Here is a 51,662-nt window from a genome sequence, read left to right as displayed (position 1 = left end):
TCACCGAGCTTACGGATGATCTGCTCCGGGGAATGCCGTTTCCTCTTCGCGGTCATAGTCACACCAGTCTTCCTCCCGCTAAGGGCGGGCGCTAGTGCAACTCACATAACTACTGGACCGAATCTAGGGGGTCACTCCACCCCGGCGCCCGTGCCTACCCGCATCCGCCCGACACGCACGCGGCGGACCGAGGCGACGTCGTAATCCGCTCCGCCCAGCTGAAGGACGCCGAAGCGCTGGGGCAGGCCCACGCCATCGCGGCCGAGGAAGCCTACGGGCATTACTTCCCTGAACAGTTCATGCGGCGCAACACCCCGCAGCGCCGAACTGAGATGTGGGCCGAGCTGCTCGCTGCCCCCGCCCCAGAGTCAGAGCGGCGCATCGTGGTCGCCGAGCGGGACAGCCGCATCATCGGATTCGGTGCATTCGGAAAGGCACGCGATGACGACGCCCCCACCCGGCACGAGCTGTGGCGGCTCTACGTCCTGGCCGAGAGCTACGGCACCGGACTGGCACACCGCCTTCTGGACGCCCTGGACCCCGGCCGCACACCCTCCTATCTGTGGGTGATGGAAGCCAACCAGCGCGCCATCGCCTTCTACCGCAAGCACGGATACCGGCCCGACGGCGCCGTGGAGCACCTGCCGCATATCGGGAACCTGCCCAAGATCCGCATGGTGCGGCGCTGAGCCTCCGCCGCCCCTCCGTGTGGCTCACCAGCGGGCCGCCGGCCCCCGCATAGGCTCACTCCATGGGCAGTACCTACGTGATCAGGCATCCGAAGCTGCATGAGGCCAAAGAGCTGGCCGAGGTGCACGTCACCGCCTGGAAGCAGGCATATGACGGGATCCTTCCGGATCAGTTCTGGAACGACGACGCCCTGCAGCGGCGCACCGAGTTCTGGCGCCAGATGCTGGCAGATCAGGCCCACCGCAGCCGCACCCGAGTCGCCGAAGCCGACGGCGACGTCGTCGGCATCGCTCAGATCGGGCCCCCGCGGGAAGACGATCTCGACGTCGAGCACGAGCTCTATATGCTCTACCTGCTCCAGGGCCACTACGGCAGCGGGGCGGCCACCGACCTGCTCACCGAGCTGCTGGGCACCAAATCGGCCTCCCTCTGGGTGCTCAAGGACAACCCGCGCGCTATTGCGTTCTACCGCAAACACGGATTCCAGCCCGACGGCACCGAGAAGGACCTGGGGGAGGACCGCGGCGCCGAAGCCCTGGCAGGGGTCGTAGAGATCCGCATGGTGCGCCCGGCCGGCGACTGAGCGCCCGCCGCCGATCTGGCAGACTCAGCACCATGCCCGAACTGCCCGAAGTGGAAGTGGTCCGCCGCGGAATACAGACCTGGGCGGCAGGCCGCCGTGTGGAGCAGGTGCTCGTCCACGATCCGCGCAGCCTGCGGCGCTTCGCCGAAGGACCCGAGGCCTTCACCGCGCAGCTGACCGGGCGGCAGCTCGGCGTCCCGCAGCGCCGCGGCAAATACCTCTGGGTGCCGCTGAGCGCGCCTGCCGATGAGTCGCAGACGGATGAGGATTCACCCCTTGGGGAGGACTTTTTCCGCGCCGGTGATCCGGCGCTGATGATCCACCTGGGCATGAGCGGCCAGGTGCTCATAGAGCACGACGACGCCCCCGCGGAGAAGCACCTGAAAATCACCCTGGAGCTCTCTGCCGCTGCGAGCCCCGCGCTGCCCGAGGAGTCAGGTCCGGACCCGGCAGGTGCCGCACCTGCGCCGGGCCAGCTGCGGTTCATCGACCAGCGGATCTTCGGCGGCATGCAGCTCAGCCCGTTGCAGCCTGACACCGCGGCAGCAGGCTCCGGCCGGCTCATCCCACAGGCGGCGGCGCACATCGCCCCGGACCCGCTGGAACCGGTGGTGGACCCCGAATGGCTCTTCCGTGCGCTGCGCCGGCGCCGCACCGGACTCAAGCGTGCCCTGCTGGACCAGACCCTGATCTCCGGGGTGGGCAATATCTACGCCGACGAAGCACTCTGGCGCGCCCGGCTGCACTACGCCCGCCGGTCCGAGACCATCACCCGGGCCGAGAGCACACGCCTGCTGCACGCCCTGCAGGAGGTGATGGAGGCCGCCCTGGCTGCCGGAGGCACCAGCTTCGATGCGCTCTACGTCAACGTCAACGGCGCCTCTGGCTACTTCGAACGCTCTCTGGAGGTATACGGCCAGGCTGGGCGGCCCTGCTCGCGGTGCGCCCAGCAGCACTCGGCCGGTGAGTTGGATGCTCGCCGCAGTCCCGGGGTCATCCGGCGGGAGAAGTTCATGGGCCGCTCGTCGTTCCTCTGCCCGGTGTGCCAACCGCGTCCGCGCCGCGGCCGCTGGTGAGATCCTCACCATGCCCGGCCGCATCGAATGCCGCAGCGGTGCGCTGCTGCAGCTGCCGCCACTGAACCGCCGGATCCAACTCCGGTGACAGGGTGTGCAGCTCCACCAGCTCCTGAGGCCGCCGCTGGTGGGGATCCTGCGCTGATACCCCAGTCCGGGAGGGACTGACCGCCCCTGCGCCGCGGGTGCTTCCGGCGGGGAACGGCCCGCGCTGAATCATGGAGCCGGGCATCAGGTTCATCATCAGCATCGCCAGCTCGCGGGCCGGCCCCTCGGCCACCACCACTGGGGCGCGCACAGTGACCGGCTCAATATCCGGGGTGCGCCGCAGCGCCCGCACGGCCACATCCACCCCGCCCTGGGCCGACTGCCCGGCGAACCATCCAGCCAGCATCAATCCATTCCACACCCGCCGCGGCCACCGGCGCAGCTGCGGCAGACGCTGAGGCGGCAGCAGCACCAGGCTCAGCCCCGCAGCGGCCGCGGCAGAGACCACACCATAGAGGGCATAGTCGGCATTCCAGCCCGCCAACGCCACCCAGAGCAGCCCCAGCGGCACCCCGCGAAGCACCGCGGAGACTGCCAGCCTCACCACTGAAGAGCTCACCACAGCCACCCCCATGCAAGAACGACGACGGCTCCGGTCAGCAGCACCAGGATCACCGCACCGGAGGCCCTCCACTGCACCAGCCGGCGCTCCACAGCAGCGGTGATGCGGCGCGCGCCCTCCGCGGCGTCGGCAGCAGCCCCGCCGAGACCCTCGCCCCACCGGCCCAGCTGCCGGTGGGTGACGTCCGCGGTCCGGATCCCAGTCCGACCGGCGCGCAGCACAGCCGACTCCTCGGCCACCACCAGATCCCCGGGCTGTACAGACGTGCCATCGGCACGCAGCCAGACAGGCAGCTTCCCCGCCGCGGCCGCAGCCCACACCGCAGCCCCGGCGGCCAACCCGAGCAGCAGCGGCCAGATGGCGTCCCACAGGGCCGAGGCCGTCCAGCTGAACTCGCCGGCCCCGGGGATCCACCAGGCTCCGATCAGCCACGGGAGGATCACACCGGCGGCGCAGACGCCCACCCAAGAGAGCAGCTCACCATCAAGGCTCCGCCGGGGTTCCCGCTCCGCCTGCCGCAGCAGGAACCCGAAGCGCATCAGCAGCACAGTGGAGCCGGTGGCCACCAGCGGCAGCAGCTGGTCCAGCCCCACGCCCATCACCTCCACCCCGGAGATCGCCTCCTTGGAGACATACTTGCCGTAGGCGCCCGAACTCAGCGGGCCCCCGCCACCGCCAGTGCGGCCCCGGCCATCCCCGCCAGCACCAGCAGGCCGGTAGGACCGCGGCCATAGTGCTGCAGCACCGGGACCCCCAGGAAGAGCGCCCCCTTGGCCAGACCGTGGTGGACGGCATAGAGCACAGCGGCCGCAGCGGCTCCGGTGGTCCCGGCCAGCAGGACCACCAGCAGCCAGGAGGCGCTCTGCTTCACCGCAGCGGCGGCCGCGGCCACCAGGTTCAGCATCAGCACTGCGAACACCGCAGTCAGCACCAGCTCGGCCACGCACCCTCCTCTCGCCGCGTCGGCACCCGGAAAAGCATGCTCAGCCCACCATCATTCCTCATCAGCGGCACTGAATGAGCGATCGGACAGCTGGCGGCGGCCGGTTGAACAGGCCACTGTGATAAGACATATCCAGGTCTGAACTTCACCTGAAATTCACCTGCAGGCCAGGTTGACGTCGCTCCATGCGTCCACAATCGACCAGGTCTGCACCGAACCCGAGAGGAGGCTGCGCCATCGCCGTCGGCACTGAGCATGCCCCCGCACGCGGGAACGACGCAGGATCCCCTGCCCCGGACCAGGCGCAGCTCGAGGCCGCCCGGAAACGGGCCCACCGGCGGAAGCTGTCCAAGAACTGGTCGCTGTTCATCCTCTTCGCCGGGCCCAACATCCTGCTGATCCTGGCGTTCATCTACTACCCGCTGTTCAGCAATATGTACTACTCCACGCTGGACTGGCGGCTGGGCGCCCGCACCGCCACTCCGGTGGGCCTGGACAACTACATCACCTTCTTCACCTCCCCCTCCGGGCAGGAGGTGTGGCGGGTCACCGGGATCTTCACCCTCGGGGCAGTGGCCGGATCTATGATCCTGGGTCTGCTGATCGCCCTGGTGCTCAACAAGCGGATCCCCGGCCGCACGGCGGCCCGCACCGCCGTGTTCAGCCCCTATGTGCTCTCCGGGGTGGGTGTGGCCCTGGTGTGGGACTTCATCTTCGACCCCAACCGCGGGGCGCTGATGCACCTGCTGGCTGTCTTCGGCATCGAGTCGCCGTCGTGGAAGCTCGACGCCGACTGGAACCTGGTGATGGTCATCATCGTCTATGTCTGGAAGAACCTGGGCTACTGCGCGGTGGTGTTCCTCGCCGGGCTGCAGTCGGTGCCGCGGGACCTCATCGAGGCGGCCATGATCGACAAGGCCGGGGCCGTCCGCCGGTTCTTCTCCATCGTGCTGCCGCTGCTGACCCCCACCGTGTTCTTCCTGCTGGTGACCAACATCATCTTCTCCATGACCAACGCCTTCGACATTCTGCGCACGATGACGCCCACCGGTCACGGCACCAACACGATCATCTTTGAGATCTACCTGCAGTCCTTCGGCCAGTACCAGCGGGCCGGCTACTCAGCCGCGATCGCCGTCGTCCTGTTCTTCACGCTGTTCCTCATCACAGCCGTCCAGCTGCGCTATGTGGAGAGGAAGGTGCATTACCAGTGACCCAGCGTCCCACCTCCACCCCAGCGCAGAACCCCGGGCTGATCGCCCCGAAGTCCCGGGTGCGCCACCGCGGCGAGCTCGCCCGAGCCTTCAGCCGGCAGAACCTGGTGGACACGCTGCTCACCGGGTACCTGCCGATCCTGATCGCCCTGATGGTCATTGTGCTGCCGCTGGCCTGGATGATCTCCTCCAGCTTCAAACCGCCCCACGAGATCATCACTCTCAACCCCACCCTGCTGCCGCAGGAGCCCACTACGGAGAACTACGCCGCGGTGGCGGACCGGGTCCCGCTGCTGACGGTGCTGGGCAACAGCATCTACGTCACCGTCATCGGGTCCAGCATCAAAGTGCTGCTGGCGATCACCACTGCCTATGCGCTGGTGTTCATCCGGGTGCCCGGCGCCAATCTGATCTTCCTGGGAATCCTGGTAGCGCTGATGGTGCCGCCGGAGGTCTCCATGCTGCCGAACTACCTGACCATCACCTCTCTGGGCGGCTACAACACCCTGTGGGGAATCATCCTGCCCGGACTCGGCACCGCCTTCGGCACCTTCCTGCTGCGCCAGCACTTCAAAGCCCTGCCCAAGGAGCTGTTCGAGGCTGCCGAGCTCGACGGCGCCGGCCACCTGCGCAAGCTGTTCCAGATTGCGGTGCCGGTCTCGATGCCGGCGATCGCCACCGTAGCGCTGGTGACCGTGGTCAACGAGTGGAACAACTTCCTGTGGCCGCTGATCATCGTCGACCGCGCCGAGAAGATGACCCTGCCGGTGGGGCTGAACCTGCTGCAGTCGGTGGAGCAGCTGACCTCCAGCTACGGCATTCTGATGGCCGGGGCGGTGATGGTCATCGTCCCGATGCTGGTCATCTTCGCGATGCTGCAGCGCTACATCGTCGCCGGCCTGACCCAGGGCGCGGTGAAGTAGCAGCCGATGAACCAGCACCATCACGCCCCGCACCCGGTGACCGCCGGAGCCGCACCCCGGGAGGACCATGAGGCCGCCTGACCACCCGACCCAGCACCCAACCCCTGAAAATCACCGATCAAGGAGCACCACGATGAACATCACTGCACGCACTGCGTGGAAGCCGGCGGCGGTCTTCAGCGTCGCCGCCCTGGCGCTGACCGCCTGCGGCCCGGACACCTCGGGAGAGGGCACCGCCGGCGAGACCGAGGAGATCGACTGGTCGGAGGTGGAGCCGGCAGAGTCCATCACCTTCTGGACTAACCACCCCGGCGGCTCCCAGGACGTGGAGCAGGAGCTGATCGACGAGTTCACCGAGGAGACCGGCATCGAAGTGGAGCTGGTCACCTCCGGAGCCAACTATGAGGAGACCTCCCAGAGGTTCCAGACCGCCCAGGGCACCGGCGACGTCGGCGACGTCGTCGTGCTCTCCGATGCCACCTGGTTCACCAACTACCTCAATGATGCGCTCATCCCCGTCGACGACGTGCTCGAAGCCGCCGAGGTGGACGTCTCCGGCTATGTGGAGGCCCTCTACGAGGACTACCTCTACGAGGACAGCCACTACGGTGTGCCCTACGCCCGCTCGACCCCGCTGTTCTACTACAACGCGGACCACTACGAGGAGGCCGGCATCGAGGATGTGCCCACCACCTGGGAGGAGGTCGAGGAGGTCTCCCAGCAGCTGATGGAGGCAGAGGTGGCCAGCTCGGCCTTCGCCTTCCCGCCGCAGGACCAGTATCCGGCCTGGACCATGGCCAACCTGGTGTGGGGCTACGGCGGCGGCTGGTCGGATGAGTGGGACTTCTCCACCGTGTCCTCGCAGGAGACCATCGAGGCGCTGGAGTTCGCCCAGGAGGCCGCCGGCGACTGGGCCTCGGTGGCCTCCGGCGACCAGGCCGACGACTTCGCCGCCGGAGTAGCCAGCCAGGTGGTGCAGTCCACCGGCTCGCTGGGCGGGATCCTGGAGTCGGCCGAGTTCGAGGTCGGCACCGCCTTCCTGCCCACCGGCCCCAACGGTGAGGAGAATGTGGTCCCCACCGGCGGTGCCGGGCTGATGATCGCCGCTGAGTCCGAGCCCGAGCGTCAGCTGGCCGCCGCCATGTTCGTCGGCCATATGACCTCCGCGGAGTCCACGGCGAAGTTCTCCGAGGCCACCGGCTACGTGCCGGTCCACCAGGACGCCGATATGAGCGATGTCTACGAGGAGACCCCGCAGTTCGAGACTGCGGTGAACCAGCTGGAGCGCACCCGTGTGCAGGACTTCGCCCGAGTCTTCCTGCCCGGCGGTGACCTGGAGCTGGCCCAGACCTTGCAGCGCATCCTGACCGAGGATGTGGACGTGGCCGAGGAGATGGAGCGCGTGGAGGGCGAGTTCGAGTCCCTCTATGAGCGCGATCTGGCCGCCGAGTTGGACGGCTGATCCTGAGGCTTCCCTCAGCACACGGCGGGCCCGGGGTGTTTCCCCGGGCCCGCCGCTGTTTTAGGGTTGATCTCGGACGAAGACGCCCATAAGGAGGACCTGATGGCTGAGAAGACCCCGCACCAGAACATCACCTTCCCGCTGCCCGGCGCCGATGTCACCGACACCGGTCACGGCTACCTGGCGACCCCGCCGTCCGGCTCCGGTCCTGGCGTCATCGTCATCCAGGAGTGGTGGGGACTGACCGACCACATCAAAGATGTGGCCGACCGGCTGGCCGCCGAAGGATTTGTGGCTCTGGCGCCGGACCTCTACGGCGGATGGATCACTCACGACGGCGATGAGGCCGGAGAGATGATGTCCAAGCTTCCCGCTGAGGAGGGCGCCCGCCAACTGGCCGGGGCCACAGACTTCCTGCTGGCCCACGAGGCAGTCACCTCCTCCACCGTGGGAGCCATCGGCTTCTGCATGGGCGGAGGGTTCGTGCTGGCGCTGGCCGCCCAGCAGGGGGAGAAGGTGTCCGCGGCCGTGCCGTTCTACGGTGTGGGCCAGGCGGTGCCCGAGAGCTACACCGGTCTGAAGGCTGCAGTGCAGGGCCACTACGCCAACCAGGACCAGATGTACCCGCCGGAGAAGGCCCAGGCGCAGGAGCAGCAGATCCGCGAGGAGTCCGGCGCGGAGGTGGAGTTCTTCTACTACGACGCCGGCCACGCCTTCCACAATGATGAGAACCTGATCGGCACCTACGATCCGGACCTGGCGCGCCTGGCCTGGCAGCGCAGCGTGGACTTCCTGCGCACCAAGGTGGCCTGAGCAGCCCGGCCCGGTCGGCGGCGCCGTCGTCGTTATTCCATGCCGTGCGGCAGTCCGCTGCGGCGCCGTCGTCGTCGCTTCCCTGCCGCCGAATGCCTGTGGTCGCATAGGGTGGAGTTCATGGAGGACTCGCCCTACCGATTTGCTCCCATGAGCCTGCAGGACGCCGAAGCCTGGGCGGAGCTGACCAACCACCTGGCCGAAGTGGACGGCACGGAGGAGTTCTACGAGGCGGAGGACCTCGCTGAAGAGTTGGAGGACCCGCGTCTCGATCCTCGGAAGGACACTCTGGCGGTTTGGTTCGGGAACCAGGTGGTCGGGTTCGGCACCGTCCGAGTGCCGGCCAACCCCGGCCATCAGGACGGACGGGTGAGCGTCTGGCTCGACGGCGGAGTCCACGCCGAACACCGCCGCCGGGGCCTGGGCACCCGGATCATGGATTTCCTGGAGGCCCGCGGAGCGGAGCTGAAGGAGGTCCGTCACCCCGGCACGGACTGGTACTTCGCCACCGGCGGTGGGCGCGAGGGCTCCTCCGCCCGCGCTTTCCATCAGCGCCGCGGCTACCAGGTGGCCCGCTACTTCCACCTGATGAGCCGGGAGCTGACCGGCCAGGATGCCGAACTGACTGAGCAAGTGCGGCTGGGAGACGGGTTGAGCATCCGCGCTCCCCGACCGGAGGACGAGCAGGCGGTCCTGGCCGCCCACACGGCCGCCTTCGTGGACCACTGGGGCTCAGCCGCCCCGGACCCTGAGGTCTGGCACCAACGGTGGACCGCCCGCAGCAACCGGTTCGCCGAGTCCCGGATTGTGGTGGATGAGAACGGCAGCATCGCCGGCGCCGGCCAGGTGCTGGCCTATTCGCTGTGCGGGCAGTGGGTGGACGGCGAGATCTACGTGAACCTGGTGGGCACCGTCCCGGAGGCCCGGGGCCGCGGGCTGGGCAGCGCGGCGCTGGCCCACACGGTCGCCGCGGCCGCGGACTCTGGGAAGTACAGCACTATCGACCTGGACGTGGACACAGAGTCGCTCACCGGAGCTACGCGGCTCTACGAACGCCTCGGCTTCACGGTGAAGCACACCACCGCCGCCATGCGGCGCTATCCCTCCCAGCCCGCCGAGCAGGCTAGCCGGCCGGGCAGCCCGGCCCATGAGTGACCAGCCGTCCCCGCAGCTGCGCTTAGGGGCGATCCCGGGGGCCACTCCGGATAAGTGGGCCGCCCGTTGGCGGGAGAGGTTCCCCGGCACACAGCTGCACGTGGACTACTACGACGACGCCGGGGTGCTGCAGCGGCTGCGTGCCTCCACTGTGGATCTCAGCTACCTGCGCCTGCCCGCCGAAGCGGAGAGCCAGGTGCCCGAGGATGTGCACCGGGTATGGCTCTACACCGAGGAGACGGTGGTCTGCGCGGCGGCGGAGCACTGGATCGCCGCTGCCGACGCGGCGGTCGCGTGGGAGGAGATTGCCGAGGAGAACTTCCTGGACCCTGCCGAGATGATCCGTCCCTGGGAGGGCGAGCCGCAGCCCCACCGCACGGAGACAGACCCCGGCCCTGAGACCGATTCCGCTGCCGAGGCTGAGTCCGAGATGGCCACGGATCCGGGCCCCGGGGCTGAACCTTCTGAGGTGCACCACCCCAAGTCCGGGGCCCACCTGGCCCGCGCTGAGCGGCTCGCAGTGGAGGTCGCCGCCAGCGGCGCCGGGCTGGTGCTGCTGCCGGCATCGGTGGCGCGGATGCTCAGCCGCAAGGACGTGGTGATCCGCAGTGTCGATGGACTTGCCGGTCACCGGACCGGACTGGCCTGGCTGCGCGAACGCGACGACGAGCAAATCCAGGAGTTCATCGGCATCGCCCGGGGCCGCAGAGCCGGGTCTCCACGGTCTGCGGCAGGCTCACCGCGCTCCGCCTCAGGTGCGGCACCGGGGTCCGGGTCAGCGGCGCAGCGAAAGTCCCGGAAGAACCCTGGCATGGGGAAGAAGGCCCGCAGCGGAAGGGCCGGCTCCGCGCAGGGAAGGCCGCGGTCCCGGCGTCGGGGGTGAGACCGCTCAGGCGGGAAGCTTCTCCCGCAGCGCGCGAGCGGCGGCAGCCGGATCGGCCGCCTGTGTGACGGCTCGGACCACCACCACCCGATCGGCGCCCGCCGCGGTGACCTCACCGATGTTCTCCGCGTTGATCCCGCCGATGGCGAAGAACGGCTTGGCAGACTCCAAGCTCGCGGCGGCTGCGGGCAGCTCGGTGCCGACGGCGGGCCGGTCCGGTTTGGTCGGGGTCTCCCACACTGGTCCGGTGCAGTAGTAGTCGATGCCGATATCCGAATCGGCCTCACGCACCTGGTCCAGGGTCTGGCAGGAGCGTCCCAGGACGACGTCGTCGCCCAGGATCATTCGCGCCTGCTCGGTGCTGAGGTCCTCCTGGCCCACGTGGAAGACATCCACCCCGGTGATCGCGGCAATATCTGCCCGGTCATTGGCTGCTGAGAGTCCGCCGTACTCGTCGGCGACTTCCTTCAGCAGCGTCAGGGCAGCGATCTCGGTCTGTGCGGAGACCTGCTTGTCGCGGACCTGGATGATGTCCGTACCGCCGCTGTAGGCCGCTGCGAAGAACTCCCGCAGCGCGTCGAAGTCCAGTTCGTCCACCGGCCCGGCCTCTGGGCGGCGGAGGAACCGCTGCAGGTCCGTGCATACGTAGAGGCGGGAGGACAGCAGGCGCTCGCGGCGCAGCTGGCCCAGCTGAGTCGGTTCCGGCGTCTCCGTCATACATCCAGCCTACCGGCCGTCCGGGCATTCAACGTGTCGGAAGGGCCCAAAATCCCGGTCAAAATCTGCTAGTTTGGGCCTTTTCAACACGTGATGTGTCCGGGCGTGAAGGTCCAGCATTCGGGACGGCATGAGGCGGCTGTTGACCGCCGAAAGGCGCGCGGCAAAGCTGTGAGTCATGCCTCATTCGCACTCTGCCGCCGTTCCCGCTGACCAGTCCCCGCGCAGCGCCAAGGTCGCTGTGACGATCTTTCCGCTGCTGATCATCGCCGGGGCCGTCCTGGCCCTGCTTGCTCCGGGGACCTTCGCCCCGCTGGGGGCGGGAGTGACCTATGCGCTGATGGTCATTATGTTCGGCATGGGGCTGACCCTGACGCTGCCGGACTTCGCCCTGGTGGTGAAGCGACCGCTGCCGGTGGTGGCCGGGGTGATCTTCCAGTTCGCATTCATGCCGCTGCTGGCACTGGGGATCGCCTGGGTGCTGCAGCTTCCGCCGGCTCTGGCTGCAGGACTGATCCTGGTGGGCTCGGTGCCCGGCGGGACGTCGTCGAATGTGGTGACCTACTTGGCGCGCGGGGACGTGGCGCTCTCGGTGACGATGACCTCGATCTCTACACTGCTCTCACCGCTGCTGACTCCGCTGCTCACCCTGTGGCTGGCGGGCCAGTACCTGCCGGTGCCGGCCGGAGATATGGCCTGGAGCATTGTGCAGATTGTGCTGATCCCTGTGGTGGGCGGCATCCTGCTGCGCCTGCTGCTGACCCGGGTGGTGGAGGCGGTGCAGCCGGCCCTGCCCTGGATCTCCGTACTGGGCATCACCTATGTGGTCATCGCGGTGGTGGCCGGCTCCCATGACGTGCTGGCCTCCGCCGGCGTGCTGCTCCTGCTGGGCGTGGTGGTGCACAATCTCTGCGGCTACGGCATCGGCTATGCCGCAGCCGCGCTGACTCGAGCGCCGGTGCCGACCCGGCGCGCCATCTCCGTGGAAGTCGGTATGCAGAATTCGGGACTCGCCGCGGGCCTGGGCGGGGCTCATTTCTCGCCGGAGGCCGCGCTGCCCGGAGCGATCTTCTCGGTCTGGCACAACATCTCCGGCGGACTTCTGGCCTCCTTCTGGGGAGCCAGGCGCCCTGCGAAGAGCTCCGCTGCCGAATCCCGTTCGAGGGCATAGCGAAAGCCTGCACGGCCGGGCGGTTCGGCACCCGGGGGCAGGCTTTCAGTCGGTTTCAGTGCGGCTGGACACCGCAGCCGGTCAGGATCAGGCCGGCACCTCCGAGGACTGGGAGACCAGATCCAGGAAGCTGCGGTTGAAGTCCTCCAGATCGTCGGGAGTCCGGGAGGTGACCAGCCCGTTGGACACCACAGCAGAGTCATCCACCCACTCGGCGCCCGCATTGGTCAGATCGGTCTTCAGCGAGGGATAGCTGGTGACCGTGCGTCCGGAGGCGGCACCGATCTCGGTGAGGATCCACGGTCCGTGGCAGATGGCGGCCACCGGCTTGCCGGCGTCGAAGAACGCCTTCACAAAGCGCTGGGCGTCCTGGTCGATGCGCAGCGCGTCCGCATTCAGCGTCCCGCCGGGAAGCACCAGACCGTCGTAGTCGCCGGCGTCGGCCTGGGGCAGATGCACGTCCACGTCAAAGTGGTCGGCATGCTCCCAGTCGCCCTTCATCGCCTGGATCCGATCTTCCTTGGGGGAGACGATCACAGGGGTGCCGCCGTGCTCCTTGACCGCTGCCAGCGGTTCGGTCAGCTCCGGCTGCTCCACGCCATTGGTGACCAGCAGTGCAATCTTCTTTCCGGTGATGTGGCTCATCTGAGAATTCCTCCTTCAGGATTCTCATCGTTTCGGCCTTTCAACCGCGTACGTGCCTCACTCTAGGAGCCGGATCTGGAGGTGCAACCCATATCAGCTCAACACTTGCTCAGTATTCGCCGCAGGAAGGGTGGGCCGCTGGGCAGACGGCGGACGTCAGAGCACCTGGGCGGCCTGGCTGAATTCCAGCCGGCCCCCGCGGGGGCGGATCGCGGCCTCATCCTCCGGGTTGGGTGCGTGGCCGACATTGATGGCCACCAGAGTCTTCCATCCGTTCTCGGTGTGGATCACCGAATCCACGCCCTCGGGGTTCAGCCCGGTCATCGGGCCGACCTCCAGCCCGACTGCGCGCAGCCCCAGCAGCAGGTAGCCGACCTGGATGCTTCCGGACTGACGACCGACGGTTTCGCGCATCTGGGGTTTGGCCGCGAAGCTCTCCCGGGCACCCTCCCGCTGCGGGGCCAGCAGCTCCATGTGCTCATGCCAGTCCGGGGCGTAGGCGGCGATGATGGTCAGCGGGGCAGCCAGCGTCTTCGCCCGGTTGGCCTCTATGAAGTGCTCCACCACTTCCTCCCGCTTCGCCCCGGGTGTCAGCAGCGTCAGCCGCAGCGGCTGGGAGTTGAACGCGGTGGGTGCCCAGCGCATGTGCTGGTAGGCCTCAGCGATGAGGTCGGGGCTCACCGGTTCGTCAGTGAAGGTGTGCGTGGTGTGTGCCTGATCGAAGAGTCGGTGCAGCGCAGCGGCGTCCAGCGTCTTCGCAGTGGCAGGGGCGGTCATGAAGTTCCCGTCATCCTCTCGGGTCGGTGGCTTGTCTCTGCTTCCAATCTACCGGGGGTCGGGGGATGAGCAGTCCCTGTGGCGCACGCCACAGGAGCCCTCCGCCCGGCTGGGGGAGTAGTACACTGTTCCTCACGTCGTCACGGTGGGATCACTCGCACTCATGACGGCGCTCCAGCGGGCGTAGCTTAATGGCAAAGCTTCTGCTTCCCAAGCAGACGACGCGGGTTCGATTCCCGTCGCCCGCTCTGTTGCGAAGGGTCACGACGGCGCAAGCGGCAGGGCTGTGTGGAGGCCCGGCTTATCAGGCGCTGCCGGCCCACTCTCTCCTGGTCCAGAGCCCATCCTCGCCGTTCGTCACGGTGCCGCAGATCCAAAAACATTTCACCTGGTGGACGGCTGCGCTTCAGAGAGGTGAGGCGGTGCGGGCCGTAGCTATGCTCAGGGTCGGCGAGACGCCCAGCCCCATTCAATGACGAATAGGACCAAGCTGCTGTGACTGAGACCCTTACAACCCTCCCCCGTCAGGCGACGTCGTCGGACGCTCCCCGCAAGTCTGCCGGCCATGTCATCGTGGACACGCTGGTGGCCCACGGTGTGGAACGCACCTACGTGGTTCCCGGAGAGTCGTACCTGGACGTGCTGGACGGGCTCTACCATTCCCCGATCGAGACCATCGTGTGCCGGCACGAGGGCGGGGCCGCCTATATGGCCGAGGCCGACGGCAAGATGTCTTCGGTGCCGGGCGTGGCCATGGTCACCCGCGGGCCGGGGGCGGCGAATGCCCATGTGGGCCTGCACACCTCCTGGCAGGACTCCACGCCGATGGTCCTCTTCGTGGGACTCATCCCCTACGAGCACCGCGACCGGGAGGCGTTCCAGGAATTCGATCCGCATGCCTGGTTCGACTCCGGTGCCAAGCGGGTGATGGTCCTCGACCATGCCGAGCGGGCCTCCGAGATCGTGGCCGAGGCGATGTTCGCCGCGAACTCCGGTCGCCCCGGCCCGGTGGTGGTGGGTCTGCCCGAAGACATCATCCAGCAGGAGATCGACGCCGCCCTGCACCCACCTATTCCAGTGGCCACCGGCGGTATGACCGTCAATGACTGGAAGGCGCTGCGCGATGCCCTGCAGTCCGCGGACAAGCCTCTCTTCGTCACGGGTGGAAACGACTGGACCCAAGAGGGCGCGCGCGGACTCACACAGTGGCTGGAGGAGCACCATCTCCCGGCCGCAGCCGAGTGGCGCACCGAGGGAACGGTTCCCTTCGGCTCGCCCTCGTATGTGGGGCCGATCGGCTACGGGCGCCCGAAGGTGACCCGGGAGATGCTGGAGGAAACCGATCTGCTGGTCTTCGTGGGCACCGTCCCCGGTGACGTGATCACTGACGGCTTCCTGGTCCGACAGGACTGGGGGAAGAAGAACTTTCTGATCACCATCGACCCGGCTCTGCGCGGACGCTCCGGCCCCGTCACCTACCAGATAGTGTCCAAACCGGACGCGTTCGTGCGCGACCTGGTGCGCATCGACCTCCCGGCGAAGCCCGCCTGGAAGGAATGGACCGCGCGACTGCGCGCCCAACAGGTCGAATTCTCCACGCCGGTCGCAACCGTCCCGACCGAGGGCAGAGCCCGGATGGACACCATGATGGCTCAGCTGGCGGATCGGCTGCCCGAGGACGCCATGTGCACTTTCGGTGCCGGGGAGCACACGAACTGGGCCCACCGCTACTTCCCCGCCAAGGGGTACGCCGCAATGATCTCCGCACGCAACGGCTCCATGGGTTACTCGGTGCCCTCGGCAGTGGCGGCCTCGCTGCGGTATCCCAGCCGTCGAGTGGTCACAATCGCAGGTGACGGCGAGTTTCTGATGAACGGTCAGGAGCTGGCCACAGCCGCACAGTACGGAGCCACCCCGTTGGTGATCGTGATGGACAACCAGGAGTACGGGACCATCCGCACCCACCAGGAGCGCGACTACCCGGGCCGGATCTCGGGCACGCAGCTGCGGAATCCGGATTTCGCCCTCATGGCGCAGGCCTTCGGGGGGTTCGGGGTCCGGGTGGAGCAGGACTCGGAGATTCCTGGAGCGCTCAACGCGGCGCTGGCGGCCATCGACGACGAAGGCCGCTTTGCCCTCATCCACCTGATCGTGGAGCAGCGCCTCAAGGCATACTGACCCGGGGGCGCGATTGCGCTAGCGTGATCAGATGAACTCCTCATCCCTGGACGATGTTCTTGAGCGGGCCGCGTGGCACGGGCTGGCGCTGAACGCGCAGACCGTGGAGATCAACGAATCCGGACTGGATTTCACCGTGGCGTTGGCCGACGACGCCGCCGGGGACCGGTGGGTGCTGCGCATCCCGCGCAGACCTGATGTGGTGGAGCGTATGCACCAGGAGGCACGCATCCTGGACCTGGTCCGCCCCTATCTGAGCCCGGCTGTGCCTGATTGGATCATTCAGGCCGAGGAGCTGCTGGCATACCGGGCACTTCCCGGACGTCCGGGGATGAACCTGCTCGGCGGAGAGCCGCAATGGCATATGGACCCCGAGTCCCCCCAGTTCGCCGAGGAACTGGGCCGTCTGCTGGCGCAGCTGCACAGCATTGACCCGGAGGAGGCTCGAGCGGCCGGCGTCGAGGTGCGCACTCCTGAGCAGGTCCGCCAGAACTGGCAGGAGGAGATTGAGACCGTAGCCGCGGAGTTCGACGTCGCTGCTGACCTGCTGCGCAGATGGCGAGGGTGGCTGGACGCCGACCAGCTGTGGCCTCAGAGCACCGTCATGACCCACGGAGAGATGTATCCGGCCCACGTGCTGCTGAGCGAGTCCGGTGAGATCACCGGAGTGCTGGACTGGACCACTGCGCGGGTTGATGATCCCGGGCGCGACTTCGCCTACCAGTTCTCCATCGGTGGCCAGGAAGCCTTCTCCCGCACGGTGGAGGCTTATGAGCAGGCCGGCGGCGAGGTGTGGCCGCACCTGGCCGAGCACGCCCACGAAATCTGGGCAGCCTCTCCGGTGGCCTACGGAATGTTCGCGCTGACCACGGAGGACCCGCAGCACCGTATAGCCGCGGCCGCTCTGCTCAACCCCGACGCCACCAACTGAGCCTGCAACCGCGCTCCGGAAGAATGTCCGGCTCGTATGCGATACTCAAACACATCAACAGTGCAGGAGGCACCCACCATGGCACTTGCTCCCGTTGACTATGTGAGCGAAGACCAGCTCCAGGAGGAGCGCCGACGTCTTCTTGAGCAGGTAGGTTTTTCCGAGGAGAGCTTTCTTCGCCAAGGAGACTCGTGGTCCCTGAACACTGAAGCGCAGTGGCAGGCTTTCGAGCGGCTGAAAGGTATCCGGTTCCTCTTGGGAGAAGATGACTGATCTGCCTGCTGATCAGCAACTGCTGAGCGAATCGAAAATCTTCGCCGAGCGGCTCAACGACCTGATCGTCCGGGTATTTCAAGACATCGAATCGCACTTTCGCGCGCAGATCGGGCCACGTGGGGTCAGAGTGGAACTCACTGAGCCGATTCCCCTGATTCGACGTGGTGAAAGCCGACAATTTGCGGTGCTTGCAGCGCACTTCAATTGCACGTGGAGCTCCGTGAAAGGCATCCTGGCAGTTCGAGGCTCGTCATTCATTCTCAGAACGCCCGAGGTTCAGGGGCCGCCGGTGCTGCAGATCGACTACCAGAGAGATATGGAGTCACCGAAGCGACCTGTCTCCCACATCAACGTATCGTCACAGCATGAGGGGCTGCTCAGGATGGTCGATCCAGATTCTCTGGTCGCGGGCAACCATGAAAGAGCCCGCGCCACGCACCGTCTTCACCTGCCGAACGGCGGCCACCGGTTCCGCCCTTCGATTGGGGACGTCATCCACATGCTGGTCGCTGAGTTTGATATTCGCCGGCTCCCCACCTGGAAAAAGGCGGTGAATGAACACCGCGCAATGTTCAGGGAGTACCAGACAGCTGCGGTGGTCCGGGATCATCCCCGCCGAGCCAAAGAAGAGCTGGAGGCCCTGGGCTATGACGTCACGTGGGCCGGCGACGGAGAGGAACCTACGACCTACCGGGAAGACCGGCTGACAGCGTTCTGATGGACAGCCTTTCCGTTCCGAAGTCAGCGTCGACCGTCGTCGTGGGAGCCGGCGTCGTCGGGCTGGCCAGCGCGTGGCAGCTGCGGCGGGCTGGGCACGCAGTGACTGTGATCGACCCCGCTCCCGGCAAGGACGCCTCCTATGCTGCGGCAGGCATGCTCGCGCCCATCAGTGAGGTCCAGTACGGGCAGCAGCAGCTCTGGGATCTCATGACCGCCTCCCGGGCCGAGTACCCGGATTTCATCGATTCGCTGCGGGCGGCGGTCCAGGAACCCACCGGCTACCGGGAGAACGGCACCATTCTAGTGGCCGCAGACCCCTCCGACCGGGACAGTGTCACAGCATTGGTGGACCTGCAGACCCGCCACGGCATGGACGTTCACCCGCTGACCGGCACCGCACTGCGCCGCCGCGAACCGTCACTGACGCCGGGCCTGGCCAAGGCCTGGGACATCCCCGGAGACCACCAGGTGGACCCCCGTCTGCTGGTGCGCAGCCTGACCGCTGCGCTCGGCGCAGAGCCCCGCAGGGTGGGGCCAGGTGCGGGACCGCCCGCCCAGTGGATGACCGCTGCGGTCACAGCGGTGGAGCCGGCGCCCGGCGGCGGCGGTCAGCTCACCCTGCAGGACGGCACCACCCTGCAGGCCGAGCGCATCCTGCTCAGTCCAGGGCTGGGCTACGCGCAGATCGCTGGACTTCCGCAGCACCACCGGCTGGACCTGCGCCCGGTCCACGGAGACGTGCTGCGGCTGCGGGTCCGGCCCGAGCAGCTGCTTCAGGGGGAGGAGCATGTTCTGCACGCTACGGTCCGCGCCACCGTTGCCGGGCGCTCGGTGTACCTGGTGCCCCGGGCAGACGGCGGCCTGGTGATCGGAGCCTCCTCCCGGGAGGACGGATTGGCCGGTACCCACGCCGGCAGCGTCGCCGAGCTGCTCCAGGACGCCATCGCCGTGCTGCCGGCAGTGCGCGAGATGCACCTGGAGGAGATCACCACGCGCGCCAGGCCCGGCACCCCCGACGACCGTCCCTACCTTGACCAGCTGGCAGAAGGCATAGTGGTCTCCACCGGTTTTCACCGGCACGGAATACTGCTGGCCCCGCTGGCCGCACGGCTATCCGCCGCACTGCTGGAGGGGCGGCAGCTCGGCGTATCCGATGCCGCATCTCTGGAGTCCATGCGCTGCTCCCGGCCCTGAGCCGGCTTGCCGCAGCCTTGCCGGAGAACGAGCAGGCCATTCACGGAGCACTGTGCCGCTGGATCGCCCCGGCCCTGCGCCAGTATGCCGCCTCCGGCAAGCTGCTGCTGGGCGACTATGCCTCCGCCCAGAGTCTGATCGAACCACTGGTCCAACCGCCGGTGACCAGCTCCGGACAGTACAGCGGCCACCGGCTCTACCGGGCCGGGCTGAAGACCCTGATTCTGGCCAGCAGCGGAGATCACCGGGGAGCGGAGGAGCTGCTGGACTGGGTCCGGGGATTCCCGCTGCCGGCCGGATGGGAGACCACCTGGCCCGGCGTCCCCGCCGCGGTGGCCGCTTCCTACATAGCCATCGCAGATGGCGATCCCGATCAGGCCCGGGCCCAGCTGGCCCTCACCGAGCCTTATGAGCTGCTGGTGGACCTCTGGCCGCTGATTCTGGACCAGCGGGCCCGCCTGAGCCTCTACTTCGAGCCGTCATCCGGGCTCCACGAGTTCCTTGATGCGCTTCGGGCGCGTCAGAGCATCGCTCCCACCAGCAGGTACTGGCAGCTGCATCTGCACGTGCGGGCGGTCGGCTTCGCGGTCGACGCCGGATCGCTGCCGATCGCCGCCCACCACCTGCAGCGCTGCCGCGGCCTGGACTATCCCGGCCGGCCGGGGCTGAGCGTGGAGCGGGCCGAGGCGCTCTACCTGCTCGGCGTCGGCCGGGTGGAGCAGGCGCGCGCCTTAGTCCAGACCTGTCTGCTGCGGGAGGACGTCACTGCCCGGGAGAAGTTCACCCTGCGCTACCTGCTGGCGATCAGCGAGCACCGCCTGGGGCGGACCGAGCACGCTCGCAGCGAACTCCACGCGGCATTGCGGCTGGGCGACGATGTCTCCCTGGCGCACTTTCACTCAGCGGCCACCTTGGCGGAGATGCTCACCGCCTATGCCCCCGATCGGGAGGACCTGCTCGCCGAAGTCCGGCAGCGGCTTAGGATGGATTGAAACCCGGCCGCACCGGTGAGGAAGACAGTTCCGGCGCTGCAGAATGCTCAGCCGGAGCCTTCGGAAGCCCGGGAACACTGGGCCCCAGCGGAACGTTGTGACGAGGACCTATGCCTACAGTTCGTATCAATGACACCGAGACCATGCTGCCGGAGGGCGCGCGCGTGCTTGAGGCGGTGGCGCACACCACCGGACGGGAGCTGACGGATACCGGTGCTCCCGCCGACGGCGGACGGCTGGGGGTGGCCGTGGCCCTGGCCGGAGAGGTGGTGCCCCGCAGCCGCTGGTCCGCCACTGAGCTCAGTGACGGCGATGCGCTGGAGATCGTCACAGCGGTGCAGGGCGGCTGAGCGATGACCCCAGAACCTACGACTCCCCAGCACAGCCGCGCCGTGCCCAGCCTGCAGGTCGGCGACTACATCCTCGAGTCCCGCCTGATCATGGGCACCGGGGGCATCACCGACCTCGCGGCACTGGAGAAGGCGCTGCGCACCTCGGGGACCACGCTGACCACAGTGGCGATGCGCAGGTACTCCCCGGAGACCAAGACGTCCGTCTTCGCCATGCTGGAGCGGCTGGGAATCGACGTGCTGCCCAATACCGCCGGCTGCTACACGGTTAAAGACACGGTCCTGACCGCAGAGCTGGCACGCGAGGCGCTGGAGACCAACCTGATCAAGGTGGAGGTCATCGCAGACGAGCAGACGCTGCTGCCCGACGTCGTCGAAACCCTTGAGGCCACAGAGCAGCTGGCCGAACGGGGCTTCATCCCCATGGTCTACACCAGCGACGATCCGGCCGCCGCCCTGCGCCTGGAGCAGGCGGGCGCGGCAGCAGTCATGCCCCTGGGCGCTCCGATCGGCACCGGGCTGGGCATCCTGAATCCGCACAATATTGAGCTGATCTGCTCCCGCGCCTCGGTGCCGGTGGTGCTCGACGCCGGCATCGGCGCCGCCAGCGAGGCCGCCCAGGCCATGGAGCTGGGCTGCGAAGCAGTGCTGGTGGCCTCCGCCGTCACCCGCGCCCAGGACCCGGAGGCGATGGCTGCCGCCGTACGGCTGGCCGTAGAGGCCGGCTGGCACTCGCGCCGGGCCGGCCGCATCCCGCAGCGCCGCCATGCGGTGGCCTCCTCCCCGATGGAGGGAATCATCAACCCGGTGGAGGACCTCACATGAGTGCGCACCGGCGGGCGAGCCGGCGCCGCCCGGCGAGCTGGGACGGCAGCGGCACCAGCCTGGCGCCCGCCGCGGCCGCGGCATCCGTCATAGGTCTGTCGAGTCCTCATAGGGCTACCAGGCTATGAATCGTCGATACCTGTATGAAGATTGAGAGGGGCACCCGGCATGAGCCTGGAGAAGTTCTCCCGCACGCAGGCTGAGCGGTTCCAGCGGCACTTCGCCCTGGCCGGCTTCGGCATCGAGGCGCAGGCCCGGCTGCTGGAGTCGCGGGCCGTGGTGGTCGGTGCCGGCGGCCTCGGGGCCCCGGTGCTGACCTATCTGGCCGCCGCAGGGGTTGGGGCGATCGACGTGATCGACCACGATGTGGTGGACCGCTCCAACCTGCACCGGCAGGTCATCCACTCCGAATCCAGCCTGGGGAAGCCGAAGACGGCGTCGGCGGCCGAGCGGATGCGCGGACTGCACCCGGAGGTGAAGATCACCGAGCACCGGGTGTCGATCACCGCGGAGAACGCCGCAGAGCTGATCGCCCCGGCGGACATTGTGGTGGACGGCTCGGACAACTTCGCCACCCGCTACGTGGTCTCCGATGCCTGCGAAATCGCCGGCACACCGCTCATCTCGGGATCCATCCTGCGCTTCGCCGGCCAGGTCGGCATGTTCTGGTCGGCACCGGATGAGCGCCACTGGGACCCGGCATGGGCCGAGGCCGGACGCGGCCCCACCTACCGGGACCTCTACCCAGAGGCCCCCGACGCCGGCGAGGTGCCCACCTGCGCGGAGGCCGGTGTGATCGGGGTGCTGCCGGGAGTCATCGGCTCGCTGATGGCTGCTGAAGCGGTGAAGTTCCTAGCCGGCGTCGGCGAGCCGCTGCTGGGCCGGGTCCTGACCTATGACGCGCTGACCTCACGGTTCAGAGAGATCCGCCTGGCCCCGGACCCGGCACGCGAACCGGTGCGAAGCATTGGGGCCGATGTGGCGGGTCTCGGCGGCGGCCCCGCCGCAGGGGATCAGCACGGCGCCACCAGCACGGACCACGACGACGCCACCACTGGCCACCGCGCCACCGCCACCTCTGACGAGGGCGGCGCCGCGCCGGACCACGACGACGCCGCCACTCCTGGTCACGATGACGGCGCCTCGCCGGACCACGACGCCACCACTACCGACCGCGACGACGGCGCCCGCCCCAGCGCACCGGCTGCGCCGGCATCCGAGCCCGGCGACGTCGACTTCAACCCCTTCACCGGCCAGCCCAAACAGCCCGATGACCTCAGCCCCGCCGAGTTCCGCCGTGCGGTCGCAGCGGGCCAGCTGGGCTGCATCCTGGATGTCCGCGAACCGGGGGAGCACCAGGCCGGTCACGTGGAGCAGGCGCGCAACGTGCCCCTGGGGGAGCTGACCCGCAGCGCCGAGCCGCCACCGGGCCTGGACCAGGCCACCGAAGACCGCCCCGCAGTGGTCTACTGCGCCCACGGCGTCCGCTCCCGCCAGGCGGTTCAGATGCTGCGCAGCCGCTGGCCGGACCTGCCGCTGAAGAACCTGCTCGGCGGCTACGAGCTGCTGCGGCAGACCGCCGATGACGCCCAGCGCTGAGCGTCCAGCGCAGCAGATCCAGCCGCAGGACCACCCCGCCAGCACCCTGCTGTCAGACAGGGGAATGCAGGTAGTGTAGAGACTGTGAGTTCATACCTGGCTGTCATCGGTGAGTGCTTGGTAGACGTTGTCCAGTCGGAGACGTCTGCGCCCAAGGCCCACGTCGGCGGCAGCCCGTTCAATGTAGCGGTGGGACTGGCACGGCTGGAGCACGACGTCGTATTCGCCGGACGCCGCGGCGACGACGACTACGGACGGATGATCGCCCGCAGTCTCCGGGCCCAGGGAATCACCAGCCTGCTGGAGGCCGACGATCTGCCCACCAGCGTCGCCACCGCCACTCTGGACCCCACCGGCCAAGCCAGCTACGAGTTCTCCCTCGACTGGCAGCTGCCCAGCGCCGAGGAGCTGAAGCAGAAGTTCGACGAACTCATCGACTCCTCCTCCTCCTCCTCCGGCTCCGCGGAGCCCGACGCCGAACCGGAATGCGCCCTGCGCCACCTGCACACCGGGTCGCTGGGTGCGGTGATCCAGCCCGGCGCCGAGACGGTCAAGGACGTCCTGGACTATGCACGGGAGACCGCCACCATCTCCTACGACCCGAACTACCGGCCCACCGTGGTGCCCAATCGGGAGGAGGCCCGGCAGCAGGTGGAGCAGTTCATCGCCCGCGCCGACGTCATCCAGGCCTCCACCGAAGACCTGGAGCTGCTCTACCCCGAGCGCAGCCACGTCGAGACCATGAAGGCCTGGCTGCAGCTGGGACCCGCGCTGATCACCGTCACCCGCGGGGCCTCCGGAGCCATGGCCCTGGCCCACAGCGGATTCGCCGAGCAGGAGGCCTTCTCCATCGACGTGGCCGACACCGTCGGCGCCGGTGATTCATTCATGGCTGCCACGCTCTCCAGCCTGAGCCGGCGCAACCTGCTGGGCGCCGACCGGCGAGCGGCCCTGCAGCAGATCTCACACGCCGAGGTGGCCGAGGTGCTGCGCACGGCCGCGCAGGCCGCGGCCATCACCTCCTCACGCTTCGGCGCCCAGCCGCCCACCGCCGCCGAACTGGCTGAGGCGCTCGCCGGCTCGTCTGGACCCGCCACGGACACCACCACCGCTGCCAGCAGCTGAGGCGATGACGTCACACCGCAGCACAGCCGAAGCGCCGATGCCCGGGCCCGCTGCCGCCCTGCCCCGGCTCAACGGCCGGCCGGTGCAGCTGATCGCCAGCGATATCGACGGCACCATCCTCTCCTACCGCGCCGCAGAGACTGGGGTGCTCTCCCCACGCACAGTAGAGGCTTTTCAGGCCGCCCGCGCCGCCGGCGTCGTCGTCGTTCTGGTCACCGGCCGGCCGGTGCGCGCCCTGCGCAGCATCAGCGAAACCCTGGGCACAGTCGGACCGGTGGTCGCCTCCAACGGGGCGGTGACCTATGACCTGGCCCGCGACCACGTCATCGCCTCCGATCCGCTCAACGCCGCGGCGCTGTTCGCAGTGAAGGACCTCATCGCCGGGTTCGAACCAGAGGTGAGCTTCGCCGCCGAGACCCTGGACCACCTGCACCTGGAGGACGACTTCGCCCGCGGTTCGCTGTGGTTCGACGTCGAACGCCGCCGCGCCGCCGGGATCCGTGACGAGGAGCTGCGGTTCGGGCCGCTGGACCAGACGCTGCAGCGCCACACCTCCGGGGCCGCAGCCTCCCCGGGGGTCGAGGTGGGCAGCGGACATGTGGCCGACACCGTGGTGAAGCTGCTGGCCAAGACCCACACCCGCGACCCGGACGGCTTCCTGGCCGAGGCGCATCGCAGGATCGGCCACCTGGCCACTGTCACCCACTCGGCTCCGCGGGTCAGCCTCCTGGAGATCTCCTCCAAAGGGGTGAACAAGGCGGCCGCCCTGCGCCGCTTCGCCGCCCGCCGCGGCATCGGCGCTGCGGACACCATCGCGTTCGGGGATATGCCCAATGACGTGCAGATGCTGCGCTGGGCGGGAAGCTCCTGGGCGGTGGGCTCCGGTCACCCGGCTGCGCTTCAGGCCGCCAACCACGTCACCGCCGGATGCGACGAAGACGGTGTGGCCGCCGTGATCGAGCAGCTGCTGGAGGGCAGACTCGCATGACCCGCCGACCCTACCGGGAGCATCCCTACCGCGACGTTCCGTACCTGCTGAACTCCCAGCCCGGCCGGCTGCACCATGCGCCGCTGGCATTCGCCCACCGCGGGGCGGACCCGGAGCGGGAGAACACCATGGCCGCGTTCCGGCATGCGGTGCAGCTGGGCTACCGGTATCTGGAGATTGACGTCCGCACCAGCGCCGACGGCCAGCTGGTGATCTTCCACGATGAGACGCTGGACCGCGTCACCGATGGCAGCGGCCCGCTCAGCGATAAGACCTGGGCCGAACTCGCCGAGCTGCGAGTCATCGGTGCCGCCGCCAAGCAGGCTGCCCGGCGTACAACCGCCGGGGAGCTCACCGACTCCCGCTACGCCGCACATTCGGTGAAGCAGGAGGGGACGCAGGGGCCCGGTGAGCCCCTGGTGCGCTTCGCAGAAGCACTGGAGGCCTTCCCGGACATCCACTTCAACGTCGACCTCAAAGACGCCGCGTCAGTCGAGCCGTTCGCCCGCATCGTCGAGGAGTTCGGAGCCCACCACCGGGTGTTGGCCGCCAGCTTCAACGATGCGCGCCGCCACCGAGTCCGCAAGCTGCTCGGCAATAGTGTCGCCACCTCCGGCGGCTGGGTCTCCACCGCGCTGATCGTGCTGCTCGGCCCATTGGGATTCATGCGCCGGCTCAGCGGCCGGGTGGCCCGCATCGACTGCGTCCAGGTCCCGATCCAGCGGGGGCGCATCCGGGTGGTCACTCCGCAGTTCATCGAGCGGTGCCATCGTGCCGGACTCCAGGTCCACGTATGGGTGGTCGACGAGCCCGCCCAGATGCACCAGCTGCTCGACCTCGGCGTCGATGGCCTCATGACCGACGACGCCGAAGCCCTGGCACAGGTGATGCGCGAACGCTCCGTCTGGCCCCAGAACGGCTGACCGGCACAGAGGCACTGAGCGGCCACCCACCGAACACCCACCTCGGTCCAAGCCCCCGGCAAGGCCGACGCGCTAGCGTGTCGGCATGATCGGCGCCGAGGTCCTTCTCACGGCCCTGACCCTGCTGGCCGAGCAGACACCGCCCGGATCGGTGGCGGTGCCATGGTGGCTGCGTTTCGGTCTCCTCGTCTACGGGGCCCTGCTGGTGGCGGCGTTCATGGTGTACGTCCAGACCCGGCACGAGCGCCCGTGGAACCTGCTCTGGGTGCTGATCATCGTCCTGGTGCCGATTCTCGGGGCGGTCGCATATTTCGTCGCCCAGACAGTGCGCTACCGGCGCAACCCCCCTGCCCGCCCCTCCCCCCATCGATGACTCTGCCGTTGTGGTCGGAAAGCGGCAGAAAATCACGGGATAACAGCCACAACAGCAGAGTCATCCGCCCAGCGTCATGCTCCGCATCGTCGGCCGGGTCACCAGCATGCCCAGCTGGACGAGAACCACCCCCAGTGCCAATACACCGGCGAGAGTCGCCACGGTGGCCGGCGAGGTCAGGATCACCCAGCCGACAACAGGCATCGCGACCACGCAGGCCGCCGCCACCGCAACAGTGAGCACCGCCGTCAGCGAGCGCATCACCGACAGCCGCCTGATCCGGTTCAGCTGATCCAGCGAGACCCCCATACGAGACAGCCCGAAGTACAGCTCACGTCGGTCGAGGATCTGTGCGGTCTGGTTCAGGCCCACTGAGCAGGCTGTCATCAGGAAGGCGACGAACAGGGTCAGCCACACCCCGCGAGAAATGTCCCCGAAAATCATGGCGTCCTCCGTCCCCTGCTCGAACTCGGCCAGGCTGATCAGCCCGACGCCGCAGCCGGCGATCACCCCGATGAAGGCGGCGACCGCGATCCCGCCGACCTGCCGCCACATCTGCTGCGGGGACTCCAGCACGTTGCGAGCGGCGATCAGCCTCTCGGGAGTCCTGGCACGCTTCAGCTGCCACCCGGTGATGACCTTCAGCACCCACGGCCCGATCAGCTGCACCGCCAGCAGCGGGATGCTCAGCAGGCCGAAGGCCACCACCGCGGTGAGCGCCTCGGACTGCAGCGCTGTATTCGGCACCAGCGTATAGACCGCCAGGATCGTCACCACCCCGCCCACCGCGACGGCAGCGCGTACCCACTTCACGTGCTGGGCAGTCTGCCGGGTGCGCACGCCCAGAGGAGTGACCTCCACCCGGCGCAGCCCGAGAAACGCCGAGCCCACCGCGAACAGCAGCAGCGTCGAGCAAGCCGCTCCCAGCAGGCCAGGGCCCAGCCACAGGCCGCCGACTCCCATCGGCGCCCCGGCGAAGGGCAGCAAGCCCACAAGCGGCATCAGCACCACATACAGCACGGCTCCGCCTGCGATACCGGCCGCGGCCAGCAGACCCGACTCGGCCAGCACCAGACGACGCAGTTGCGCGGTTCCCGCCCCCAGCAGGCGCAGACCGGCCAGTCGCTCGTCGCGCCTGCGGGCCAGCAGCCTGGCCGCCGAACTCATCAGTGCGAACATCGGAATCACCAGCAGAATCAGGGCAGCGGTGGCATAGACCCAATAGATCTCCCGCAGCCACTCCTGCTCCACGGTGTAGAAGTACATCGCCCCGCCGAAGACCATGAACCCGATCCCGCTGGTCAGGGCGAACCCGGCCACCGGCAGGGCCCACACCGCAGGCTCGGCGAAGATCCTGTGCAGAAACAGCCTGATCATCGTGCCACCTCCGCGTCTGCGGAATCATGGACGATGCGCCCATCCTCCAGGCGCACCAGCCGTGAGCAGCGCGCAGCGACCTGCGGGTCATGGGTCACCAGCACCAACGGAGCGCCCCGGCCCACCGTGGAGCCCTGCAGCATCTCGAGCACCTGCTCCGAGGTTCTCGAGTCCAGGGCCCCGGTCGGCTCGTCGGCGAAGACCACCTCGGGGTGTGTCACCTGGGCCCGGGCGATGGCCACCCGCTGCTTCTGACCCCCGGAGAGCTCACCCGGCCGGCGGTCCTCCATCCCGGCTAGACCCAGGGAGGCCAGCCACTGGCCGGCCTGCCGTTCAGCCTCACGCCGCCCTGTGCCGGAGAGCATCAGCGCGACGGCGACGTTCTCCCGGGCCGTGAGCTCCGGCAGCAGGAGTCCTTCTTGGAAGACGAAGCCGACGCGGTCACGCCGCAGCCGGGCGCGCTGTTCCGGGCTCATCCCGGAGACCGTGAGGATCCCGCCCGCGGAGCGGAACCGCACCTGGCCGGAATCAGGGCTCAGGATCCCCGAGAGCAGATGCATCAGAGTCGTCTTTCCGGAGCCTGATGGCCCCATGATGGCCACCGATTCCCCGGCATGCACAGTGAGGCTCACGTCATCCAGAGCTCGAGTGGTGCCGAATGTCTTGGTCAGCCGGTCGGCTGTGAGCAGTTGATGTGTCATACCTCCACTCTCGTGCCCTGTGCCGGGTAGCACATCGGAGCGCAGGATGAACTGCGGTCCCGGCCGCCTGCGCAGCTCATCCTGTGGTCGGAGGCCTTCCGGAGGAGGGCTCTCTACACTGGCAGGAAGTGAGCTGGGCCCCTGACACCGGCCAGGTCGGGGCGGCCCCGGGTCAGCGCCAAGCAATGATGGTGGGAAGCGAGCCAAGGATGCCGGACCGGGAACTGAGCGCCGCAGCGCCGCTGCACGTGAAGATCGTGCGGTTCTTCGAGAACCGCAGCTGGTTGTTCGACACCGTCTTCAAGGTGCTGCCGCTGCTGCTGATGGCACTGATGATATGGGTCCTCAGCGGAACCACCACCGGCTTCTTCGGCGTCCGGCTCTCCCCTCCGGTGATGCTGTTCTTCGAACTGATGTGCATCCTCCCCTTGGCTATCGGGCGACGCCGGCCCGCGCTGGCCGCCGGGATCATCGCAGCCGGGGCGCTCTGCCAGGTGTTCTCCCTCTACGGCCCGGGCGTCTCGGTCTTCGCCGTGCCACTGGCGGTCTATGCCTGCGCCAAATACGGCAGCACACGGGTCTCGGTGGTCTACCTGGTGATCGCGCTCATCGGCGCCGTGCTGGTGGGTGTGCACCAGCTGATTGCCGTATGGATCTACTGGGGCGCCCCGCAGTCCTATTACTCGCCCGGCACCGCGCTGTTCATCAGCACACTCAGCATAGGATTCAGCGCCGCAGTGGTGCTCGTGGCCTGGCTCTTCGGCGATCTGGCCGGGCGTCGTCGTCGTGAGCGGGAGGCCATTGCGGAGAAGAACCGGCTGCTGGAGCGCGAACGCGACCAGGAGGCCCGGCTCGCCGCCGACGCCGAACGCATGCGCATCGCCCGGGAGATGCACGACGTGATCAGCCACTCGATGAGCGCGATGATCGCCCAGGCGGACGGCGGCCGCTACGTGATGGACCAGGATCCCTCACGCGCGGGCCGGGCCTTCGAGTCCATCGGTGAGACCGGGCGCGAGGCCCTGACCGAACTGCGCCGTATGCTCGGCGTTCTGAGGGAGGAGGGAGAGCTGAAGACCCGGCCTTCGCCCGGCGTGGAGGATCTGCCCCAGCTCGCCCAGGATGTGCGGGCCTCCGGCCTGCCGGTCGAGCTGAACATCGCCGAGGACCACCTTCCCCCGCTGACCGAGGGTGCGGCGCTGGCGGTCTACCGGATCATCCAGGAGGCGCTGACCAACACGCTCAAGCACGGCGGGGACGGCGCCACCGCGACGGTCTGGCTGGGCATCGACTACTCGACCCGTGAACTCGTCGCCGAGATCCGTGACACCGGGCAGGGAGCAGCAGCAGAGAACGACGGCGCAGGGTCCGGGCTGCGCGGAATGGCCGAGCGCGCCCGCCTCTACGGGGGTACGCTGCTAGCGCGACCCAAACGCCATGAATCGCTGACCAGCGGTTTCGTGGTCGAAGCCCGGTTCCCGCTGGACCGGGTGCGAACCTCCGGCAAGGAGACCCCGGTATGAGTGAACAGTGCATCACAGTGCTGCTGGCCGACGACCAGGCGCTGCTGCGCGCCGGATTCGCGATGGTCATCGACTCACAGGCAGACCTGCGCGTCGTCGCCCAGGCTGGCGACGGGGCCGAGGCCCTCCGTCTCGTCCGGGAACACGCCCCGGACGTGGTCCTCATGGACATCCGCATGCCGGAGCTCGACGGGCTGCAGGCCACTGCGAGGATCACCGGGGAGGCTGCACTGGCCGACACCAAGGTCATCGTGCTCACCACCTTCGACACCGACGAATACGCCCTGCAGGCTCTGCGCTCGGGTGCGGCCGGGTTCCTCCTGAAGGACGTCCAGCCCGAGGTGCTGCTCGACTCAATCCGCACCGTGGTCACCGGAGGCGCCGTTGTGGCACCCACCACCACCCGCCGGCTGTTGGACACCGCCTTGCTGGGCGAGCAGCAGCGCCGGACACCGACACCGGAGCAGCGGGCCAAACTCGACCTGCTGACCAAACGCGAGCGGCAGATGCTGCAGGAGATGGCCACCGGGGATTCCAACACCGAGATCGCCGCACGTCTCTACCTCTCCGAGGCAACGGTCAAGACACATGTGGGCCAGGTGCTGGCCAAGCTGGGCTGCCGCGACCGGGTACAGGCTGTGGTCTTCGCCTACGACGCCGGCATCGTGGACCACTGACGTCGTCCCTCCCCGTCCCGTCGTCCCTGCCCGTTCTACGCCTCGTCCCCAACTCCCTCGTCCCCGGGGCCCTTCCGCGATGACTCTGCTGTTGTTGCTGGAATACCGCGGAAAACTTGCCCATTACCGCACAAACAGCAGAGTCATCCGAGGGGGGAGAGCAGCGTCTCATACTCCAGGATGAGTCCGGCTTCAGAGCACAGGGTGATGTGCGCTTCCGCCGTCGGCCATAGCCTGATCCCATGAACACCACGACTCGCGCTGCCGTCCGGGCAGATTCCCTGACGAAGACCTACGGCACCGGAGAGGCGATCGTCCACCCGCTGCGGCGGCTGAGCATCGAGTTCCCTGCCGAGCAGTTCACCGCTGTGATGGGGCCCTCCGGGTCGGGAAAGTCCACCCTGCTGCACGTGCTGGCCGGACTGGACACCGCAGACGACGGAGAAGTCACCCTCACCACCGCAGACGGAGCCGAGGTCAGCCTGCGCGGATTGCAGGAGAAGCAGCTGACCCTCATCCGACGGGAGAACATCGGATTCATCTTCCAGTCCTACAACCTGGTGCCGGCGATGACAGCCAAGGAGAACATCCTGCTGCCCAGCGCACTCGGCGGACCGGAGCCGGACAAGCACTACTACGATCTGGTGATCGACCGGCTGGGTCTGGCCGACCGGCTGCACCACCGGCCCTTCGAACTCTCCGGCGGCCAGCAGCAGCGGGTCGCCGTCGCCCGCGCCCTGGTGTCCAAGCCCGCGGTGATCTTCGCCGATGAGCCCACCGGGAACCTCGACTCCCGTACCGGGGCGGAGGTCCTGGGACTGCTGCGGGCTGCGGTGGACGAGTTCTCCCAGACCGTCATCATGGTCACCCACGACGTCAACGCCGCAGCCCAGGCCGACGCCACCGTGATCCTCTCCGACGGCCGCGTGGTGGAGACCATCAAGCATCCCACCGCCGAGCAGCTGGCCGCCAAAATGATCGGAGCCCGCTGATGCCGCGGGCAAGCGTGCTGCGGGCCAATCTGCGCTCCTCCGGGAAGCGGCTGTGGGCGGCGGGAGCGGCGATCACCGTCTCCGTGGCGTTCATCGTGGCAGGCTTCATGCTGGTGGAGTCCTTCTCCCAGGTCGTCACCGAAGAAGCCGAGGCCGAGGCGGCCGGAGCGGACCTGATCATACCGACCGGCCCGCTGAGCTCCTGGGAGGAGACCGACGAGGGTGAGATGCTTGCCGGGGCCCACGGGGACGAGCCGCTGGCCGAGGCGATCCGGGACCTCGACGCAGTGGACAGCGCCGAGGCGGTGCGCTGGAACTTCCTGGAGTACCAGACAGAGGAGCCGAACGACTGGGCCGGGTTCGAGGTCCAGACGCTGAGCAGCTCCCGGCCGCTGGAGCTCAGCGCTGGCCGCCTGCCCGCCGCCGAGGACGAGCTGCTGGTCAATGCCACAGCCGCCGAGGACGAGGGGCTGCGGCCCGGCAGCACTCTGACCGCCGTCTCCGACGTCAGCCCCCAGGAGGAAGTCGGCAACCCGGCCCAGGTCCGGGAGAAGGAGCTCACAGTGGTGGGCGTCACCGAGGATGACGGATGGCCCGCCGGATGGCTGAGTCCCGAGGCCATGGCCGGCCTGGAGGACGCCGGTTTCGGGGCCGGAGATCCGGACCACATCAGGGTTCGGCTCGGTGAGTCGACACATGGGGACGCCGCCGCTCAGGAGGCCGTTCAGGAAGAGATTGCTGCGTTGGTCACCGAACTCATCGCGGCCGGTTCCCTGCCCATGCTGGCAGAGGCCGGGGACGGCATCTCCCCGGAGACGGTCGCCCACGGGATCCTGAGCATGGCCGGGCTGCAGATCGCAACCCACCAGCAGATCATCGACCAATGGGTCCAGGAGCGCACCGGCGACGCCCAGATCCTGCAGTGGGTCGCCTTGGGGTTCGGCGGGATCGCCGTCTTCGTCTCCGCACTGGTGATCGCCAATACCTTCCAGGTGATCGTCGCCTCCCGGCTGCGCACTATGGCGCTCATCCGCGCGGTGGGTGGCACTGCGGCCCAGCTGCGCCGCGCCACATTGGCCGAAGGGGCGCTCCTGGGGCTGCTGGGCGGGGCGGTCGGCGTTCTGCTGGGCTGGGGCATTGCCCAGGGGCTGATCGTAGTCATCAATATGTTCAACGAGGATTCGGTGCCGGCGGTGCTTCCCGGTCCGGCCGCGATCGGCATAGGCCTGGGTCTCGGTGTGCTGATGACCGCGGGCTCGGCGCTGCTGCCCGCGCTGAAGGCGGGCCGGGTCTCCCCGATGGCTGCGCTGCGACCGGCGGACGTGGCAGCACCGGAGGGCGGCGTCTCCCGGCTTCGACTGAGTGTCGGCGCGCTGCTGGCGGCCGCGGGGCTGGCAACAGTGCTCTACGCTGCGCTCATCGAACCGCGTGAGCCCGATGCCTACGGAGCGGTCAATATGGAACCGCTCACCGGGCTTCCGCTGCCGGTCATCGGAGTGGCCGGCGGCGTAGCAGGCTTCCTCGGAGTGCTGGTGCTGGCCAAGGCCGTGATTCCGCCCCTGGTCGCAGGGCTGGGCCGCGCGGCCTCCATATGGAGACCCGTCCGGGTGCCGGCGAAGCTGGCCGGGCAGAACGCCCGGCAGGTGCCCGGCCGCACCACTGCGACCTCCGCGGCACTGCTGGTCGGAGTCACCCTGGTGGTCACCATGACGGTTGGAGCCGCCACCGCCCAACGGATGCTCTACAGCGAGCTCGCCGAGTCCTACCCGGTCGACGGCGTGGTCTCCGGCGATCACACAGCGGAACTCAGTGAGCACGGCGAGGTGTCAGCCGCCCTCAGCGCTCCCGCGGTCGAGGTCGAGATCGGCGAGGACGACGCCACCGCCCAGCTGGTCTTCCTCAACCGAGCTGAGCACAGCGCAGTCTTCCACGGAGAGTGGCCCTTCGCGCCTGCGGATCGCTCCGCGGGCCCGCAGGCCTATATCGGTGACCAGCTGGAGCCGTACGCCGATCCGCAGGACGACGGTGCCCGGACCCTCGGCGTCGAGTTCCCCCAGGGAGCGGAGGTGCCCTTCACTCTGGCCGAAGGCTGGTCCTCCTTGCCGGCGACGATGATCGCCGTCGACGCCGCGCAGCTGCGAGAATCCCCGGCCTGGTTCGATGCGGATGGGGAGGGCAGCATCACCCTCGTCCGGCTTGTCGAGGGACTGGACAGCTCTGAGGTCATGCAGTTGGAGTCGCAGCTCGAAGCGCTGGGTGAGAGTTCGGAGTCCGGCATGGTCTTCGAGGGCGGGCTGACCCGGTCCGAGTACTCCCAGATCATCGACATGGTGCTCCTGATCGTGCTGGCCCTGCTGGGAGCCAGCGTGTTCGTCGCCGTCATAGGGGTCTCCAACACCCTCTCGCTGTCGGTGTTCGAACGTCGCAGGGAAGCCGCCCTGCTGCGTGCGGTGGGCATGACCCGGCGTGCGGTGGGCTCGATGATCAGCATTGAGGCGATTCTGTTGGCCGGTGTTGCGCTCATCCTCGGCACCGGGTTGGGGGTGCTCTTCGGCTGGGCAGGCATCAGTACACTCATCGCCCGTGAGGACTGGGCAGTGGTGCTGAGCATCCCCTGGCCGCGGATGGCCGCGATCTGGGGAGTGACCCTGCTGGCCGCCCTGGCGGCGGCCTGGCTCCCCGCCCGCAGCCTCTCGAAGGTGCAGCCGGCGCGGGGCCTGAGCGCCCAGTGACAAGGGCGACCGTATTCGTCCGCACCAGGAGCATGACCCTGCTGCGGGCGAATCTGCGTTCTTCGGCCCGCAGGCTCTGGGCGGCGGGAGCGGCAGTGGCGGTCGCCACAGCCTTCGTCGTGGCCGGGCTGCTCCTGGTGGAGTCCCTGGTCCGCACGGTGACCGAGGAGGCGGAATCAGAGGCCGGCGGTGCTGACCTGGTCATCGACTCCGAATGGCTCATCGACTGAGACGAGAACGATGGGCATTTCAGCCGCGAGGAGCTGGAGTCTCCCCGGCCGCAGCACGCCGACCGGCTGCTGGCCCGAGCCGTGGAGCAGCTGGAGAGCGTACAGAGCGCCGAGGCGGTGCGCCGCGGCTACCTCAACCGTTGGGATGCCGAGGGCGAATACTACCTCGGTCTCGAGGTCAGCTCGTTCGGTCCCGGCGAACCGCTGGAGCTCGTCCAGGGGCGGATGCCCGCCGCGGAGGACGAGCTGGTGCTCACCTCAGGGACCGCGGAGTGGTGGGGCTACGGCATAGGCGACAATCTCACCCATACCCTCGTTCATGAGGAGCTCGAGGAGGACGGCACCTGGCTGCCCGCTGAAGTACTCGACCGGATCGACTACCGGGTGGTCGGGATCGCCGTGGGCCAGGACGCTCCGGGCGGCTACCTCACCGATGAGGGGCTGGACAGGCTCACCCCGACCGCGCTGCCCGAGAGCATCCGCGTGCGGCTGGTCGGCGAGGACCATGGCGATCCTGCGGCACAGCTGGCTGCTCAGGGCGAGATCGCCGAGATCGTGGAGGGCCTCTTCGCGTCCGGGGAGCTTCCCGCTCTTGCCGCCGGCAGTATGGCCGGCGAGGAATTGCGTGCCGTGGGCCCGCACGGCATCGTCACGGTGGCGGGGATGGGGATCGCCACTCATCAGCTGGTTGTGGACCAATGGGTGGCCGAACGCCCCGGAGACACCCTCACCCTGCGCTGGGTGGCCCTGGGCTTCGGCGCGCTCGCGGTGTTCGTCTCCGTGCTGGTGATCGCCAATACGTTCGGCGTGATCGTCGCATCCAGGCAGCGGAGCATGGCACTGATCCGCGCCGTCGGAGCCACTCCGGGGCAGCTGCGCCGAGCCACAGTGGTCGAGGGAGCGGTGCTGGGGCTCTGCGGCGGGGCGGCCGGAGTCTTCGCCGGTTGGGCACTGGCCCAAGTGCTGCAGGTCGGATTGGCTCTGGTCGACAGGGAATCCCTGACCCCGGTGCTGCCCTCGCTGCCGGCGGTGCTCATCGGGCTGGCCCTGGGCACGGTGACGGCGGCGCTCTCCGCGCTGCTTCCGGCACTGCGCGCCGGGCGAATCCCGCCCATGGCCTCCCTGCGGCCCTTCGACCTCACCGACGGCGGAGACGGGCGCCGGTTCCGGGCACGAGCGCTGGCCGGCTCGCTGCTGAGTGCGGCGGGACTGGCGATGGTGGTCTATACCGGAGTCGTGGAGCCCCAGCCCCCGCGCAGTTATGAGCTGAACGTCTACGACCCCGCCACCGGCCTGCCCCTGCCGCTGGTCGGCGCGGCGGGCGCCGTTGTCGCTTTCCTGGGGATCCTCGTGCTGGCCAAGCTCGTCGTCCCGCCGGCAGTGGCCGTGTTGGGCGAGGCCCTGGCGGCTGCGGGAATCGCCGCAGTGCCCTCCAGGCTCGCCGGGCGCAGTGCTCGCCAGGTTCCCGGCCGAACTGCCGCGATCTCCGCGGCCCTGCTGATCGGCGTCACCCTGGTGGTGACCCTGACCGTGGGGGCGGCCACCGCGCAGAGACTGCTTGACGACCGGCTCACCGAGAACTATCCGGTGGACGGGGTCGCCGTCCTCCCGGACGATGAGCTGCTGCCGGTGCTGCAGGGGCTGGAGCAACTCGAGGCCGTGGTCCCGGTGGCGGGGTTGTACGCGCAGGGCCCCGAGGCGCGGCGGATTCCGGTGCTCGTGGTCACCGAGGAGGATTTCGGTGCGGCGGCACAGCGTCCGCTCACAGATGTGGCCGGAGAGGACGCCGATGCCTTTGCCGGATACGACGTCGGGGGCCTCGACGCCCCGGACCAGGGCAGGAGCATCACCCTGGCGCCGGAGGGCCTGGGAGAGCCTGCTGTGCTCAATGTCCGTCTTGCCGACTGGGTGCCCTACAACACCGTGGTGCTGCCCGAGTCATCGCTGCCGGAGAGCTGGGTGCCGGAGGATCGGCAGGCCGGTGCGCTGCTGAAGATGAACGAGTCGGCCGGCTATGCCGACTTCTTCGCCCTGGAGGAGGAGCTGCTGCAGCAGGGGTACGACATCTATGCCGGGGAGCCGCTGACACTGGAGGGCGGGCTTTCCCGGGGGGCCTACGCTCAGACCGTCGATCGGGTGCTGCTGGCAGGGATCGCCCTGCTGGGCGCCAGCGTACTGGTGGCGTTGATCGGGGTCTCCAACACGCTTTCGCTCTCCGTGCGGGAGCGGCATAAGGAGGTCGCGCTGCTGCGGGCCAACGGCATGAGTGCCCGAGGGGTCGCCGTCATGGTGGGCATGGAGACGCTGCTGGTGGCCGTGGTAACGCTGCTGCTGGGCACTGGCTTGGGTGTGCTCTTCGGCTGGGCGGGGGTCCGTTCGGTACTCGCAGTCGAAGACTGGAGCATCGTCGTCCAGATTCCCTGGTGGCGGATGGCGTTGATCTGGGGGGTGACCCTGCTGGCAGCGCTGGCGGCCGCCTGGCTGCCGGCCCGCCGCCTGGCCACGGTCCGGCCCGCTGCCGGATTGTCGCGGCCCGCATAGTCACGTGCCCGGGGTGAGCGCTCCGCCGCCTACTTCACCGCACCCATGGACAGGCCGCGTACCAGCTGCTTCTGGGCGAACCAGCCGGCCAGCACCACTGGCAGCGAGGCCAGCACTGAGGCCGCTGAGAGCTGTGCCAGGAAAAGCCCCTCAGAGGTCATGGTGCTCATCAGATAGATCGGGGCGGTCGCCGCATTGGCGGCGGTGAGGTTCAGCGCGAAGAAGAACTCGTTCCAGGCGAAGATCACGCAGATCAGCGCAGTGGCCGCAATACCGGGGGCGACCATGGGGATCAGCACGCTGCGCATGGTCTTCAGCAGCGAAGCACCGTCGATCGAGGCCGCTTCCAGCACCTCGCCGGGGACTTCGAGGAAGAACGATCGCATCATCCAGATCGCGATCGGCAGATTCATCGCCGTGTACAGGATGATGAGGGTGAGGATGTTGTCGAGCATCCGGATCTGCCCGGCGATCACGTAGATCGGCATGATCACCGCCACGATCGGCAGCATCTTGGTGGAGATGAAGAAGAACAGCGCGTCCTGAGTCCGCTTCACCGGGCGGATGCTCAGCGCATAAGCCGCCGGCACCGCCAGCACCAGCACCAGCAGGGTGGAGGCCGCCGTCGCGATCACCGAGTTCAGGAAGTACGGCCCGGCATCGGCGGTGAAGATGTTCCGGTACTGCTCCAGCGTGGGCTGGAAGAAGAACGACGGCGGGGAGGCCGCCGCCTCCGACTCGTGTTTGAAGCTGGTCAGCACCATCCACACCACTGGCGCAAAGAAGACCAGGGCCACCACCCAGGTGAAGGCCGTCAGCAGGGTGCCGGTGCTGCGGCGTCCGGTGCCTGCCTGCTGTGCGGTGATTGTGCTCATCGTTCGCTCACTTCCTTACCACTGGCGCGGCTACGTCGGGTCCCCAGCTGCTCGCTCACTGTTGCTCCTTCGCATTCAGGCCGCGGAAGATCAGCCGCAGGGCCAGCAGGGAGATGATGATGGTGGCGATGACGGTGACCACGCCCATGGCAGCGGACTGCCCGATGTCGAAGCCGAGGAAGGCTCGCTGGTAGATGTAGAAGGGCAGGTTCGCGCTCGCGGTCCCCGGGCCCCCTGCAGTCATCAGGTAGATGTGGTCGAAGGTGTTGACCACGTAGATCACGCCCAGCAGCACAGAGAGCTCGATGTAGAACCGCAGATGCGGCAGGGTCACATACCGGAAGGTCTCCCAGGTGGTGGCGCCGTCCATCGCAGCAGCCTCCAGCACATCGCGCTGCTGGGACTGCAGCCCGGCCAGCAGCAGAAGCATCATGAACGGCGTCCACTGCCAGACCAGGGCGATCACGATGGAGAGCACAGGATACTGGCTGGTCCAGTCCACCGGGCTGATGCCCACCAGACCGATCAACCAGTTCACCAGCCCGTAACTGGGGTTGAACATCGAGATCGACCACAGCATCGCCCCCGCCACCGGCATGATCAGGAACGGGGTGATCAGCAGGGTCCGCACGACCCCGCGGCCGGCGAAGGGGCGGTCCAGCAGCAGGGCCAGGCCGAGGCCCAGCAGCAGGGCGACGAATACGCAGCCGAAGGTGATGATCACCGAGTTCAGTGCCGCGGTACGGAAGGTGGAGTCCAGGAAGATATCGGCGAAGTTGCTCAGTCCCACGAACTGCTCGCCCTCGGGGCGCAGCAGGTTGCGGGACCGCAACGAGTACCAGATGGTCAGCAGGAACGGGATCTGGGTGCAGACGATCACGAAGATCAGGGCCGGCAGCAGCGGTGCCCGCCGTCTCCAGCCCTCGGCCCGTTCGGCCGCCCGCTGTGCGCGGATCTCCTCGGCCGACCGGGTGTCCCCCGGGGTCGTTCGAGTCATGGTGGTCATCTCAGCCCTCCCATCCGTAGGTGCGGGCCACTGATTCAGCAAAGCGTTGTGACTGGTCCAGCGCCTCACGCACCGTCTGCTGCCCGGCGATCGCTGCCGAGAGCTGCTGCCCCACCCGGGTGCCCAGGTCCTGGAACTCCGGTATCGCCACGAACTGCAGTCCCTCATAGGGCACCTCGTGCACCATGCAGTTCTCCTGGGTGGCGTTTTCCATGGAGGTCAGCGTCGGTTCGGCATAGTGGCCGGAGATCTCCGCGTACTCCGGGATCTCGTAGGTGGAGAGCCGTGAGCCCGGGGGCAGTGCTTCCCAGGCAACCTCGCGGCCCACCAGCTGGAAATAGTCCGGGTGGGTCATCCAGGTGATGAAGTCCCAGGCAGCCTGCTTGTGCCGGGAGGTTTCCGGGATGGCCAGTGACCACGCGTAGAGCCAGCCGGCGTAGTCGGTCTCCATCACCGGTGCCAATGCGTAGTTGGTGTTGCCCACCACGGTGGAGGAGCGCGGGTCCTCGATGCCGGAGACCATAGCCGAGGCGTCGTACCACATGGCGGTGTTGCCCTGGTTGAAGTGAGTCATGCATTCCCCGTAGCCCGAGGTGGCTGCGCCGGGCTGGCCCCAGCTGCGGACGGTGTCCACATAAGTGCTCACCGCCTCCACGACCTCCGGCGAGTTCAGCATCGGCTCCCAGTCCAGGGAGAACCAGCGGCCGCCGAAGGTGTTGATGACGGTGTTGATGGGGGCCAGGTTCTCGCCCCAGCCGGCCAGTCCGCGCAGCGCGATGCCAGAGAACCCCTCGGCCGGGTTGTGCAGGGCCGAGGCGAACTCGCGGATCTGGTCCCAGGTGGGCTGTTGGGGCATCTGAAGCCCGGCCTGTTCGAACAGGTCCTGGCGGTAGACCAGGAAGCTGGACTCGCCGTAGAACGGGACCGCATGCTGGCGGCCTTGGTACGAGAGCGCCTGACGGATGGTCGGGATGATGTCGTCGTCCTGGTAGCCATCGGTTTCGGCGATATAGGGTTCCAGGTCGGCCAGCCAGCCCTGTGCGGCCCAGATGGGCGTCTCGTAGTTGGAGATCATCACCACGTCGAACTCCCCTCCGCCGGAAGCCACCGAGGCGGTGATCTTGGCGCGGGCTTCGTTCTCCGGGAGTGAGACGAAGCGGACGTCGATGTTCGGGTGGTCGTTGCGGAAGTGGTCGATGAGCCCGATGGCGTCCTGCATCTGCGGGTTCGAGACGATGGCGACGACGATCTGCTCGCGTCCGCCGCGGGCCCCGGTGCCCGTGGTGCAGCCGCTGAGCCCGAAGGCGGCGGCCCCGGCTGTAGCGCCCAGTCCCGCAGCGAGCAGGCTGCGGCGGCTGAGCCGGTGGAGGGTTCCGGTCATAGTGTGGTCCGTCCTGGTCGGTGCGGCGCCTGTGCCGCGCTCGGTGATCTGTACCTCATAGTGTGCTCATATGTGAGCCTGCTTGTGCTCAACTGTTGTGTGACTCTAGTCATATATGCTCGAATGAGCAAGGTCTGGTGTCCCCGCGGGTCGGAAACAGGAGGCGAAATGCCCAAGGAGCGTGAAATCCAGCTGATGGCCGAGCTGGCCGCCGAGCACTTCCTGCAGGGGCGCTCAAAAGTGGAGATCGCTTCGGCCCACGGCATCTCGCGGTTTCAGGTGGCGCGCCTGCTGGACCAGGCCCGCGAGGAGGGCATCGTCCAGATCCGCATCGTGAATCCGCTCGACGCCGGTTCTGAACGGGTCGAGCTGGCCCGACGGCTCGGGATCGCCTCGGTCACTGTGGTGGCTCAGCGCACCGGAGAGACGCTCCGTTCGGCGCTGGCCCGCCAGGCGGCCGGTCTGTTGCAGCAGAAATTGCACGACGGCGCACGGCTCGGCGTGGCCTGGTCGCGCACCCTTATGCACCTCCCCGAGCACCTGAAGGCACTCCCCGCGGTGGATCTGGTCCAGCTTGTCGGACCGCTTTCTGCCCCCGGGACTTCCACGGCGGCCTCCACCGGACTGATCCACACCCTGGGGTCGTTCGCCGGCGGACAGGTGTGGCCCCTGCCCACCCCGCTGATCGTGGACAGCGAGGAGATCGCCGCCTCGCTGCGTGCCATGGATGAGGTTCGGGCGGCATTGGAGGCGGCCGACGAGCTGGACCTTGCGGTGGTCTCCATCGGCGGCTGGGGCGAGGGGGCCTCCACGCTGTGGGGGCGGCTTTCCGGCGCGGAGCAGCAGCGGGCGGTGGAGGCAGGGGTGGTGGCTGAGTGCTCCGGCATTCTGGTCACCGCCGAAGGGGAGGTGGCTCGCTCCGGCATGGAGAACCGGGTGATCGGCGTCAGGCCCGAGCAACTGCGCGCCACCCGGGTTCTCGCCCTGGCTCCGGCCCATGGTCACCCGGAGGCGGTGATCGCGGCAGCGCGGGCCGGTTTCGTCGATGACCTGGTGCTCTCCGCCGAGCTGGCCGGTCAGGTTGAGGCAGCCCTGGGCTGATCGGCTGCGCACAGTTCGCTCAGCTGAGCTAACAACTATGCTCATCTGAGTTCATAGTTGGTAGCATGTGCACATGATCACGTTGAGCAGTGCCACCCTCGGCCATCTGACCGCCCGAGCGCACCAGGCTGCCGAGGTGAGCGTGCCCGGCTATGACCTGGCCTCCCGACGCGTGGGCATCGTGCACTTCGGTGTCGGGGGCTTCCATCGTGCGCATCAGGCGCTCTATCTGGATCGCCTGTTCAACGCCGGGCATTCCCCGGACTGGGCGGTCTGCGGTGTGGGGCTGATGCCCGGTGACATCACCATGCGGGACGCGCTGGTCCCCCAGGACGGTCTCTACACCTTGGTCTCGACTTCCGCCGACGGATCGCGGGAGGCGCGCATCATCGGGTCCATCGCCGAATATCTCTATGCCCCCGAGGACCCGGAGGCGGTGCTCGCCAGGCTGACCGCCCCTGAGGTGCGCATCGTCTCGCTCACGGTCACCGAGGGGGGGTACAACTACAATCCCTCCACCGGGGAGTTCCAGGCGGAGACCCCCGCCGTCGCTGCCGACCTGGCCGCAGACTTTGCCGCAGGGGAGACCCCGAGGACGATGTTCGGCTTCCTCGTCGAAGCCCTGCGCCGCCGTCGGGCCGCCGGCACAGCGCCGTTCACCGTGCTCTCCTGCGACAATGTGCGAGGCAACGGAGAACTGGCCAAGCGGATGCTGCTGGCCTATGCCCGGATCAAGGACCGGAGCGCACATGCCGAACCGATGGCCGACTGGATCCGCGACTCGGTGGCGTTCCCCAACACCATGGTCGACCGCATCACGCCGGTGACCGCCGAGGAGGACCGGGCGATGGTCCGTGAGGGCTACGGGATCGACGACGCCTGGCCGGTGGTCTGCGAGGATTTCCTGCAGTGGGTGATCGAGGACGATTTCCCGGCCGGCCGGCCGGCCTTCGAGGAGGCCGGGGCGCAGCTGGTCGCCGAGATCGAGCCCTATGAGCTGATGAAGCTCCGGCTGCTGAACTGCAGCCATCAGGCCATCGCATATCTGGGGCTGCTGCTGGGCCACACCTACGCCCATGAGGCAGTGGCGGACGAGCAGCTGGCCCAGTTCACCCGCCGCCTCTACATGGACAAGGAGGGAACGCCCACGGTCCCCGAGGTCCCGGGCGTGGACCTGGAATCCTATAAGGACCAGCTGATGGAGCGCTTCGGCAATGCCCATGTCCGTGACACCCTGGCCCGACTTGCGGCCGAGTCCAGTGACCGGATCCCCACCTGGCTGGTGCCGGTCATCCGCGAGAATCTGGCCGCCGGTCGGGATGTGAGCGTCTCGGCCGCCATTGTCGCCTCCTGGGCGCGGTACGCCGAAGGAACCGGGGAGAACGGCGAGCAGTGGCCGGTGGTGGATCGTCTGCGGGAGCGAGTGATGGCGGCCGCGGCGAAGCACGAGGAGGACGTCCTGGCGTTCCTGCGTGACCGTGAACTCTTCGGGGATCTGGCCGAGCGGCCCGCCTTCACCGAGCCCTACGCAAAAGCCCTGGTCACCCTGCGTGAACAGGGTGCCAGGGCTCTGCTGGGCGAGCTTCTCAGAGAAGCCAGACCACGATGATGATGATGGCGATGATGGTAAGTACTCCACCGCCGATGTAGATTCCGCCGCCCTGCATGGAAATCACTCCTTTTTTGTTTCATGACGGGTGCAACTGCTGTCACCCACCGTAGGGTGACCAGACTGGACAGTAGCTGGATAATTCCTATGCATGGAGTATGAATATAGAAAAGAGCGGCGGGAAATGGCCTGCGAAGACCATTTCCCGCCGCCTAAATCAGGTGTTTAGAGCATCTAGCTCATGAATTTGTGATCATTCTTCACCCTCAGCCAGAGCCTCGACGTCGGCCAGCTTCGCCTCCGGGGTGTTCTCCGGAATCTCGCCGTTGATGCGGAGACCGGTCTCCACATCGAACAGGTGGACGTAGTCCGCGGAGGGTTTGATGTAGACGGTCTCGCCCTTCTGGGGAGGACGGCGGCCCTCCACTCGCACGATGAGCGGCTGGAAGGTGTGCACACCCTCCGGGGTGCCGTAGATATAGGCATCGGCGCCGAGTTCCTCGACGACGTCCACCACCATCGGCAGGCCGGTGTTGTCGGCGGAGAGGCCCATGTCCTCGGGGCGTACGCCGAGAATGACCTCGCTCTTGCCGGTCAGGTCGACGTCGGGGACGCCGATCCGGTCGTTGCCGAGAACCAGCTGCCCGGATTCCACGTTGACTTTGAACAGGCTCATGGCGGGAGAGCCGATGAAGCCCGCCACGAACACGTTGGCGGGGTTGTCGTAGAGGTTGCGGGGGGTATCGACCTGCTGGAGCACACCGTCCTTGAGCACGCAGACCCGGTCGCCCATGGTCATGGCCTCCACCTGGTCGTGGGTGACGTAGACGGTGGTGGTCTTCAGCTCGCGGGTCAGTGCGGCGATCTGGGTACGGGTCTGCACGCGCAGCTTGGCGTCCAGGTTCGACAGCGGCTCATCCATGAGGAAGACCTTCGGCTCGCGCACAATAGCGCGGCCCATGGCCACGCGCTGGCGCTGACCGCCGGAGAGCGCCTTGGGCTTGCGGTCCAGGTAGGCCTCCAGGTCCAGGATCTTCGCGGCTTCCTGCACCCGCTGGGCGCGCTCCTCCTTGGAGACGCCGGCGATCTTCAGCGCGAAGCCCATGTTCTCTGCCACCGACATATGGGGGTAGAGCGCGTAGTTCTGGAACACCATCGCGATGTCGCGGTCCTTCGGCGAGACGTGGGAGACGTCTTCGCCGCCGATGAGGATCCGGCCCTCATTGATCTCCTCCAGGCCGGCCAGCATGCGCAGGGCGGTGGACTTGCCGCAGCCGGAGGGTCCCACCAGCACCAGGAACTCGCCGTCGGCGATCTCCAGGTGAAGCTTGTTGATGGCGGGCCGAGCACCAGGAGTGTAGATGCGGCTCGCAGAGTCATAAGTGACAGAGGCCATGGTTCAGTTTCCCTTTCACGGGCAGGTACGTGCCCGACGATCCGTAGTGAAGGTTGCTGCCCACATGCGGTGCGACATGCATCACAGAATGTGTCGCCCCTCACATAGACGAGAGAATCACACCACAGTCGCCGCCAAAAAGTCCACTCGCGACACAAAACCACTCAGGGGGCGGAGGGGGTGCCGCCGGCTCTCGGGTGTGTCAGAAGGCCAGGCCGAGGGAGCAGCACCCGCAGCGGATGCGAAAGTCCGCCCCAGGCTCCTGCGGTCCATCCCAGCTTCCCGTGGTCCATCCCGGGCTGGGGGAGAGCGCGGGGCACCCACGCGGGCGCCGGCGGCGTCGTCAGCTTTTCACGGCACGCGCATAATCCGCAGCGGATGAAAAGAGCGCGACGTGGCGCGGTCGAAAATGCGCTGAATCAGTGCCCGGTGTCGTGGGGGTCGTGGTGGGCGGCACCGCCGCCGTAGGTGTCCGGACCGTGTTCCAGGTGCTCGGCCATGGACTCATCGAAGCCCTCAGGCAGCAGGTCGCGGTACTCCGCAATCGCCCCATCGACGATGGTGGCGTCGAACGTCTCCTCAGCAGTCTCGGAGCTGCCGTCCTCGCCGGTGACGGTCACCGTCGCGGTGACCTCCTGCATCGAGCCGGGGGCTGCGCCGATGGCGCTGACAATATGCTCGCCGTCGTGCTGCAGATTGACGGCCTCGCCGGGCTCCAGCTGGAAGTCGAAGGTTTCGCCCTCCACACTCAGCTGCACCTCGGCCTCGCCGCGGCCGGTGTTGCTCACCAGGCCCAGCATGCGGGCGGGGCCGCCTTCCTCGCCGGCGACGAACATCAAGTGGCGCAGCTTCACGTCCTCCGCCTCGACCATCGCTCCGTCGGATGCGGAGTACTGGTGAGTGGTGGCCTGATAGTTGATTGCGCTGCATCCGGTGGCAGCCAGACCGGCGATCAGCATGAGACCTGCGGCCGCGCGGCGGGCCTGGGCGGGGGCGAACTTCACCTCAAGGGCTCCTTCAGAACTGGTGGACGCATACTGCTTGAGTCAAGAGTACTTGATCGAGGACGACTTCTACATCACGTAGAACAATTGATGCGCGGCGAACCCTATGCCTGCTTGCTGAGCTTCGCCCAGCGACACGCCGATAACCGCCTGTGCGTGATAAACTGGACTGCGGGAAAGGGGAATAATTACATGAATTTCGAAGTCGGCGAGACAGTTGTGTACCCGCACCATGGGGCAGCCACCATTGAAGAGGTTGAGATGCGCACCTTCAAGGGTGAGGAGAAGACCTACCTCACCCTTCGGGTCTCTGAGGGAGACCTGACCATCAAGGTTCCCGCAGAGAATGTGGACTTGGTGGGAGTCCGCGACGTAGTGGACGAAGAAGGGCTGGAGAAGGTGTTCAGCCTCCTGCGCGCAGAGCACACCGAAGAGCCGACCAACTGGTCGCGCCGCTACAAGGCCAACGTTGAGAAGCTGGCATCCGGCTCCATCCACAAGCTGGCCGAGGTGGTCCGCGACCTCTGGCGCCGCGAGAACGACCGCGGTCTCTCGGCCGGGGAGAAGCGGATGCTCTCCCAGGCTCGCCGCATCCTGGTCTCTGAGCTGCGCCTGGCCAAGGAGCTGGACGAAGACGGTGCCGAAAAGCTTCTGGACGAGGTGCTCGCCCAGGCCCCGGCGAAGGCCGAGGCCTGATTCCGGCCCTAGCAGCACCCCGCATACCTAGATGACCACACGCCCGGATGACCCCGTGCGCGGCGCACCAGCCGCCCCGCGGGGTCACCGGGCGCTCGTCGTTGTAGCGGCGGGATCCGGCACCAGACTGGGCTTCGGAATGCCCAAGGCCGCTGTCCGCCTCCGTGAGCGCACCCTGCTGGATCATGCCCTGCAGGCAGTCACGGCGGAGCTCGGCCTGGAGCTGATTGTCCTGGTGCTGCCCAGCGACCCGGCGGTCCACCAAGAGCTGGCAGCCGCCGGCACGGCTGCAGCAGCGCGCACTGGAGCTGACGTGGTGATCACCACCGGCGGCACCACCCGCACGGCCTCGGTAGCCAGCGGCACCCATGCGGTGGCCGAGCACGCCCAGCTGAAGGGCTGGGATCCGGCCGAAGTCCACGTTCTGGTTCACGACGCCGCCCGCGCGCTGACCCCGGCCGAGGTCTTCCAGCGCGTGGCCGAAGCGGCCGAAGCCTCGGCGGTCGCAGTGGTCCCGGCAGTGCCGGTCACCGACACCATCAAAGAAGTCACCGACTCGCAGGGTCCCGGCGAACGCGCTGTGGCCACCCTGAACCGGGCCGCGCTGCGAGCAGTGCAGACCCCCCAGGGCTTCAGCCTCTCGCTGCTGCAGCGGCTGAGCAAGCACGCCGCTGCCGCAGGGGAGGAAGCAGGCGAGCAGTTCACCGATGAAGCCATGATTGCCGAGCACCTGGGGGTCGACGTCGTCGTGGTGCCCGGACACCCCCGGGCGCTGAAGATCACCACCGAGACCGACCTGATCACCGCCCAGGGACTTCTGGACGCACAGCAGGCCCCCGCAGTGGCGGAACCCGAGGCGCACCCGCCGGCCCCCCGGGTGGGGATCGGCCACGACATCCATGCCTTTGCAGATGCGGACGAGCCTGCCGAACTGTGGCTGGCAGGACTGCACTGGCCCGGCCAGCGGGGCCTGGCCGGACATTCCGACGGCGACGCGGTGGCCCACGCCTGCTGTGCCGCGCTGTTCTCCGCCGCCGGCATGGGGGACCTGGGAACCCACTTCGGCGCCGACACTGTCGGCACCGCCCGGCCCGAGATGGCCGGAGCCTCCGGAGCGGGCATGTTGGCTGAGGCGGCGCGGCTGGTGCGCCAGGCCGGCTATCGCATCGGAAGCATCTCCGTGCAGTTCATCGGCAGCCGCCCCAAACTCGCCCCGCGCCGCGAGGAGGCTCAACGAGTGCTCAGCGAAGCAGCCGGAGCCCCGGTGGCGGTCTCGGCCACCACCTCCGACGGCCTGGGATTCGCCGGCCGCGGTGAAGGGATCATGGCCACCGCAACCGCAGTCCTGATTCCCAGCGGCCACAGCGCCCTGCGGTAACCTTGCCCCGTGGCACTGCGACTCTACGACACCAAGACCGGGGCGATCCGTGATTTCCAGCCCCTGGAACCGGGACAGGTCTCCCTCTACTACTGCGGGGCCACCGTGCAGGGGCGCCCGCATGTGGGTCACGTGCGCTCGGCGGTCGCCTTCGACATCCTCACCCGCTGGCTCGAGGCCTCCGGCTACCGGGTTCTCTCGGTCCGCAACGTCACCGATATTGACGACAAAATCCTGGAGAAGTCCGCGGCCTCCTTCCGCCCCGACTTCCAGCCGCAGGCGGACTACCCGGCCGCCGACCCCTGGTTCGCCCTGGCCTACCGCTTCGAGCAGGCCTTCACCTCCGCCTATGACGCCCTGGGCGTACGCCGGCCGAGCTATGAGCCCCGCGCCACCGGCCACATCACAGAGATGCACGCCCTCATCGCCCGGCTCATCGAAGCCGGCCACGCCTACCCCGCTCTGGACGACTCCGGCGACGTCTACTTCGACGTCCGCTCCTGGGAGCAGTACGGAGAGCTGACCCGCCAGTCGGTGGAGGACATGCAGGACGCCCCCGACGTCGACCCGCGCGGCAAACGCGACCCGCGCGACTTCGCCCTGTGGAAGGGACACAAGCCCGGTGAGCCCGACTCGGCCTCCTGGGAGTCTCCCTGGGGGCGCGGCCGGCCCGGCTGGCACCTGGAATGCTCCGCGATGTCCACCAAATACCTCGGTGCCACCTTCGACATCCACGGCGGCGGTCTGGATCTGCGATTCCCGCACCATGAGAACGAGCTCGCCCAGTCCGCAGCCGCCGGCGACGGATTCGCCCGCTTCTGGATGCACAACGGCATGGTCACCTTCGCCGGAGAGAAGATGTCCAAATCCGTGGGCAACACCATCTCCCCAGAGGATATGCTCGCCCAGGCCCGCCCCACGGCAGTCCGCTACTTCCTCGGCCAGGCGCACTACCGGTCCCAGCTGGACTACCGTCCCGGGGCCCTTCAAGAGGCCGAGGCCGCAGTGGAGCGGATCGAGAACTTCCTGTCCCGCGCCCTGCCCCAGGGGGACTTCGCTGCGGTCTCCGAGCTGCCTCAGAGTTTCCGTGATGCCATGGACGATGACCTCAACGTCCCCGCCGCCCTGGCCGCGCTGCATGAGACGGTCCGGGCGGGCAACACCGCCCTGGACCGGGGTGAGGACGCCTCCGGTGCTGCCGGTCAGGTCCTGGCCATGCTCGATGTGCTCGGCCTCCGCGATGTGCCAGAGCCCGACGGCGGCAGCGGCGGGCCCGCACTGGAGGCACTGATCCACCTGGTGCAGGCCCAGCTGGAGCGCCGCGCCGAAGCCAAGGCCGCGAAGGACTACGCCACCGCCGACGCCATCCGCAGCACCCTGACCGCTGCCGGGGTAGAGGTGGAGGACACACCATCAGGGGCCAGCTGGTCGCTGAGGAGCGGAGCGGCCCATGGCTAAAGATTCTCGCCCCAAATCGGCTGCCGTGCGGAAGGACCGCAAGGGACCCACGAAGGGCTCCGGCGGCCAGGGCAAGCGCAAGCTCGCCGGCAAGGGCCCCACACCCAAAGCAGAGGACCGGGTCTACCACAAGGCGCATCGGCAGAAGCAGCTTGCCCAGCGGTCCCAAGCCAAGCGTCAGGCCCAGTCCCAGGCGCGGGGACGGGGCTCGGGCTACGGGGCCGATGATGTCGTGGCAGGCCGCAACTCCGTCCTGGAAGCGCTGACCGAGCAGGTCCCGGCCGAGCAGCTGCTCATTGCCGCAGACATCGATTCCGACGGCCGGGTCCGTGAAGCCCTGCAGCACTGCGCCGAGCAGGGCGTCAGGGTCAAAGAGGTCACCCGCCGCCAGCTGGACAACGCCACCGGAGACGCCGTGCACCAGGGCCTGGCCCTGGTCCTGCAGCCCTATGAGTACGCCGAGGCAGGGGAACTGATCACCCAGCTGCACGAGCAGGCGGCCAAGGGCCACATCGACCATGCTCCGCTGCTGATCGCCTGCGACTCCATCACCGACCCCCGAAACCTCGGGGCGATCCTGCGTGCCGCATCCGCCTTCGGCGCAGACGGCGTCGTCGTTCCCGAACGGCGCAGCGCCGGGGTCACCGCCACCGCCTGGAAGACCTCCGCCGGTGCCGCCGCCCGCGTTCCGGTTGCCCGGGCGAAGAACCTCACCCAAGCGCTGAAGGAAGCCCAGCGGTCTGGGTACTTCGTCCTCGGGCTCGACGGCGGGGGCGACACCCAGCTGCCCGGGCTGCACCTGGCCGACGAGCCGCTGGTCGTGGTGGTCGGCTCCGAAGGCCGCGGACTCTCCCGGCTGGTGTCGGAGACCTGCGATGCCATCGTCTCGATCCCCATCACCGCCTCCACGGAATCGCTGAACGCCTCCATGGCGGTGGGCATCAGCCTCTATGAGATCGCCACGCTGCGGAAGGGGGTGCGCCGATGAAGCGGATCCGCGGCGAGGAGCAGCCCGGCTTCCTGGAGATTCTGGGCAATTGGCTGCCGCACCAGCCCTGGTTCCCGGAGTTGAAGGGCCGTCACCGCTACACCCGCGTCGGCGGGCTGCGACTGCCTGCGCCGCAGGGCGAGGCCGATGCCGGCCTGGTCCTGGAGCTGCACATCTTTGAAGTCACCGTTCCCGGAGCCGATCCCGGGCAGGAGCCGGAGCGGATCTCTGTGCCCCTGGCGCTGCGCAGCCGCCCCTCGGCTCTGGCGGGCAAGAGCGCCTTCATCGGCAAACTCTCCACCACCGACGGGGAGGACCTCTGGGTCTACGACGGCGCACGCGACCGGGCCTTCCTCACCGCGTGGCTGGAGATGGCCCGACGGCGGCAGGGCAGCCGCAACGGCCGCTCCCGCGGGGAAGCCATGGCCGGCTTCGCCGACTGGGAGCCCTTCGAGCTGAAGCTGCGGCGCAGAATGGTGGCCTCCTCCCTGCCGAACGTCACCCGCACTCTGGTGGCACCGGAGAACACCGCCGAGGACGGCGACTGGGACCGCAAGGTCGCAGTGGACCTGCTGCGCCGGCCCGCTGAGGAGCACCCCCAGCTGCTGGAGACCGTGCTCACGCTCACCGCCGCCCACTCACAGTCCATCTCCCGGGTGCTGGGAACAGTCACCGGCGCGTGGGAGGACCGCGAGTACAGCTCACACGAGGCCCTCGAATGGCAGAGCGGACTGCTGGGCGTCATCCGGGAGGCCGGAGCGGAGGCTCCCAGCGCACACGGGCTGGCCAAGACCGCCCTGCAGGAAGGCTCCGGCTTCACTCAGACCGCATATGAGCTGGGGAAGACGCTGGGAAACTTCCACGCAGACATGGCCGGATCCTTCGGCGCCCACCCGCAGAGCACAGAGCAGCTGCGCTCCATGTCCGCGGCAGCCCAGCGTGCCCTGAGCAGCCAGTGGGAACGAGTGCGCAGCGAATTCGACGAGGACGAGTCCGCCGACCTCAATGACGTGATCGACCTGATGACTATGCAGCTGCGTGACGCCGATGAGCCGCTGATGCTGCAGACCATCCACGGCGAGGTGAGCCTGCACCATTTCCACCGGATGACTGATCAGCGGTGGATCGTCTCGGAGTCCGGGGGGATGGTGGAGCACACCCTCGGCCTGCGGGACGTTGTCACCGTGCTGATCTCTCTGGCCAACACGGTGATGAGTGTGGCCAGCCAGACCCCAGAGATCAACACTGAGGCAGAGTCCGAGGCCGGCGCCCCGGTCAACTTCGGCCTCTGGTATGAGCAGGCATCGGTGCAGCTGCTCGCAGGCTATCGGGACTCGGATGCCGACTCCACCGGTGTGGACTCTGTCTTCTTCCGCGCAGCGATGCTGGCCGAAGCCCTGGAGCTGTTCCACCAGTGGGAGGGACGCTGGGTCTTCCGCCCCTCCATGCTCCTGCAGGCCGACAGCTGACTGGGCAGCGCCCCAGCCTCCGTGCTACAGTAGATAGTCCGATTTCGGGAGAACAGCATGGCCTCAGCGGCCGAGTTCACCTGGAATTTACATCCAGCGCCGAGAGGTGCTAAAGTTTTCATCCGCGCCAGGTGCTTCAGGGCCAACCCGGAAGCGCAGCGCGAATGAGGATCGCAAGATCCAATCTCTATCTCACAAGGAACGAAGAGATGCCGAGTTGACACTCGCAGATCGGTTCCAGTAAGATAGAAAAGTTGCTCCGGAGCGATTCAGAGGGTTTCTTCTGATGGTGCCGGCAGCGCTCGCAGCTTGAGAACTCAATAGTGTGCCAAGTTTGTTGACACCAATTATTTGTATTTGGTGAACCATGGTGCGTGCACCCCCGTGTGCGT

At 67.9% G+C, this 51,662-nt stretch carries 49 protein-coding genes and 1 tRNA gene; 37 read left to right on the top strand and 13 right to left on the bottom strand.

The annotated features are described in order from the left end of the window. Positions 1-299 precede the first annotated feature (299 nt). The 3 genes from Q1K09_RS09355 (at position 300) to mutM (ending at position 2,349) form a co-directional block, all read left to right on the top strand. Positions 300-689, top strand: a complete 390-nt coding sequence (locus Q1K09_RS09355) for a GNAT family N-acetyltransferase (protein ID WP_300345050.1) — start codon at positions 300-302, stop codon at positions 687-689. A 62-nt stretch (positions 690-751) separates the two neighbouring features. Next, positions 752-1,273, top strand: coding sequence for a GNAT family N-acetyltransferase (locus Q1K09_RS09350; RefSeq protein WP_300345048.1), 522 nt, complete (start codon positions 752-754; stop codon positions 1,271-1,273). Between the two features lie 32 nt (positions 1,274-1,305). Further along, on the top strand, positions 1,306-2,349 hold the full coding sequence (mutM, locus tag Q1K09_RS09345) for a bifunctional DNA-formamidopyrimidine glycosylase/DNA-(apurinic or apyrimidinic site) lyase (protein ID WP_300345045.1): 1,044 nt from the start codon (positions 1,306-1,308) through the stop codon (positions 2,347-2,349). Here mutM and Q1K09_RS09340 read toward each other — a convergent pair. From Q1K09_RS09340 to Q1K09_RS09330, 3 genes are read right to left on the bottom strand one after another with little or no spacing between them, the layout of a single operon-like run. Further along, positions 2,285-2,956: a Na+/H+ antiporter subunit E gene (locus Q1K09_RS09340; RefSeq protein WP_300345043.1), complete on the bottom strand. Its 672-nt coding sequence runs from the start codon at positions 2,954-2,956 to the stop codon at positions 2,285-2,287. The genes mutM and Q1K09_RS09340 overlap by 65 nt on opposite strands. Then, entirely contained in the window at positions 2,953-3,567 is a 615-nt protein-coding gene (locus tag Q1K09_RS09335; RefSeq protein WP_300345041.1) for a hypothetical protein, read from the bottom strand. Before Q1K09_RS09335 ends, Q1K09_RS09340 begins: the two co-directional genes overlap by 4 nt. A 47-nt stretch (positions 3,568-3,614) precedes the next feature. Beyond that, complete coding sequence (locus Q1K09_RS09330) at positions 3,615-3,902, bottom strand: hypothetical protein (RefSeq protein WP_300345039.1); 288 nt, start codon at positions 3,900-3,902, stop codon at positions 3,615-3,617. A gap of 185 nt (positions 3,903-4,087) precedes the next feature. Here Q1K09_RS09330 and Q1K09_RS09325 point away from each other — a divergent pair, with 185 nt between their 5' ends. The 6 genes from Q1K09_RS09325 (at position 4,088) to Q1K09_RS09300 (ending at position 10,352) form a co-directional block, all read left to right on the top strand. Continuing rightward, a complete protein-coding gene (locus tag Q1K09_RS09325) occupies positions 4,088-5,116 on the top strand; it encodes a sugar ABC transporter permease (RefSeq protein ID WP_300345037.1) in 1,029 nt (342 codons plus the stop codon). Positions 5,117-5,154: 38 nt separating this feature from the next. After that, positions 5,155-6,039, top strand: a complete 885-nt coding sequence (locus Q1K09_RS09320) for a carbohydrate ABC transporter permease (protein WP_300345052.1) — start codon at positions 5,155-5,157, stop codon at positions 6,037-6,039. Between the two features lie 133 nt (positions 6,040-6,172). Further along, positions 6,173-7,501 (top strand): ABC transporter substrate-binding protein, encoded by a 1,329-nt coding sequence (locus tag Q1K09_RS09315; protein WP_300345034.1) that lies wholly within the window; start codon positions 6,173-6,175, stop codon positions 7,499-7,501. Between the two features lie 102 nt (positions 7,502-7,603). After that, a complete protein-coding gene (locus Q1K09_RS09310) occupies positions 7,604-8,314 on the top strand; it encodes a dienelactone hydrolase family protein (RefSeq protein WP_300345031.1) in 711 nt (236 codons plus the stop codon). Positions 8,315-8,434: 120 nt separating this feature from the next. Next, positions 8,435-9,469: a GNAT family N-acetyltransferase gene (locus tag Q1K09_RS09305; protein WP_300345029.1), complete on the top strand. Its 1,035-nt coding sequence runs from the start codon at positions 8,435-8,437 to the stop codon at positions 9,467-9,469. Beyond that, entirely contained in the window at positions 9,462-10,352 is an 891-nt protein-coding gene (locus tag Q1K09_RS09300) for a LysR family transcriptional regulator substrate-binding protein (protein WP_300345028.1), read from the top strand. Before Q1K09_RS09305 ends, Q1K09_RS09300 begins: the two co-directional genes overlap by 8 nt. A gap of 6 nt (positions 10,353-10,358) precedes the next feature. On the opposite strand, the gene thiE is transcribed toward Q1K09_RS09300, so the two are convergent. Beyond that, on the bottom strand, positions 10,359-11,069 hold the full coding sequence (gene thiE / locus Q1K09_RS09295; protein WP_300345025.1) for a thiamine phosphate synthase: 711 nt from the start codon (positions 11,067-11,069) through the stop codon (positions 10,359-10,361). A gap of 178 nt (positions 11,070-11,247) precedes the next feature. Between thiE and Q1K09_RS09290 the strand changes: the two genes are divergently transcribed. Beyond that, positions 11,248-12,240: a bile acid:sodium symporter family protein gene (locus tag Q1K09_RS09290; RefSeq protein ID WP_300345023.1), complete on the top strand. Its 993-nt coding sequence runs from the start codon at positions 11,248-11,250 to the stop codon at positions 12,238-12,240. 87 nt (positions 12,241-12,327) lie between these two features. Here the strand turns inward: Q1K09_RS09290 and Q1K09_RS09285 are convergent, their stop codons facing one another. Continuing rightward, positions 12,328-12,885: a type 1 glutamine amidotransferase domain-containing protein gene (locus Q1K09_RS09285; protein WP_300345021.1), complete on the bottom strand. Its 558-nt coding sequence runs from the start codon at positions 12,883-12,885 to the stop codon at positions 12,328-12,330. Positions 12,886-13,041: 156 nt separating this feature from the next. After that, positions 13,042-13,662, bottom strand: a complete 621-nt coding sequence (locus Q1K09_RS09280) for a malonic semialdehyde reductase (protein ID WP_300345018.1) — start codon at positions 13,660-13,662, stop codon at positions 13,042-13,044. Between the two features lie 177 nt (positions 13,663-13,839). On the opposite strand from Q1K09_RS09280, the gene Q1K09_RS09275 reads away from it, so the two are divergent. The 14 genes from Q1K09_RS09275 to Q1K09_RS09210 all read left to right on the top strand — a co-directional run bounded on the left by Q1K09_RS09275 (position 13,840) and on the right by Q1K09_RS09210 (position 26,136). Further along, a tRNA-Gly gene (locus tag Q1K09_RS09275) sits at positions 13,840-13,910 on the top strand. 247 nt (positions 13,911-14,157) lie between these two features. After that, complete coding sequence (locus Q1K09_RS09270; protein WP_300345017.1) at positions 14,158-15,840, top strand: thiamine pyrophosphate-dependent enzyme; 1,683 nt, start codon at positions 14,158-14,160, stop codon at positions 15,838-15,840. A 31-nt stretch (positions 15,841-15,871) separates the two neighbouring features. Continuing rightward, on the top strand, positions 15,872-16,771 hold the full coding sequence (locus tag Q1K09_RS09265) for a macrolide 2'-phosphotransferase (RefSeq protein WP_300345014.1): 900 nt from the start codon (positions 15,872-15,874) through the stop codon (positions 16,769-16,771). A gap of 78 nt (positions 16,772-16,849) precedes the next feature. Continuing rightward, a complete protein-coding gene (locus Q1K09_RS09260) occupies positions 16,850-17,044 on the top strand; it encodes a hypothetical protein (protein WP_300345012.1) in 195 nt (64 codons plus the stop codon). After that, a complete protein-coding gene (locus Q1K09_RS09255; protein WP_300345010.1) occupies positions 17,037-17,765 on the top strand; it encodes a hypothetical protein in 729 nt (242 codons plus the stop codon). Before Q1K09_RS09260 ends, Q1K09_RS09255 begins: the two co-directional genes overlap by 8 nt. Next, complete coding sequence (thiO, locus tag Q1K09_RS09250; RefSeq protein ID WP_300345007.1) at positions 17,765-18,961, top strand: glycine oxidase ThiO; 1,197 nt, start codon at positions 17,765-17,767, stop codon at positions 18,959-18,961. The genes Q1K09_RS09255 and thiO overlap by 1 nt, the downstream gene beginning before the upstream one ends. Before the next feature lie 17 nt (positions 18,962-18,978). Further along, positions 18,979-19,953 carry a hypothetical protein gene (locus tag Q1K09_RS09245; RefSeq protein ID WP_300345005.1) on the top strand — a complete coding sequence of 325 codons (975 nt, stop codon included), beginning with the start codon at positions 18,979-18,981 and terminating at the stop codon, positions 19,951-19,953. Positions 19,954-20,063: 110 nt separating this feature from the next. After that, the gene (gene thiS / locus Q1K09_RS09240) at positions 20,064-20,303 is read left to right on the top strand and encodes a sulfur carrier protein ThiS (RefSeq protein ID WP_300345003.1); all 240 of its coding nucleotides are present in this window, start codon (positions 20,064-20,066) and stop codon (positions 20,301-20,303) included. 3 nt (positions 20,304-20,306) lie between these two features. Continuing rightward, the gene (locus Q1K09_RS09235; RefSeq protein ID WP_300345001.1) at positions 20,307-21,128 is read left to right on the top strand and encodes a thiazole synthase; all 822 of its coding nucleotides are present in this window, start codon (positions 20,307-20,309) and stop codon (positions 21,126-21,128) included. A 168-nt stretch (positions 21,129-21,296) separates the two neighbouring features. Then, positions 21,297-22,727, top strand: coding sequence for a HesA/MoeB/ThiF family protein (locus Q1K09_RS09230; protein ID WP_300344999.1), 1,431 nt, complete (start codon positions 21,297-21,299; stop codon positions 22,725-22,727). A gap of 84 nt (positions 22,728-22,811) precedes the next feature. Continuing rightward, the gene (locus Q1K09_RS09225; RefSeq protein ID WP_300344997.1) at positions 22,812-23,852 is read left to right on the top strand and encodes a carbohydrate kinase; all 1,041 of its coding nucleotides are present in this window, start codon (positions 22,812-22,814) and stop codon (positions 23,850-23,852) included. Between the two features lie 4 nt (positions 23,853-23,856). Continuing rightward, a complete protein-coding gene (locus Q1K09_RS09220) occupies positions 23,857-24,840 on the top strand; it encodes an HAD-IIB family hydrolase (protein WP_300344995.1) in 984 nt (327 codons plus the stop codon). Beyond that, positions 24,837-25,763, top strand: coding sequence for a glycerophosphodiester phosphodiesterase (locus tag Q1K09_RS09215; RefSeq protein ID WP_300344993.1), 927 nt, complete (start codon positions 24,837-24,839; stop codon positions 25,761-25,763). The genes Q1K09_RS09220 and Q1K09_RS09215 overlap by 4 nt, the downstream gene beginning before the upstream one ends. An 85-nt stretch (positions 25,764-25,848) precedes the next feature. Continuing rightward, positions 25,849-26,136: a PLD nuclease N-terminal domain-containing protein gene (locus tag Q1K09_RS09210; protein WP_300344991.1), complete on the top strand. Its 288-nt coding sequence runs from the start codon at positions 25,849-25,851 to the stop codon at positions 26,134-26,136. 60 nt (positions 26,137-26,196) lie between these two features. Here Q1K09_RS09210 and Q1K09_RS09205 read toward each other — a convergent pair whose 3' ends face one another. After that, positions 26,197-27,513, bottom strand: a complete 1,317-nt coding sequence (locus Q1K09_RS09205; protein WP_300344988.1) for a permease — start codon at positions 27,511-27,513, stop codon at positions 26,197-26,199. Then, positions 27,510-28,214: an ABC transporter ATP-binding protein gene (locus Q1K09_RS09200; RefSeq protein ID WP_300344985.1), complete on the bottom strand. Its 705-nt coding sequence runs from the start codon at positions 28,212-28,214 to the stop codon at positions 27,510-27,512. The genes Q1K09_RS09205 and Q1K09_RS09200 overlap by 4 nt, the downstream gene beginning before the upstream one ends. A 128-nt stretch (positions 28,215-28,342) precedes the next feature. Here Q1K09_RS09200 and Q1K09_RS09195 point away from each other — a divergent pair, with 128 nt between their 5' ends. The 6 genes from Q1K09_RS09195 (at position 28,343) to Q1K09_RS09170 (ending at position 36,909) form a co-directional block, all read left to right on the top strand. Beyond that, positions 28,343-29,737: a histidine kinase gene (locus tag Q1K09_RS09195; RefSeq protein WP_300344983.1), complete on the top strand. Its 1,395-nt coding sequence runs from the start codon at positions 28,343-28,345 to the stop codon at positions 29,735-29,737. Further along, complete coding sequence (locus Q1K09_RS09190; RefSeq protein ID WP_300344981.1) at positions 29,734-30,414, top strand: response regulator transcription factor; 681 nt, start codon at positions 29,734-29,736, stop codon at positions 30,412-30,414. Before Q1K09_RS09195 ends, Q1K09_RS09190 begins: the two co-directional genes overlap by 4 nt. Positions 30,415-30,656: 242 nt before the next feature. Beyond that, on the top strand, positions 30,657-31,406 hold the full coding sequence (locus Q1K09_RS09185) for an ABC transporter ATP-binding protein (RefSeq protein WP_300344979.1): 750 nt from the start codon (positions 30,657-30,659) through the stop codon (positions 31,404-31,406). After that, positions 31,406-34,138, top strand: coding sequence for an ABC transporter permease (locus Q1K09_RS09180; protein WP_300344978.1), 2,733 nt, complete (start codon positions 31,406-31,408; stop codon positions 34,136-34,138). The genes Q1K09_RS09185 and Q1K09_RS09180 overlap by 1 nt, the downstream gene beginning before the upstream one ends. Positions 34,139-34,170: 32 nt before the next feature. Further along, on the top strand, positions 34,171-34,368 hold the full coding sequence (locus Q1K09_RS09175) for a hypothetical protein (protein ID WP_300344976.1): 198 nt from the start codon (positions 34,171-34,173) through the stop codon (positions 34,366-34,368). Positions 34,369-34,449: 81 nt separating this feature from the next. Then, positions 34,450-36,909 carry an FtsX-like permease family protein gene (locus Q1K09_RS09170; RefSeq protein WP_300344974.1) on the top strand — a complete coding sequence of 820 codons (2,460 nt, stop codon included), beginning with the start codon at positions 34,450-34,452 and terminating at the stop codon, positions 36,907-36,909. A 29-nt stretch (positions 36,910-36,938) separates the two neighbouring features. Here Q1K09_RS09170 and Q1K09_RS09165 read toward each other — a convergent pair whose 3' ends face one another. Genes Q1K09_RS09165 through Q1K09_RS09155 form a run of 3 tightly spaced genes read right to left on the bottom strand, consistent with a single transcriptional unit; the run spans position 36,939 to position 40,171 of the window. Continuing rightward, positions 36,939-37,784 carry a carbohydrate ABC transporter permease gene (locus Q1K09_RS09165; RefSeq protein ID WP_300344972.1) on the bottom strand — a complete coding sequence of 282 codons (846 nt, stop codon included), beginning with the start codon at positions 37,782-37,784 and terminating at the stop codon, positions 36,939-36,941. A gap of 55 nt (positions 37,785-37,839) precedes the next feature. Continuing rightward, entirely contained in the window at positions 37,840-38,790 is a 951-nt protein-coding gene (locus Q1K09_RS09160; RefSeq protein ID WP_300344970.1) for a sugar ABC transporter permease, read from the bottom strand. Position 38,791: 1 nt separating this feature from the next. Further along, a complete protein-coding gene (locus tag Q1K09_RS09155; RefSeq protein ID WP_300344967.1) occupies positions 38,792-40,171 on the bottom strand; it encodes a sugar ABC transporter substrate-binding protein in 1,380 nt (459 codons plus the stop codon). Positions 40,172-40,339: 168 nt separating this feature from the next. On the opposite strand from Q1K09_RS09155, the gene Q1K09_RS09150 reads away from it, so the two are divergent. Together Q1K09_RS09150 and Q1K09_RS09145 are read left to right on the top strand one after the other, a co-directional pair. Next, a complete protein-coding gene (locus Q1K09_RS09150; RefSeq protein ID WP_300344964.1) occupies positions 40,340-41,272 on the top strand; it encodes a sugar-binding domain-containing protein in 933 nt (310 codons plus the stop codon). A gap of 73 nt (positions 41,273-41,345) precedes the next feature. Beyond that, the gene (locus tag Q1K09_RS09145) at positions 41,346-42,881 is read left to right on the top strand and encodes a mannitol dehydrogenase family protein (protein ID WP_300344962.1); all 1,536 of its coding nucleotides are present in this window, start codon (positions 41,346-41,348) and stop codon (positions 42,879-42,881) included. A 253-nt stretch (positions 42,882-43,134) separates the two neighbouring features. On the opposite strand, the gene ugpC is transcribed toward Q1K09_RS09145, so the two are convergent. Continuing rightward, on the bottom strand, positions 43,135-44,277 hold the full coding sequence (gene ugpC, locus Q1K09_RS09140) for a sn-glycerol-3-phosphate ABC transporter ATP-binding protein UgpC (protein ID WP_300344959.1): 1,143 nt from the start codon (positions 44,275-44,277) through the stop codon (positions 43,135-43,137). A 419-nt stretch (positions 44,278-44,696) separates the two neighbouring features. After that, positions 44,697-45,281 (bottom strand): hypothetical protein, encoded by a 585-nt coding sequence (locus tag Q1K09_RS09135; RefSeq protein WP_300344957.1) that lies wholly within the window; start codon positions 45,279-45,281, stop codon positions 44,697-44,699. Between the two features lie 192 nt (positions 45,282-45,473). Between Q1K09_RS09135 and Q1K09_RS09130 the strand changes: the two genes are divergently transcribed. Genes Q1K09_RS09130 through Q1K09_RS09110 form a run of 5 tightly spaced genes read left to right on the top strand, consistent with a single transcriptional unit; the run spans position 45,474 to position 51,270 of the window. Continuing rightward, entirely contained in the window at positions 45,474-45,977 is a 504-nt protein-coding gene (locus Q1K09_RS09130) for a CarD family transcriptional regulator (RefSeq protein WP_300344954.1), read from the top strand. 31 nt (positions 45,978-46,008) lie between these two features. Continuing rightward, a complete protein-coding gene (gene ispF, locus Q1K09_RS09125) occupies positions 46,009-47,355 on the top strand; it encodes a 2-C-methyl-D-erythritol 2,4-cyclodiphosphate synthase (RefSeq protein ID WP_300344951.1) in 1,347 nt (448 codons plus the stop codon). A 9-nt stretch (positions 47,356-47,364) separates the two neighbouring features. Then, positions 47,365-48,813, top strand: coding sequence for a cysteine--tRNA ligase (gene cysS / locus Q1K09_RS09120; RefSeq protein ID WP_300344949.1), 1,449 nt, complete (start codon positions 47,365-47,367; stop codon positions 48,811-48,813). Beyond that, positions 48,806-49,801 carry a 23S rRNA (guanosine(2251)-2'-O)-methyltransferase RlmB gene (rlmB, locus tag Q1K09_RS09115; RefSeq protein ID WP_300344947.1) on the top strand — a complete coding sequence of 332 codons (996 nt, stop codon included), beginning with the start codon at positions 48,806-48,808 and terminating at the stop codon, positions 49,799-49,801. The genes cysS and rlmB overlap by 8 nt, the downstream gene beginning before the upstream one ends. Continuing rightward, complete coding sequence (locus Q1K09_RS09110; RefSeq protein ID WP_300344944.1) at positions 49,798-51,270, top strand: hypothetical protein; 1,473 nt, start codon at positions 49,798-49,800, stop codon at positions 51,268-51,270. The genes rlmB and Q1K09_RS09110 overlap by 4 nt, the downstream gene beginning before the upstream one ends. Positions 51,271-51,662: the final 392 nt, after the last annotated feature.

It is taken from the genome of Nesterenkonia sp., from assembly GCF_029265375.1.
Taxonomy (GTDB): Bacteria; Actinomycetota; Actinomycetes; order Actinomycetales; family Micrococcaceae; genus Nesterenkonia.
Note: the sequence above shows the minus strand (reverse complement) of the source record. Positions and strands in the feature narration are given on the sequence as shown.

Bases quoted from the DNA above. Each gene is read 5' to 3' on its own strand.
- Q1K09_RS09205 (WP_300344988.1), bottom strand. From the start codon at position 27,513: ATGATCAGGCTGTTTCTGCACAGGATCTTCGCCGAGCCTGCGGTGTGG.
- Q1K09_RS09215 (WP_300344993.1), top strand. From the start codon at position 24,837: ATGACCCGCCGACCCTACCGGGAGCATCCCTACCGCGACGTTCCGTAC.
- Q1K09_RS09280 (WP_300345018.1), bottom strand. From the start codon at position 13,662: ATGACCGCCCCTGCCACTGCGAAGACGCTGGACGCCGCTGCGCTGCAC.
- thiO (WP_300345007.1), top strand. From the start codon at position 17,765: ATGGACAGCCTTTCCGTTCCGAAGTCAGCGTCGACCGTCGTCGTGGGA.
- ispF (WP_300344951.1), top strand. From the start codon at position 46,009: ATGACCACACGCCCGGATGACCCCGTGCGCGGCGCACCAGCCGCCCCG.
- mutM (WP_300345045.1), top strand. From the start codon at position 1,306: ATGCCCGAACTGCCCGAAGTGGAAGTGGTCCGCCGCGGAATACAGACC.
- Q1K09_RS09310 (WP_300345031.1), top strand. From the start codon at position 7,604: ATGGCTGAGAAGACCCCGCACCAGAACATCACCTTCCCGCTGCCCGGC.
- Q1K09_RS09315 (WP_300345034.1), top strand. From the start codon at position 6,173: ATGAACATCACTGCACGCACTGCGTGGAAGCCGGCGGCGGTCTTCAGC.
- Q1K09_RS09285 (WP_300345021.1), bottom strand. From the start codon at position 12,885: ATGAGCCACATCACCGGAAAGAAGATTGCACTGCTGGTCACCAATGGC.
- Q1K09_RS09235 (WP_300345001.1), top strand. From the start codon at position 20,307: ATGACCCCAGAACCTACGACTCCCCAGCACAGCCGCGCCGTGCCCAGC.
- Q1K09_RS09255 (WP_300345010.1), top strand. From the start codon at position 17,037: ATGACTGATCTGCCTGCTGATCAGCAACTGCTGAGCGAATCGAAAATC.
- Q1K09_RS09305 (WP_300345029.1), top strand. From the start codon at position 8,435: ATGGAGGACTCGCCCTACCGATTTGCTCCCATGAGCCTGCAGGACGCC.
- Q1K09_RS09160 (WP_300344970.1), bottom strand. From the start codon at position 38,790: ATGACCACCATGACTCGAACGACCCCGGGGGACACCCGGTCGGCCGAG.
- Q1K09_RS09180 (WP_300344978.1), top strand. From the start codon at position 31,406: ATGCCGCGGGCAAGCGTGCTGCGGGCCAATCTGCGCTCCTCCGGGAAG.
- Q1K09_RS09190 (WP_300344981.1), top strand. From the start codon at position 29,734: ATGAGTGAACAGTGCATCACAGTGCTGCTGGCCGACGACCAGGCGCTG.
- Q1K09_RS09230 (WP_300344999.1), top strand. From the start codon at position 21,297: ATGAGCCTGGAGAAGTTCTCCCGCACGCAGGCTGAGCGGTTCCAGCGG.
- Q1K09_RS09210 (WP_300344991.1), top strand. From the start codon at position 25,849: ATGATCGGCGCCGAGGTCCTTCTCACGGCCCTGACCCTGCTGGCCGAG.
- Q1K09_RS09175 (WP_300344976.1), top strand. From the start codon at position 34,171: ATGACCCTGCTGCGGGCGAATCTGCGTTCTTCGGCCCGCAGGCTCTGG.
- thiE (WP_300345025.1), bottom strand. From the start codon at position 11,069: ATGACGGAGACGCCGGAACCGACTCAGCTGGGCCAGCTGCGCCGCGAG.
- Q1K09_RS09265 (WP_300345014.1), top strand. From the start codon at position 15,872: ATGAACTCCTCATCCCTGGACGATGTTCTTGAGCGGGCCGCGTGGCAC.
- Q1K09_RS09110 (WP_300344944.1), top strand. From the start codon at position 49,798: ATGAAGCGGATCCGCGGCGAGGAGCAGCCCGGCTTCCTGGAGATTCTG.
- Q1K09_RS09220 (WP_300344995.1), top strand. From the start codon at position 23,857: ATGACGTCACACCGCAGCACAGCCGAAGCGCCGATGCCCGGGCCCGCT.
- Q1K09_RS09355 (WP_300345050.1), top strand. From the start codon at position 300: ATGCGGCGCAACACCCCGCAGCGCCGAACTGAGATGTGGGCCGAGCTG.
- Q1K09_RS09325 (WP_300345037.1), top strand. From the start codon at position 4,088: ATGCGTCCACAATCGACCAGGTCTGCACCGAACCCGAGAGGAGGCTGC.
- ugpC (WP_300344959.1), bottom strand. From the start codon at position 44,277: ATGGCCTCTGTCACTTATGACTCTGCGAGCCGCATCTACACTCCTGGT.
- Q1K09_RS09260 (WP_300345012.1), top strand. From the start codon at position 16,850: ATGGCACTTGCTCCCGTTGACTATGTGAGCGAAGACCAGCTCCAGGAG.
- Q1K09_RS09350 (WP_300345048.1), top strand. From the start codon at position 752: ATGGGCAGTACCTACGTGATCAGGCATCCGAAGCTGCATGAGGCCAAA.
- Q1K09_RS09290 (WP_300345023.1), top strand. From the start codon at position 11,248: ATGCCTCATTCGCACTCTGCCGCCGTTCCCGCTGACCAGTCCCCGCGC.
- Q1K09_RS09155 (WP_300344967.1), bottom strand. From the start codon at position 40,171: ATGACCGGAACCCTCCACCGGCTCAGCCGCCGCAGCCTGCTCGCTGCG.
- Q1K09_RS09165 (WP_300344972.1), bottom strand. From the start codon at position 37,784: ATGAGCACAATCACCGCACAGCAGGCAGGCACCGGACGCCGCAGCACC.
- rlmB (WP_300344947.1), top strand. From the start codon at position 48,806: ATGGCTAAAGATTCTCGCCCCAAATCGGCTGCCGTGCGGAAGGACCGC.
- Q1K09_RS09130 (WP_300344954.1), top strand. From the start codon at position 45,474: ATGAATTTCGAAGTCGGCGAGACAGTTGTGTACCCGCACCATGGGGCA.
- Q1K09_RS09150 (WP_300344964.1), top strand. From the start codon at position 40,340: ATGCCCAAGGAGCGTGAAATCCAGCTGATGGCCGAGCTGGCCGCCGAG.
- Q1K09_RS09145 (WP_300344962.1), top strand. From the start codon at position 41,346: ATGATCACGTTGAGCAGTGCCACCCTCGGCCATCTGACCGCCCGAGCG.
- Q1K09_RS09185 (WP_300344979.1), top strand. From the start codon at position 30,657: ATGAACACCACGACTCGCGCTGCCGTCCGGGCAGATTCCCTGACGAAG.
- Q1K09_RS09200 (WP_300344985.1), bottom strand. From the start codon at position 28,214: ATGACACATCAACTGCTCACAGCCGACCGGCTGACCAAGACATTCGGC.
- thiS (WP_300345003.1), top strand. From the start codon at position 20,064: ATGCCTACAGTTCGTATCAATGACACCGAGACCATGCTGCCGGAGGGC.
- Q1K09_RS09300 (WP_300345028.1), top strand. From the start codon at position 9,462: ATGAGTGACCAGCCGTCCCCGCAGCTGCGCTTAGGGGCGATCCCGGGG.